Annotated in this window: 51 protein-coding genes and 6 tRNA genes (2 of these 57 running past the window's edge); 16 read left to right on the forward strand and 41 right to left on the reverse strand. The window is 66.2% G+C overall.

Translation table 11 applies throughout. From position 1 onward, the window contains the following. The 6 genes from ACFOPH_RS09800 to ACFOPH_RS09825 form a co-directional block, all read right to left on the reverse strand. On the reverse strand, positions 1–1,825 hold the 5' portion of the coding sequence (locus tag ACFOPH_RS09800; RefSeq protein ID WP_379734992.1) for a TonB-dependent receptor domain-containing protein. 260 nt of this gene lie to the left of the window's left edge; 1,825 of the gene's 2,085 nt are visible here — the first part of the coding sequence; its start codon is at positions 1,823–1,825; its stop codon lies off the left edge, out of view. Between the two features lie 240 nt (positions 1,826–2,065). Continuing rightward, positions 2,066–2,398, reverse strand: a complete 333-nt coding sequence (locus tag ACFOPH_RS09805; protein ID WP_379734994.1) for a YnfA family protein — start codon at positions 2,396–2,398, stop codon at positions 2,066–2,068. Next, positions 2,395–3,042, reverse strand: a complete 648-nt coding sequence (locus ACFOPH_RS09810) for a TetR/AcrR family transcriptional regulator (RefSeq protein ID WP_312553271.1) — start codon at positions 3,040–3,042, stop codon at positions 2,395–2,397. Before ACFOPH_RS09810 ends, ACFOPH_RS09805 begins: the two co-directional genes overlap by 4 nt. Before the next feature lie 60 nt (positions 3,043–3,102). Then, positions 3,103–4,146, reverse strand: a complete 1,044-nt coding sequence (locus ACFOPH_RS09815) for an HlyD family secretion protein (protein WP_379734996.1) — start codon at positions 4,144–4,146, stop codon at positions 3,103–3,105. Positions 4,147–4,192: 46 nt separating this feature from the next. After that, positions 4,193–5,785, reverse strand: a complete 1,593-nt coding sequence (locus ACFOPH_RS09820) for an MFS transporter (protein WP_379734998.1) — start codon at positions 5,783–5,785, stop codon at positions 4,193–4,195. Further along, positions 5,782–7,230, reverse strand: a complete 1,449-nt coding sequence (locus tag ACFOPH_RS09825) for an efflux transporter outer membrane subunit (RefSeq protein ID WP_312549924.1) — start codon at positions 7,228–7,230, stop codon at positions 5,782–5,784. The genes ACFOPH_RS09820 and ACFOPH_RS09825 overlap by 4 nt, the downstream gene beginning before the upstream one ends. 174 nt (positions 7,231–7,404) lie before the next feature. Here ACFOPH_RS09825 and ACFOPH_RS09830 point away from each other — a divergent pair, with 174 nt between their 5' ends. From ACFOPH_RS09830 to ACFOPH_RS09885, 12 genes are all read left to right on the forward strand, one after another. Continuing rightward, positions 7,405–8,211, forward strand: a complete 807-nt coding sequence (locus ACFOPH_RS09830) for an alpha/beta fold hydrolase (protein WP_379735000.1) — start codon at positions 7,405–7,407, stop codon at positions 8,209–8,211. Positions 8,212–8,380: 169 nt separating this feature from the next. Further along, positions 8,381–10,123 carry a GMC family oxidoreductase gene (locus tag ACFOPH_RS09835; RefSeq protein WP_379735002.1) on the forward strand — a complete coding sequence of 581 codons (1,743 nt, stop codon included), beginning with the start codon at positions 8,381–8,383 and terminating at the stop codon, positions 10,121–10,123. Positions 10,124–10,213: 90 nt separating this feature from the next. Beyond that, positions 10,214–11,566, forward strand: a complete 1,353-nt coding sequence (locus ACFOPH_RS09840; RefSeq protein ID WP_312549928.1) for an MFS transporter — start codon at positions 10,214–10,216, stop codon at positions 11,564–11,566. 42 nt (positions 11,567–11,608) lie between these two features. Further along, on the forward strand, positions 11,609–12,382 hold the full coding sequence (locus ACFOPH_RS09845) for a sterol desaturase family protein (protein WP_312549929.1): 774 nt from the start codon (positions 11,609–11,611) through the stop codon (positions 12,380–12,382). 147 nt (positions 12,383–12,529) lie between these two features. Next, a complete protein-coding gene (locus ACFOPH_RS09850; protein ID WP_379735005.1) occupies positions 12,530–15,622 on the forward strand; it encodes a xanthine dehydrogenase family protein molybdopterin-binding subunit in 3,093 nt (1,030 codons plus the stop codon). Continuing rightward, positions 15,619–16,449 carry an FAD binding domain-containing protein gene (locus ACFOPH_RS09855; RefSeq protein WP_379735007.1) on the forward strand — a complete coding sequence of 277 codons (831 nt, stop codon included), beginning with the start codon at positions 15,619–15,621 and terminating at the stop codon, positions 16,447–16,449. The genes ACFOPH_RS09850 and ACFOPH_RS09855 overlap by 4 nt, the downstream gene beginning before the upstream one ends. Beyond that, on the forward strand, positions 16,446–17,024 hold the full coding sequence (locus ACFOPH_RS09860) for a (2Fe-2S)-binding protein (protein WP_379735009.1): 579 nt from the start codon (positions 16,446–16,448) through the stop codon (positions 17,022–17,024). Before ACFOPH_RS09855 ends, ACFOPH_RS09860 begins: the two co-directional genes overlap by 4 nt. Positions 17,025–17,059: 35 nt before the next feature. Then, a complete protein-coding gene (locus ACFOPH_RS09865; RefSeq protein ID WP_379735011.1) occupies positions 17,060–18,664 on the forward strand; it encodes an AMP-binding protein in 1,605 nt (534 codons plus the stop codon). Continuing rightward, a complete protein-coding gene (locus ACFOPH_RS09870; protein WP_379735013.1) occupies positions 18,661–20,109 on the forward strand; it encodes a UbiD family decarboxylase in 1,449 nt (482 codons plus the stop codon). The genes ACFOPH_RS09865 and ACFOPH_RS09870 overlap by 4 nt, the downstream gene beginning before the upstream one ends. After that, positions 20,106–20,711 carry a UbiX family flavin prenyltransferase gene (locus ACFOPH_RS09875; RefSeq protein WP_312549939.1) on the forward strand — a complete coding sequence of 202 codons (606 nt, stop codon included), beginning with the start codon at positions 20,106–20,108 and terminating at the stop codon, positions 20,709–20,711. The genes ACFOPH_RS09870 and ACFOPH_RS09875 overlap by 4 nt, the downstream gene beginning before the upstream one ends. A 63-nt stretch (positions 20,712–20,774) precedes the next feature. Further along, positions 20,775–21,581, forward strand: a complete 807-nt coding sequence (locus ACFOPH_RS09880; RefSeq protein WP_312549940.1) for an enoyl-CoA hydratase/isomerase family protein — start codon at positions 20,775–20,777, stop codon at positions 21,579–21,581. 11 nt (positions 21,582–21,592) lie between these two features. After that, complete coding sequence (locus ACFOPH_RS09885) at positions 21,593–23,044, forward strand: aldehyde dehydrogenase family protein (RefSeq protein ID WP_379735015.1); 1,452 nt, start codon at positions 21,593–21,595, stop codon at positions 23,042–23,044. Positions 23,045–23,108: 64 nt separating this feature from the next. Here ACFOPH_RS09885 and ACFOPH_RS09890 read toward each other — a convergent pair whose 3' ends face one another. The 18 genes from ACFOPH_RS09890 to lepA form a co-directional block, all read right to left on the reverse strand. Then, complete coding sequence (locus ACFOPH_RS09890; protein ID WP_312549942.1) at positions 23,109–24,050, reverse strand: LysR family transcriptional regulator; 942 nt, start codon at positions 24,048–24,050, stop codon at positions 23,109–23,111. A gap of 213 nt (positions 24,051–24,263) precedes the next feature. Beyond that, positions 24,264–24,338 (reverse strand) — tRNA-Cys (locus tag ACFOPH_RS09895). A 136-nt stretch (positions 24,339–24,474) separates the two neighbouring features. Further along, the gene (locus ACFOPH_RS09900) at positions 24,475–24,732 is read right to left on the reverse strand and encodes a hypothetical protein (protein WP_312549943.1); all 258 of its coding nucleotides are present in this window, start codon (positions 24,730–24,732) and stop codon (positions 24,475–24,477) included. Between the two features lie 66 nt (positions 24,733–24,798). Beyond that, positions 24,799–24,872 (reverse strand) — tRNA-Cys (locus tag ACFOPH_RS09905). A gap of 77 nt (positions 24,873–24,949) precedes the next feature. After that, a tRNA-Gly gene (locus ACFOPH_RS09910) sits at positions 24,950–25,025 on the reverse strand. Between the two features lie 30 nt (positions 25,026–25,055). Continuing rightward, positions 25,056–25,131, reverse strand: a tRNA-Gly gene (locus tag ACFOPH_RS09915). A 42-nt stretch (positions 25,132–25,173) separates the two neighbouring features. Then, positions 25,174–25,249 (reverse strand) — tRNA-Gly (locus ACFOPH_RS09920). Positions 25,250–25,339: 90 nt separating this feature from the next. Next, a tRNA-Gly gene (locus ACFOPH_RS09925) sits at positions 25,340–25,415 on the reverse strand. An 89-nt stretch (positions 25,416–25,504) separates the two neighbouring features. Further along, entirely contained in the window at positions 25,505–26,083 is a 579-nt protein-coding gene (gene pgsA, locus ACFOPH_RS09930; protein WP_379735018.1) for a CDP-diacylglycerol--glycerol-3-phosphate 3-phosphatidyltransferase, read from the reverse strand. A 673-nt stretch (positions 26,084–26,756) separates the two neighbouring features. After that, entirely contained in the window at positions 26,757–28,742 is a 1,986-nt protein-coding gene (gene uvrC / locus ACFOPH_RS09935; RefSeq protein ID WP_379737895.1) for an excinuclease ABC subunit UvrC, read from the reverse strand. A gap of 132 nt (positions 28,743–28,874) precedes the next feature. Continuing rightward, the gene (acpS, locus tag ACFOPH_RS09940) at positions 28,875–29,276 is read right to left on the reverse strand and encodes a holo-ACP synthase (protein WP_312549945.1); all 402 of its coding nucleotides are present in this window, start codon (positions 29,274–29,276) and stop codon (positions 28,875–28,877) included. Then, complete coding sequence (locus ACFOPH_RS09945) at positions 29,273–30,043, reverse strand: pyridoxine 5'-phosphate synthase (protein WP_312549946.1); 771 nt, start codon at positions 30,041–30,043, stop codon at positions 29,273–29,275. The genes acpS and ACFOPH_RS09945 overlap by 4 nt, the downstream gene beginning before the upstream one ends. 13 nt (positions 30,044–30,056) lie before the next feature. Next, positions 30,057–31,028 carry a DNA repair protein RecO gene (gene recO, locus ACFOPH_RS09950; RefSeq protein WP_379735020.1) on the reverse strand — a complete coding sequence of 324 codons (972 nt, stop codon included), beginning with the start codon at positions 31,026–31,028 and terminating at the stop codon, positions 30,057–30,059. Between the two features lie 24 nt (positions 31,029–31,052). After that, positions 31,053–32,003, reverse strand: coding sequence for a GTPase Era (era, locus tag ACFOPH_RS09955; protein ID WP_312553251.1), 951 nt, complete (start codon positions 32,001–32,003; stop codon positions 31,053–31,055). Between the two features lie 9 nt (positions 32,004–32,012). Further along, positions 32,013–32,804 (reverse strand): ribonuclease III, encoded by a 792-nt coding sequence (rnc, locus tag ACFOPH_RS09960; protein WP_312553248.1) that lies wholly within the window; start codon positions 32,802–32,804, stop codon positions 32,013–32,015. Positions 32,805–32,934: 130 nt separating this feature from the next. Continuing rightward, positions 32,935–33,330, reverse strand: a complete 396-nt coding sequence (locus tag ACFOPH_RS09965; RefSeq protein WP_312553245.1) for a DUF4845 domain-containing protein — start codon at positions 33,328–33,330, stop codon at positions 32,935–32,937. Positions 33,331–33,363: 33 nt separating this feature from the next. Then, positions 33,364–34,281: a signal peptidase I gene (gene lepB, locus ACFOPH_RS09970; protein ID WP_312553242.1), complete on the reverse strand. Its 918-nt coding sequence runs from the start codon at positions 34,279–34,281 to the stop codon at positions 33,364–33,366. Beyond that, entirely contained in the window at positions 34,278–36,071 is a 1,794-nt protein-coding gene (lepA, locus tag ACFOPH_RS09975; RefSeq protein ID WP_312553241.1) for a translation elongation factor 4, read from the reverse strand. Before lepA ends, lepB begins: the two co-directional genes overlap by 4 nt. A gap of 5 nt (positions 36,072–36,076) precedes the next feature. Between lepA and ACFOPH_RS09980 the strand changes: the two genes are divergently transcribed. Beyond that, positions 36,077–36,319 carry a hypothetical protein gene (locus tag ACFOPH_RS09980; RefSeq protein WP_379735023.1) on the forward strand — a complete coding sequence of 81 codons (243 nt, stop codon included), beginning with the start codon at positions 36,077–36,079 and terminating at the stop codon, positions 36,317–36,319. Positions 36,320–36,690: 371 nt separating this feature from the next. Here ACFOPH_RS09980 and ACFOPH_RS09985 read toward each other — a convergent pair whose 3' ends face one another. The 13 genes from ACFOPH_RS09985 to ACFOPH_RS10045 form a co-directional block, all read right to left on the reverse strand. Further along, positions 36,691–36,969 carry a glutaredoxin family protein gene (locus ACFOPH_RS09985; RefSeq protein WP_379735025.1) on the reverse strand — a complete coding sequence of 93 codons (279 nt, stop codon included), beginning with the start codon at positions 36,967–36,969 and terminating at the stop codon, positions 36,691–36,693. Then, a complete protein-coding gene (locus ACFOPH_RS09990) occupies positions 36,969–38,420 on the reverse strand; it encodes a DegQ family serine endoprotease (protein WP_312551610.1) in 1,452 nt (483 codons plus the stop codon). The genes ACFOPH_RS09985 and ACFOPH_RS09990 overlap by 1 nt, the downstream gene beginning before the upstream one ends. 188 nt (positions 38,421–38,608) lie before the next feature. Then, positions 38,609–38,911: a sigma-E factor negative regulatory protein gene (locus ACFOPH_RS09995; protein WP_312551609.1), complete on the reverse strand. Its 303-nt coding sequence runs from the start codon at positions 38,909–38,911 to the stop codon at positions 38,609–38,611. 67 nt (positions 38,912–38,978) lie between these two features. Continuing rightward, positions 38,979–39,581: an RNA polymerase sigma factor RpoE gene (gene rpoE / locus ACFOPH_RS10000; protein ID WP_312551608.1), complete on the reverse strand. Its 603-nt coding sequence runs from the start codon at positions 39,579–39,581 to the stop codon at positions 38,979–38,981. A gap of 183 nt (positions 39,582–39,764) precedes the next feature. Beyond that, entirely contained in the window at positions 39,765–40,256 is a 492-nt protein-coding gene (locus tag ACFOPH_RS10005) for a protein YgfX (RefSeq protein ID WP_379735028.1), read from the reverse strand. A 93-nt stretch (positions 40,257–40,349) separates the two neighbouring features. Then, positions 40,350–41,597, reverse strand: coding sequence for a beta-ketoacyl-ACP synthase II (gene fabF / locus ACFOPH_RS10010; RefSeq protein ID WP_312551605.1), 1,248 nt, complete (start codon positions 41,595–41,597; stop codon positions 40,350–40,352). A 28-nt stretch (positions 41,598–41,625) separates the two neighbouring features. Beyond that, positions 41,626–41,865: an acyl carrier protein gene (acpP, locus tag ACFOPH_RS10015; RefSeq protein WP_020653257.1), complete on the reverse strand. Its 240-nt coding sequence runs from the start codon at positions 41,863–41,865 to the stop codon at positions 41,626–41,628. A 180-nt stretch (positions 41,866–42,045) separates the two neighbouring features. Next, complete coding sequence (gene fabG, locus ACFOPH_RS10020) at positions 42,046–42,783, reverse strand: 3-oxoacyl-ACP reductase FabG (RefSeq protein ID WP_379735030.1); 738 nt, start codon at positions 42,781–42,783, stop codon at positions 42,046–42,048. Between the two features lie 32 nt (positions 42,784–42,815). After that, positions 42,816–43,754, reverse strand: a complete 939-nt coding sequence (fabD, locus tag ACFOPH_RS10025; RefSeq protein ID WP_379735032.1) for an ACP S-malonyltransferase — start codon at positions 43,752–43,754, stop codon at positions 42,816–42,818. A 44-nt stretch (positions 43,755–43,798) separates the two neighbouring features. After that, a complete protein-coding gene (locus ACFOPH_RS10030) occupies positions 43,799–44,788 on the reverse strand; it encodes a beta-ketoacyl-ACP synthase III (protein ID WP_312551599.1) in 990 nt (329 codons plus the stop codon). 26 nt (positions 44,789–44,814) lie between these two features. Beyond that, a complete protein-coding gene (gene plsX / locus ACFOPH_RS10035) occupies positions 44,815–45,840 on the reverse strand; it encodes a phosphate acyltransferase PlsX (protein WP_312551597.1) in 1,026 nt (341 codons plus the stop codon). 191 nt (positions 45,841–46,031) lie between these two features. Next, positions 46,032–46,214: a 50S ribosomal protein L32 gene (rpmF, locus tag ACFOPH_RS10040; protein WP_379735035.1), complete on the reverse strand. Its 183-nt coding sequence runs from the start codon at positions 46,212–46,214 to the stop codon at positions 46,032–46,034. Between the two features lie 179 nt (positions 46,215–46,393). Next, complete coding sequence (locus ACFOPH_RS10045) at positions 46,394–46,891, reverse strand: YceD family protein (protein WP_312551585.1); 498 nt, start codon at positions 46,889–46,891, stop codon at positions 46,394–46,396. Positions 46,892–47,095: 204 nt separating this feature from the next. On the opposite strand from ACFOPH_RS10045, the gene ACFOPH_RS10050 reads away from it, so the two are divergent. Next, positions 47,096–47,710, forward strand: a complete 615-nt coding sequence (locus ACFOPH_RS10050; protein ID WP_379735037.1) for a Maf-like protein — start codon at positions 47,096–47,098, stop codon at positions 47,708–47,710. Positions 47,711–47,730: 20 nt separating this feature from the next. Then, positions 47,731–48,480, forward strand: a complete 750-nt coding sequence (locus ACFOPH_RS10055; RefSeq protein WP_379735039.1) for an SAM-dependent methyltransferase — start codon at positions 47,731–47,733, stop codon at positions 48,478–48,480. Positions 48,481–49,362: 882 nt separating this feature from the next. Here ACFOPH_RS10055 and ACFOPH_RS10060 read toward each other — a convergent pair. From ACFOPH_RS10060 to aceA, 4 genes are all read right to left on the reverse strand, one after another. Next, positions 49,363–50,406: an IS110 family transposase gene (locus tag ACFOPH_RS10060; protein WP_379732773.1), complete on the reverse strand. Its 1,044-nt coding sequence runs from the start codon at positions 50,404–50,406 to the stop codon at positions 49,363–49,365. A 719-nt stretch (positions 50,407–51,125) separates the two neighbouring features. Then, entirely contained in the window at positions 51,126–52,397 is a 1,272-nt protein-coding gene (locus tag ACFOPH_RS10065; protein ID WP_312551579.1) for an EAL and HDOD domain-containing protein, read from the reverse strand. A 163-nt stretch (positions 52,398–52,560) separates the two neighbouring features. Continuing rightward, on the reverse strand, positions 52,561–53,895 hold the full coding sequence (rlmJ, locus tag ACFOPH_RS10070; protein WP_379735041.1) for a 23S rRNA (adenine(2030)-N(6))-methyltransferase RlmJ: 1,335 nt from the start codon (positions 53,893–53,895) through the stop codon (positions 52,561–52,563). Between the two features lie 175 nt (positions 53,896–54,070). Continuing rightward, positions 54,071–55,369, reverse strand: coding sequence for an isocitrate lyase (gene aceA / locus ACFOPH_RS10075; RefSeq protein WP_312554103.1), 1,299 nt, complete (start codon positions 55,367–55,369; stop codon positions 54,071–54,073). 431 nt (positions 55,370–55,800) lie between these two features. On the opposite strand from aceA, the gene ACFOPH_RS10080 reads away from it, so the two are divergent. Then, positions 55,801–56,402: the 5' portion of a PEP-CTERM sorting domain-containing protein gene (locus ACFOPH_RS10080; protein WP_379735043.1), read on the forward strand. The gene runs 172 nt beyond the window's last position; only the first 602 of its 774 coding nucleotides appear in the window; its start codon is at positions 55,801–55,803; its stop codon lies off the right edge, out of view.

A 56,402-nucleotide genomic window follows, 5' to 3' on the forward strand; every position in this document is an offset into this window, starting at 1 on the left:
GCCAGTCGGCGTTGAACTTCGCGCCGAAGCGGTGCGGCGGGATGCGCGGGATGTTGCGGTTGGCGCCGTCCTCGAAGCGGGCGCGCACCATGTCGCCGAAGACGGTCGCGCTGAAGACCGGCGAGAGCTTGCGCCGCACCTCGCCTTCCAGGCCGGTGAAGGTGGCGTCGCGCTGGGCGTATTCGACCAGCTGGAAGCCTTCGTGGTTATCCAGGGTATTGGCGTAGATGTAGTTCTTCACGCGGTTGTGGAAGGCGCTGAGCGAGAAGGTGGTGGCGCCCGCGAACTTGCGCAGCGTGAGGTCGACATTGTTCGAGGTTTCCCTGGTGAGATTCTCGTTGCCGAGCTCGTAGGTGCTGGTCGCCAGGTGCACGCCGTCGGCGTACAGTTCCTCGGCGGTCGGCAGGCGGTGGCTGCGCGAGACCGAGGCGCGCAGCGAATACTGCGGGCTGAACTTCCAGACCGCGCCGGCAGCCAGCGAGGTGGCGCGGGCATCCGTGTCGCGTTGGGTGTCGCCGTCCACCTCGATGTCCTGCCACTCGTGGCGGGCGGCGGCCTCGAAGCGCCAATCCTGGAACTTGTATTCCTCGGTGACGAAGACGCCGTGCTTCTTCGTGACGGTGGACGGCACATAGGCCTCGTCGCCGACCGTGCTGAAGTCGCGCGAGCTGGTCTGGGCGCCGATCACGCCGCGCCAGCCGGCCAGGGGCTTGTGCTCCAGCTCGACGCGGCCGTCGTGGGCCTTGTTGAAAAAGCTGGTGGCCACGACGCCGTCCTCGAGCTCGTCGTGGCGGTAGTCGGTGATCGAGGCGCGCACGCGCAGCTTGCTGAAGCCGGGCAGCGGCTCGCGGTATTCGCCGCGGATGTCCCAGCGTTCGCTGTCGAGCTTCACGACCGGCGCCGCCTCGCCTTCCTCGTGCTCATGGTCGTGGTCGTGGTCATCGTGTCCTTCCTCTTCCTCGTGGCCGCCGCAATGCAGGTGGTCGCCGTGCGGGTGGCAGGAGCCGAATTCGTGGTGGTGGCCCGGAATGCCGTACTCGGTGCTTTCCTTGGTAAAGGCCGCGCCGAGGTAGCCGCGCTCACCGATCCAGGACAGGCCGACGCTGCCAGTTTCCGTTTTCTTGAAGCTGCCGGCCACGCGCCCGCCCTCTTCCCAGCCGCTGCCGACACGGTAGGCTTTCGCATCGCGCTTGACGCCCTCGGCGTGGATCGCCACGTTGCCCGCGCCGCCGGTCAGCTCGAAGGCGCCGGTCTTCTCGCGCGCCACCGTATTGGCGCGCAGTTCCATCGAGCCTTCGATCGGCTTTTCCGGCATCGCGGTCGGGATCTTGCGGTCCAGGATGTTGACCACGCCGCCCACCGCCCCGCCGCCATAGGCCAGCGCCGATGGGCCGCGCAGCACTTCGATGCGCTCGGCCAGGACCGGCTCGAACGCCACCGCGTGGTCGGGGCTGATGGTCGAGGCGTCCTGGATTTCCGCGCCGTCGGACAGGATCTTCACGCGCGGGCCGTCCATGCCGCGGATCACCGGGCGGCTGGCGCCGGCGCCGAAGTGGCTGGAGGTGATGCCGGGCTGGCTGCCCAGGGTTTCGCCCAGCGTGGATTCGCGGGCGCGGACCAGTTCCCCGCCGCCGAGCGAGGTCACGGGCGTCACCATGTCGTCGCTCAGCACGCCCAGCGCGCTGGCCGAGATCACCACCGTCGGGATGCTGTCCGGATCGGCGTGGAGGCGGGCACTGTCGGTCTGGGCATGCGCGGCCAGGGGGCCGAAGGCCAGCATGAGGGACAGCGTGAGCGGCGTGCGTTTGCAGACGAAGTGAGGCATGGTGCGGTTCCTTATCGGATGGCAAGGGGTTCTTGTTGGTCAGGCCGGGTTCGGCTGAGCTAATTATAATGAGAATTCAGTATCATTAAAAGATGAGAATTCAAAATCATTAGCGACGACCAAGCGGGCCGCATGCGCAAGCGGCGTGGGAACGAAGAAAGCGGGACGGCGCACGACGGCGCCGCAAGGCCCGCGAACGCGGACGGTGCGAAGGAAGGAAGCCGGAGCTGCCCCGGGGCTTCAGCCCTGCCGGCTCCAGCCCGAGACGATGATCGCCATGCCGCACAGGGCGATCGCCGCGCCGGCCCAGTCCAGGGTCGACAGCTTGACGCCGTCGACGAAGCGCAGCCAGACCAGGGCGGTGGCGACGTACACGCCGCCGTAGGCCGCGTACACCCGTCCGCTCGCCGCCGGATGCAGGGTCAGCAGCCAGACAAAGAGCGCCAGGCTGGCGGCGGCCGGCAGCAGCAGCCAGGTCGGACCGCCCTTGCGCAGCCACAGATAGGGAAGAAAGCAGCCGACGATCTCGGCGATGGCGGTGGCGACGAACAGCAGTGCGGTCTTCAGGATCATGGTGCGGCCTGGTCCCGGTGCGCGTCGCGCAAGGCGCGCAGGGCGACCCCGATCAGGTCCCCCGCGCGCAGCTCCGCGTGCAGCTGCATCGCGTTGCCGTAGGTGAGTTCCATCACCAGCGCCCCCAGCACCAGCGGCGCGACCGGCGAGCGTCCTTCCGGGAAGATCTTCGCCAGGCGCGAGCCGACCGCCTTCCACTGTTCGTCGAACAGGCGCCGGTGGCGCTCGCTCAAGGCGGCGTCGTTGCGCGCCAGGCGCGTCAGGTCCAGCACCAGCAGGCGCAGGTCGGGCTCGTGCTGCAGCCCACTGGCCCAGGCGCAGACGGTGGCGATCGCCTCGTCCGCGCCTGAAGCCGCATCCAGGCGCCGGCACAGCTCGTCGGCCTGGCCGCCGGCGTAGTAGTCGAACAGTTCGAAGAACAGCTCGTCCTTGGACGCGAAGTTGGAGTACAGCGCGCCCTTCGAGTACCCCGCCTCTTCCGCGATACGGTCGACCGAGGCGCCGGCATAGCCCTCGCGCGCGAACACGACGGCGGCCGAGGCCAGCAGGCGCTCGCGGGTCTGGGCCCGGCTCTGCTCGCGCGTCAGGCGGGCGGGCCGGCTGGGCACGGGTTGTTCCTTGTTGGCGGCGTCGCGTTCGGTCATGGTCCTCTGTTCTCTTCAAGCCGGCGCTGGCGCCGGGATCGCGGAAGCGGCAGCCGGAAGTCAGTGCGCGCCGCCCTCCAGCATCACGGTCGGCGTCACCGACATGCCGACCTTCAGCAGGCGCGACGCATCCTGGCCCGGATCGATGAGGATCTTCACCGGCAGGCGCTGCACCACTTTCGTGAAATTGCCGGTCGCATTATCCGGTGCAATGGGAGAAAAGGAAACACTGCTGGCCGGCGCCAGGCTGGCGACATGGCCGTGCAAGGTCGTACCGGGCAGCATGTCGACCGCGATGTCGACCGCCTGGCCGACGCGCATGCCCGCCAGCTGGGTCTCGCGGAAGTTGGCTTCGACATAGGCCGACTGCAGCGGCACGATGGCCAGCATGGCCGCGCCGACCTGGGCATAGGCGCCGACGCGCACGGTGCGCTGGCCGACCACGCCGTCGATCGGCGCATGGATCCGCGTGTACGAGAGGCGCAATTGCGCCGCTTCGAGCGCGGCCTTGCTGCGCGCCACCTGGGCTTCGCCCTGGGCCACCTGGGCCTCCAGGATCCCGACCTGCTGGCGCGCGCTGGACAGCGCCGCGACGTCGGCCTTGTGCTGGGCGGCCGCCGCTTCCGCTTGCGACTCGGCCTGCTGGCGGTCCTGCAGGGTGGCCGAACCGTCGGAAGACAGGTCGCGGTAACGCGCTTCGTTCGCCTGCGCGAACTTCAGGGTCGCGTTGCCGGCGGCGATCGCGGCGGCGGCGCGCTCGATGGCGCTGCCCTGCTGGGCGATGGCGGCGCGCAGGCGCGCCAGGTCCGCTTCGGCCTGGGCCAGGTCGGCCTTCGCCATGTCCACCGCCACCAGGTAGTCGCGGTCGTCGATCCGCGCCAGCAGCTGGCCCTTCTTCACCGCCTGGTGGTCCTCGACCAGGACCTCGGCGACGTTGCCCGCGACCTTGGGCGCGACCAGGGTGTAGTCGGCCGAGATATAGGCGTCGTCGGTGCTCTGGCGCGGGCCATGGCCCCCACCGTAACTGTACGAATAGGCGCTGCCGACCAGCACGGCGGCGAGCAGCACGGCAACGGTGATTTTTGCGGTTTTTGGTAGCGACATGGTTTTCCTTGATGATGTCGGTATGGTTCTTGGTGATTCTTTGTTCTTAGTTGTGCTTCGGAGGCAGGGCCGGCGGCGCGATGTACTGGAGCGAGAGCACCAGCGGCACCAGCAGCAGCGCCAGCACGCCGAGCACGAGATAGCTGTCGGCGATCGAGAGCACGAAAGCCTGGTGCGAGACGCGGTGCGCCACGCCGGCCAGCGCCTCGGGCGGCAGCGCGCCGGCCAGGCGCGGCCCGTTCGCAGCCCCGTCCAGCAGCACGTTGGCGTGCATCGCTTCGCGCACGGCCAGCAGGCGCCCGACCACGGCGCTGCCGACCAGGGTGCCGAGCACGCGCAGGGCGTTGACGATGCCCGAGACCTGCGGCCCTTCCATCGGCTGCACCACACTGGTGGCCAGGAACAGCAGCGAGATCACGGCCATCGGCTGGCCGAAGGCCTGCAGCGCCTGGGCCAGCACGAACTGGTCGGCCATCCAGTTGGGCGTAATGCGCGACCCGGCCAGGCAGGCCGACGCGATCAGCAGCAGGCCGGCCGCGAACACGTAGCGCGCATCGATCCATTTCTTATAGAGCAGCCAGGACACCGCCGGCCCGAGCACGAACTGCGGCAGGCCGACTTCCAGCCCGATCACGGCCAAGTGCGGCGTGCGGAAATGCCAGGCGTGGCCCAGGTAGTTGGCCGGCAGCAGGGAGCTCGACAGCAGCACGACGAGCAGGCCGACGAAGACCGTGAAACCCAGGCCGAGGTTGCGCCGGCCCAGCAGTTGCAGTTTGATGAAGGGCATGGGGTGGAACCATTCGCAGACCAGGAAGATCGCCATCAGCCCTCCTCCCGCGCCGAACAGCCAGCACACCAGGGGGCTGTTGAACCAGTCCAGGCGCTCGCCCTGGGTCAGGCCGATGCCGATCATGACCAGGCCCGCCAGGCCCGCGACGAGACCGGGCAGGTCGATCTGCCTGAAGCGCTCCAGGCGCACCGGGTCCTGGGGAATGCCCCAGGCCACGGCCCACAGCGAGAACAGCGCCAGCGGCACGGTCTGCCAGAACAGCAGCTGCCACATGTGCAGCCCATCGGTCCAGGCGGCGGACAGCCAGGTCGCGACGTTCGGCGCGAAGGTCGCGGTCATCGCGTACAGGGCCAGGCCGTACAGGCGCAGCGGCAGCGGGAAGAAGCGCAGCGCCGCGGCCATCAGCACCGGGATGAGCAGGCCGCCGAAGAAGCCCTGCAGGCAGCGCAGCGCCAGCAGCACGGTCACGTTCGGCGCCAGCGGCGTGAGGATGCCGAACAGCGCGAAGCCTGCCACCACCGCCAGGTGATAGCGGCGGAACGAGAAGGTCACGGCGAACCAGGCCGAGAACGGCATCGCCGCCAGCTCGAAGGCCGCGTACAGGCTGTTGATCCAGCTGCCGTCGTCCACGCCCATGCCGAAGGCGGTGCGGATGTCGGCCAGGGCCAGGCCGCCGATGCGGCTGTTCAGGCCGGACATCATGGCGGCCACGAAGACGCCGAACACGCCGGTGAGCAGGCGCGCACCGAAGGGCTGGACCGCGGGCGCGGCGGCCGGCGGGACGATTGCCGGCGCCGGCGGCGCGCCGTTCGCGCTCGCGGCGGGTGCAGCGAGGGGATGCGCCGTCATGCCTGCGGCTCCCAGCCACCACCGAGCGCCTTGTACAGCGCGACCATGGCCAGCGCCATCTCGGTGCGCCCGCGCGAAGCGGCGTTCTCGCTGTCGAGCAGGCGCTGCTGGGTCACCAGCACGGTGAGATAGTCGGCGGCGCCCTGGGCATAGCGGCGCTCGGCGTGGGCGAGCGCCTTGCGGTTTTCCAGCACGGCGACGTCCAGCCGCTCGGCGCGCTGCTGCACCCGGCGGTAGCCCGACAAGGCGTCGTCGACTTCATGCCAGGCGGCCAGCACCGTCTTTTGGAAGCCGATCGCCGCTTCCTGCTGGCGCGCCTCGGTCAGGGCCAGGTTGCCTGCCAGGCGCCCGCCCTCGAAGACCGGCAGGTGCAGCACCGGGCCGAGCGCGAACTGGCGCGCGCCCCAGTCGCCCAGGTTCGACAACGACAGGGCCTGGAAGCCGAAACTGCCGTTCAGGCTGATGCTCGGATAGAAATCGGCCCTGGCCACGCCGATCGCCGCGGTCGCCGCGTGCAGCCGGGCTTCGGCGCGCAGGATGTCGGGACGGCGGTGCGCCAGTTCCGAGGGCAGGCCCACCGGGACTTCTGCCGGCAGGCCGGGCAGTCCGGCAGCCGGGGACAAGCGGGCGTCGAGCGCGCGCGGCGGTTTCGCCAGCAGCAGCGCCAGCGCATTCATGAGCGCGTCGCGGCGCTGTTCCAGCTCGGGAATGGCGGCCTCGAAGCTGGCCAGCTGGGCTTTCGAGACCGAGGTGTCGAACTCGGTGGCCACGCCCTGGGCGCGGCGGCGTTCGGCCACGTGCAGGCTCTTGGCCGCGATCTCGGCGTTCGAGCGGGCCACGCGCAAATCGTTCTGCGCGCCGCGCAGCTCCAGGTAGACGCGCGCGACCTCGGCCGTCATCGACACGCGCATCGCGGCGGCGTCGTAGTGCGCGGCCTCGACCTGGGCGGCGGCCCCCTCCTGCAGGCGGCTCGCGCGGCCCCAGAGGTCGAGCTCCCAGCTGGCGTCGAAGCCGGCCTGCGACAGGCTGAAGGGCGAGGACGCGGTCTTCCCGGCCAGCGCATTCGTACCCTTCTCGCTGGCGCGCTGGCGCGTGTAGGAGGCGCCGGCGCCCACGCTCGGCAGCAGGCTGGCGCCGCTGACCTGCAGCGCGGCGCGGCTTTGCTCGACGCGCGCCGCGGCGGCCTGCAGGTCGAGATTGGCGGCGATCGCTTCGCGTTCGAGTTCGACCAGGACGGGGTCCTTGAACAGCGCCCACCAGGATGGGTCGAGCGCTGCTTCGACCGTCTTGCTCGGCTGGGCAACATCGGCCGACGCGAACGAGGCCAGGGCGGCCGGCGTGTCGGGCCGGCGAAAGTCGGGGCCGGCCGTGCAGGCGCTCAAGACAAACAGGCAGGCAGACAGGCAGGCGGACACGCCGGGGCGCAGACGGATGGAAGGGCTCATGGGGGACGATTGCACGAACAGGCAGGAAAAGCGGGCGCGCATTATACCGGTCGGTATCTGAATTACGCAAGGTATCCGATTCGGCAGCCGTGCCGGTTCGCCATGCTAGAATGCCCCGCATCCCGGCCTGCCGGACTTGCCGGCGCGCTCCTGCCAACCCATCCGCTTCCAGCCATGCCGACTTCCCCGCCCGACCTGCCTTCCGACTTTGCCGACGTCGCCTGGCGCGGCCGCATCCTGCGCCACGAAATCGCCTGGGTCGGCCTGCCCGACTCGCGCTACCCGACCGTCGTCTTCCTGCACGAAGGCTTGGGCTCGGTGGCGCTGTGGAAGGATTTTCCCGAGCGCTTCTGCCGCGCCAACGGCCTGCGCGGGCTGGTGTACTCGCGCTATGGCTACGGCCGCTCCACGCCGCGCCCGCTGGACGAACCTCTGCCCTTCGACTTCATGCACCAGCAGGCCTGGGAAGTGCTGCCGGCGCTGCTGGCGCAACTGGGCATCGAACGTCCCTGGCTGTTCGGGCACAGCGACGGCGCCTCGATCGCGCTGCTGCACGGCGCGCATCACGATGACACTCTGAGCGGGATCGTGGTGATGGCGCCGCACATCATGGTCGAGGACATCGGCCTGGCCGCGATCCGCCAGGCGCGCAGCGCATTCCTCGAAGGCGCCTTGCGCGAACGGCTGGCGCGCCATCACCTCGACGTCGACTCGGCCTTCTGGGGCTGGAACGATGCCTGGCTGGACCCGGCGTTCGCCGCCTGGGACATCCGCGAGGAAGTCGCCCGCATCCGCGTGCCCCTGCTCGCGATCCAGGGCGAGGACGACGAATACGGCACGCTCGAACAGGTGCGCGGGATCGCGCGCCTGGCGCCGCAGACGCAACTGCTGATCCTGCCGGGGTGTGGGCATTCGCCTTACCGCGAAGCCGCCGGGCGCGTCATTGCCGAGGCGGGCCGCTTCATCGTCGAGCACTCCTGAGCACGTCGGGGCGGCCCGGCCCTGCCGTGATCCATCAGATTAATTGATATTACATATAAACAAACATTATTAGAACAGATGGCCGTTCCGCGTTACCCTTCTGTCATATAAGCAGCGGCATGGCAGCTCGACGGCGCCGTCCCTGCACCAGACATGGAAGGAGACGCACGTGGAGACGGCGCAGGAACGATACGACTACCTCATCGTGGGCGGAGGCTCGGCAGGCTGTGTGCTGGCCAATCGCCTGTCCGCCGATCCCGGCGTGCGCGTCGCCCTGATCGAAGCCGGCGCCGACACCCCGCCCGGCGCGGTGCCGGGCGAGATCCTCGACAGCTACCCGATGCCGCTGTTCTGCGGCGACCGCTACATCTGGCCGGCGCTGCAGGCCCGCGCCACCGCCGGCTCGCCGCTGAAGGTCTACGAACAGGGCCGGGTCATGGGCGGCGGCTCGAGCATCAACGTCCAGGCCGCGAACCGCGGCCTGCCGCGCGACTACGACGCCTGGGCCGAAGGCGGCGCGGCCGGCTGGAGCTGGAACGAGGTGCTGCCCTGGTTCCGCAAGCTCGAACGCGACCTCGACTTCGGCGCGTCTCCCCTGCACGGCAACGCCGGGCCGGTGCCGATCCGCCGCATCGGGCCCGCCGACTGGCCGCGCTTCTGCCACGTCTTCGCCGATGGCCTGAAACGCACTGGCCTGGACTACCTGGCCGACCAGAACGGCGAATTCGGCGACGGACTGTTCCCTGCCGCCTTCTCGAACATCGACGACCGCCGCGTCTCGACCGCGGTCGGCTACCTCGACGCGGCCACCCGCGCCCGTCCCAACCTGACGATCCTGGCCGGGATGCGGGTCGAACGCCTGCTGATCGAGGGCGGCGCCGCGCGCGGCGTGAACGTGATCGACGCGGCCGGCACGCGGGTGCGCTTCGATGCCGGCGAAGTGATCGTCTCGGCCGGCGCCCTGCAGTCGCCCGCCCTGCTGCAGCACGCGGGCATCGGCGACGCCGCCCTGCTCACCGCGCTGGGCATCCGCGTCGTCGCCGACCTGCCTGGCGTCGGGCGCAACCTGCAGGACCATCCGGCCCTGACCTTCTGCCATTTCCTCGACCCGGAATTCCGGATGCCGCTGTCGCGCCGCCGCGCCAGCATGACCGCCGCCCGATTCTCGTCCAATGTGGACGGCTGCGAAGCGTCCGACATGTACCTGTCGAGCGCGACCCGCGCCGCCTGGCATGCACTGGGCAACCGCCTCGGCCTGTTCTTCCTGTGGTGCAACCGGCCCTACTCGCGCGGCCAGGTCCGCATCGCTTCGCGCGACCCGGGGCTGCCGCCCGAGGTCGAACTCAATCTCCTGTCCGACGAACGCGACCTGCGGCGCATGGCCGTCGGCGTGCGCCGCCTGGCCGAGGTGGTCCAGAACAGCGAACTGCACCGCCACGCCGGCGACTTCTTCCCGGCCGCCTTCTCGAAGCGCGTCAAGGCGCTCAGCCGCCATACGCCGGCCAATGCCCTGCTGACCCGGGTGCTGGGCGCCGCGCTGGACGTCCCGGCGCCGCTGCGGCGCTGGATCGTCGAGCGCTTCGTCACCGGCGGCCAGCGCATGAGCGCCCTGCTCGCCGACGAGGCGGCCCTGCATGACTTCATCCGCAGGAGCGTGTTCGGCGTCTGGCATGCCAGCGGCACCTGCCGCATGGGCCCGGCGAGCGAGCGCGATGCCGTCACCGATGGCGCGGGCCGGGTGCACGGCGTGCCGGGCCTGCGCGTGGTCGACGCCTCGCTGATGCCGCGCCTGCCTTCGGCGAACACCAACATCCCGACGATCATGATGGCCGAGAAGATCTCCGACGCCATCCTCGCGGCGCGCCGCGCCGGCCACAGCCCGCGCCGGAGCGCGCTGGCCGAAGGCGGCTGACACTCCCCCAGCCGCGAGCCCGATAGCAGTTCCAGCAGCAAATCCATGGCGCCGCAGGCGTCGGAAGTCATACATACCTAGGAGACGAAAATGGCTGTGCTCACCAACCAAACCCTCATCACAGAGCGGGAAAACAACCGCCATACACTCAGGGCAGTGGTCGCCTCGTGTATCGGCTGGTCGCTCGACCTGTACGACCTCTTCATCCTGCTGTTCGTGGCGCCGATCATCGGCAAACTCTTCTTCCCGTCCGAACACGCGATGCTGTCGCTGGCGGCGGTCTACGCCTCGTTCGGCGTCACCCTCCTGATGCGCCCGCTCGGCTCGGCCCTGTTCGGCTCCTATGCCGACCGCAAAGGCCGCAAGGCGGCCATGATCGCCTCGATGATCGGCGTCGGCGTCTCCACGGCCGCCTTCGGCCTGCTGCCGACGGTCGCCAGCATCGGCATCGCCGCGCCCATCCTGTTCATCATCCTGCGCCTGATCCAGGGCGTGTTCGTGGGCGGCGTGGTGGCCGCGACCCACACCATCGGCACCGAGTCGGTGGCCCCGCGCTGGCGCGGCGCCGTCTCCGGCCTGATCGGCGGCGGCGGCGCGGGCCTGGGCGCCCTGTTCGCCTCGATCGCCTATTACGGGCTGTCGGCGGCCTTCCCGGGCGAGCAGTTCGAGGAATGGGGCTGGCGCTGGATGTTCTTCACCGGCATCATCAGCGCGGTGCTGGGCATCACCATCTTCAGCAAGCTCGAAGAATCGCCGATGTTCAAGAAGCTGCAGGAAGCCAAGGCCCGCAGCAAGGCGGCAAGCGCCCCGATGGCCAACCCGGTCCGCACCCTGTTCAGCGGCCAGTACCGCAACGTCCTGCTGGTCAACCTGCTGCTGACCATCGGCGGCGGCGCCGGCTACTACCTGACCTCGGGCTTCCTGCCGACCTACCTGAAGGTGGTCAACGGCACCCCGGCCGAAACCGCGGGCTTCATCCTGATGCTGGCCAGTATCGGCGTGATCGTCGCCTCGATCGCCACCGGCCACCTGAGCACCCTCATCGGCCGCAAGAAGACCTTCGTCTGGGTCGGCGTGCTGCGCCTGATCCTGTTGCCGGCCATTGCGCTGCTGATGCCGGGCGTGACCGACGCCGTGACCCTGGGCTTCTACGTGATCGTCTTCAGCATGCTGGGCAGCATGGGCTATGCGCCGATCCTGATCTTCCTGAACGAGCGCTTCCCGACCACGATCCGCGCCACCGGCACCGGCCTGTCCTGGAACATCGGCTTTGCCATCGGCGGCGTGCTGCCGACCTTCGTCTCGCTCGCCTCGCCGATGCCGGCCGATGTGCCGATGTCGCTGGCCCTGTTCCTGACCGGGATCAGCGTGCTGTTCCTGATCGGCGCCCTGGTCGTGCCCGAGACCATCGGCAAGCTGGACGAACCGGCCGAGCAGCACTGAGCATCGCACGTATCGACAGAAATCAACATGGAGGAGACAGCCATGCATGCGAAAGACCAGAAGATCCATGAACGCTCCCACCGCTTCCGCCAGGACTACGTCGCCGCGACGCCGTCCTGGTACCGGGGCGAGATGCACCTCGGCTTCACCCTGCTGTTCACCGGCGGCGTGATCGCGTACTGCGCGCTGCAGATCGAGAACGCGCGCTGGCAGGAGTGGATGATCGTGCTGCCGATCTTCCTGTTCGGGAACTGGGCCGAATGGGCGGCGCACCGCTACCTGCTGCACCGACCGAGCAAGTACTTCAATGCCGTCTACAAGCGGCATTGCGCGGTGCACCACCAGTTCTTCACCCACGTGACCCTGGAGTACGAAGGCCAGCGCGAATGGCGGGCCCTGCTGTTTCCGCCCTTCGCCCCGGTGATGTTCGTGCTGGCGGCGCTGCCGCCGGCCCTGCTGGTGGGCTGGTTATGGTCGGCCAACGCCGGCTACATCGCGATGCTGACCATGGCCGCCTACTTCCTGATGTACGAGGCCCTGCATACCGCCTCGCACGTGGTCGACAGTCCTTTCCTCGACCGCCTGCCGCTGGTGAACACGGTGCGGCGCATGCACGTGATCCACCATCATCCGGAACTGATGGCGACCCGCAATTTCAACCTGACCTTCCCGATCTGCGACGCCCTGTTCGGCACCAGCGACCTGAAGAAAGGCTTCTGGCGCACCCTGTTCCATGGCAGCGGCCACGCCGGGATGGGCGAGGAGGAAAAACGCGCGCTCGGCATCGAAACGCGCGACACCGCCGGCCATCGGTAACACCGGACACGGGCGACAAACCGGACTGGGTTCCGAGCATCACGATTTCTGATGGATAACTTCATTAAACATTATTTGTCGTGATGCGTAGCCATCCTTATACTGAAATCGAGCAAACAAGGCATCGCCGCAGGGAGGCTTGAGAGCATGGAAATGAAGATTCACCACCGCACCGAAGAGACGCAGCAGCCCTTCCTCGGCCGCCCGATGCAGCGGATCGAGGACGCCTCGCTGCTGGTGGGCCGCGGCCAGTACGGCGACGACGTCGGCGTCAAGCCGGGCACCCTGCAGGCGGTCGTGGTGCGCTCGCCCCACGCCCACGCCGTCGTGAACGGCGTCGACACCGCCCGCGCCGAAGCCGCCCCCGGCGTGCGCGCGGTGCTCACCGGCCGCGACATCCAGGCCTGGTCCAAGCCCTTCGTGGTCGGCGTCAAGGCGCCGATGGAGATGTGGGCGCTGGCGGTGGACCGCGTGCGCTACGTCGGCGAACCGGTGGCGGTGGTGATCGCCGAGGACCGCTACCTGGCCGAGGATGCGGCCGACCTGGTCACGGTCGACTATCGTCCGCTCGATCCGGTGACCTCGATCGACGAGGCGATCCTGCCCGACGCGCCGGTGCTGCACGAAGGCGTCGGCAGCAACGTGGTCAGCGACCGCAGCTTCCGCTACGGCGACCCGGAAACGGCCTTCGCGCATGCGGCGCACACGGTCGAACTCACGGTGCGCTACCCGCGTAATTCCTGCACCCCGATCGAGGGCGCGGTGGTCGTGGCCGACTGGCTGTCGGAAGAAGAAGGCTATGACGTGGCCTCCAACTTCATGGGGCCGTTCTCGCTGCATACCGTGATGGCGCTGGCCCTGCGCGTGCCCGGCCACAAGCTGCGCCACCGCACCTTCCGCGATTCCGGCGGCAGCTTCGGCGTCAAGCACGCGGTGTTCCAGTACGCGGTGCTGATGTGCCTGGCCTCGCGCAAGGCCGGCGCGCCCGTCAAGTGGGTCGAGGACCGCCTCGAGCACCTGTCCGGCCTGACCTCGGCCACCAACCGCCTCTCGACCATCCGCGCAGCCGTCGAAGCCGACGGCCGCATCACGGCGCTGGACTACGACCAGTTCGACGATTGCGGCGGCTACCTGCGCGCACCCGAGCCGGCCACCTTCTACCGCATGCACGGCTGCCTGACCGGCGCCTATGCGATCCCGAACCTGGCGGTGCGCAACCGCGTGGTCCTGACCAACAAGACCCCGGCCGGCCTGGTGCGCGGCTTCGGCGGTCCCCAGGTCTACTTCGCGCTCGAGCGCCTGATGCAGCGCATCGCGGTCGAACTGAAGATCGACCAGCTCGAACTCTACCGCCGCAACTTCATCCCGGCCGACGCCTTCCCCTACCATGCGGCGGCCGGCGCCCTGATCGACTCGGGCAACTACCAGCGCGCGCTGGAACTGCTCGAGGGCGAAGGCCGCCTGGCCGAGCTGTACGCGAAGCGCGAGCGCGCCCGCGCCGAAGGCCGCCTGTACGGCATCGGCTTCGCCGCCATCGTCGAGCCCTCGATCTCGAACATGGGCTACATCACCACCGTGCTGCCGAAGGAGGCGCGCGCCAAGGCCGGGCCGAAGAACGGCGCGATCGCCTCGGCCAGCGTCGCCATCGATCCGCTCGGCGGCATCAACGTCACGATCGCCTCGGCGCCGGCCGGCCAGGGCCACCGCACCGTCTGCGCCCAGGTCGTCGCCGACGTCTTCGGCATCGTGCCCGACGGCGTCGCAGTGAACGTCGAATTCGATACGCAAAAGGATGCCTGGTCCGTCGCCGCCGGCAATTACTCGAGCCGCTTCGCCGGCGCGGTGGCCGGCACCGTCCACCTGGCCGCCGTCAAGCTGCGCGACAAGCTGGCCGCGATCGCCGCCCCGCAGCTTGGCGTCACCGCAGGCGAGGTCGTCTTCGCCGAGGGCAAGGTGCACGTGCAGGGCGATCCGGGCAGGTCGCTGCCCTTCCTGCGCATGGCCGCCAGCCCGCACTGGGCGCCGGCCCTGCTGCCGGCAGGCGTCGAGCCGGGCCTGCGCGAGACCGCCTTCTGGACCGCGCCCGAACTGGGCGCGCCAGACGAGCAGGACCGCGTGAACACCTCGGCCGCCTACGGCTTCGCGTTCGACGCCTGCGGCGTCGAGGTCGACCGCCACACCGGCCGCGTCACCATCGACCGCTACATCACGACCCACGACGCCGGCAAGATCCTGAACCCGGCGCTGGCCGACGGCCAGATCCGCGGCGCCTTCGCCCAGGGCCTGGGCGCGGCGCTGATGGAAGAATTCCGCTACGGCGAGGACGGCAGCTTCCAGTCCGGCACCTTCGCCGACTACCTGGTGCCGACCACCTGCGAAGTGCCGGAACCCCAGATCATCCACCTGGAAACGCCTTCTCCCTTCACGCCGCTGGGCGCCAAGGGCCTGGGCGAAGGCAACAACATGAGCACCCCGCCCTGCATCGGCAACGCCGTGGCCGACGCGCTCGGCGTGGCCGACATCGTATTGCCGCTGACGCCCTCGAAGGTGATGGAATTGATCGGCTTCGACGAGCCTCCGCCCTCGCAGAACGCGAAAGTCGCGCCGGCGGCGCCGGCAGCGTCCGATCATGCGCCGCTGGCCGCCGACTCGCCTGCGGGCGCCCATGCCGCCCAGGGCGCGGCCGCCAGGCCGGCCAAGGGCGGCAAGGCCCTGGCCGCACGCGGCGAGGTCGTGCTCGACGCCGCGCCGGAGGCCGTGTTCCGGGTGCTGCTCGACCCGCAGGCCCTGGCCAAGGTCATCCCCGGCTGCAATGCCCTGGAGCCGGCCGGCGAACACCGCTACCGCGCCGACGTCACCGTGGGCGTGGGCATGATCAAGGCGCGCTATTCCGCCGAGGTCGCCCTGTCCGAACTCGATCCGCCGCGCAGCCTGCGCCTGGCGGGCTCCGGCCTGTCCTCGGTGGGCAGCGCCAGCGGCAGCGGCCTGGTCACGCTGGAGGCGCAAGGCGCAAGCACCCTGCTGCGCTACGACTATGCCGCGCAAGTGTCGGGCAAGGTCGCCGCGGTCGGCAGCCGCATGCTCGAGGGCGCGGCGAAGATCGTGCTGAACCAGCTGTTCGAGCAGCTCGGCAAGGAAGCCGGCGCTGCGGGCACCACCGGTGGCGCACCTGCAGCCGCACCTGTAGCCAGGCGCAGCCTGTGGCGGCGCCTGCTGGCCCTGTTTGGAGTGAAACGATGAAACCGCAAGCATTCGACTACGCCCGTCCCGACAGCGCCGAGGAAGCGGTCGCCCTGCTGCATGACGCCGGCGAGGACGCGCGCATCCTGGCCGGCGGCCAGTCGCTGATGGCGGTGCTGAACCTGCGCCTGGCCCAGCCCAGCGTCCTGATCGACATCTCGCGCGTGCCGGACCTGAACTACGTCCGCACCACCGACAGCCACCTGGCGATCGGCGCCGCCGCGACCCAGGGCAGCGTCGAGTGGCGCGCCACGCTGTCCCGGGAGGTGCCGCTGCTGGCCCAGGCCTTCCCGCACATCTCGCACTTCCAGATCCGCAACCGCGGCACCGTCTGCGGCTCGGTCGCCCACGCCGACCCCAGCGCCGAGCTGCCGCTGGCCCTGCTGGCCCTGGGCGGCGAGGTGGTGCTGCGCAGCCGCCGCGGCCGGCGCGTGGTCGCGGCCGAGGATTTTTTCCAGGGCATGCTGATGACGGCGCGCGCCTCCGACGAGCTGGTCGAGGAAGTGCGCTACCCGCTGGCCCGGCGAGGCCTGCGCTACGCCTTCGACGAGTTCTCGGGGCGCCACGGCGACTTCGCGATCTGCGCGGTCGCGGCCGTGGTGGGCCCGGACAGCATCCGCCTGGCCGTCGGCGGGGTCTCGGACCGGCCGCGCGTGCGCAGCTGGAGCCGCATCGGCGGCGCCGACCTCGACGCCGCCATCAACGATTTCGCCTGGGAGCTGGGAGCGAAGGACGACCACCACGCCTCGGCCAGGTTCAGGCGGCAACTGGTGCGCCATCTCGGCCGCGCCGCGATCGAACAGGCAACTCATAAGGCAAACCCATGAAGACCTACCGAAAAGACGGCCTCGTACGCATCGAGCTGGTCCTGAACGGCCAGCGCCGCACCGGCGCCTGCGAGCCGCGCACCCTGCTCTCGGATTTCCTGCGCCACGAGCTGGGCGCGACCGGCACCCACGTCGGCTGCGAGCACGGCGTCTGCGGCGCCTGCACCGTGAACATCGACGGCGTCGCGGGACGCTCCTGCATGACGCTGGCGGTGCAGGCCGAAGGCTGCCAGGTCGACACCGTCGAGGGCCTGAACCGGGGCCAGGACGAGCTGTCCGACCTGCAGCAGGCCTTCCGCCGCAACCACGCGCTGCAGTGCGGCTTCTGCACCGCCGGCATCCTGATGTCCTGCAGCGACTACCTGCGCCGCAAGCCGGATCCGACGGAAGCCGAGGTGCGCGAGATGCTCTCGGGCCACCTGTGCCGCTGCACCGGCTACACCAATATCGTCAAGGCCGTGCTGGAGACGGCGGCCGAGCGCCGCGGCGTCCCCCATGGAGCCGGACTGGCGCCCGACACCGCCGGCCATGCCGAGCCTGGCCCGGCCGAACCGGGCCGCCTGGTGAACGCATAACGGAATACATTCGAAATCAAAAGGAGGAGAACATCGTGCTGGATCTTGGACGCACATTCCTGCAAAGCGTCGAGCGCAGCCCCCACGCGCCGGCAGTAGTCGACGGCGAGCAGCGCCTCACCTATACCGAGTGGTACGAGCGCATCCAGTGCGCCGCGGCCGGCCTGGCGGCGCTGGGCCTGGGGCGCGGCGACCACCTGCTGATCGTCCTGCAGAACCGCATCGAGATGGCGACCCTGCACTGGGCCTGCCAGTTCCTGGGCGTGATCGCCACCCCGCTGAACTGGCGCGCCAAGCCCGAGGAAGTCGAGTACTGCGCGACCGACTCGCAGGCGAAGGCCGTGGTGTTCGAAGCGGTCAGCGCCGACGCCGTGGCCGGCAGCCCGGCCGCCCAGGCCCTGCCGCGCATCGCCGTCGGCGGCGTCGCCGGCGGCACGCTGGCTTTCGGAGACCTGGTCAAGCAGGCGCCCGCCAGCCCCATCCTGCAGGCCGCCGGCGAAGACATCTCGCTGATGCTCTACACCTCGGGCACCACCGGCAAGCCCAAGGGCGTGCCGCGCCGCCACCGCGCCGAACGCGCGGCGGCCCTCGGCCACGTCGCCCAGAACCTCTACCGGCGCGGCGAGCGCACCCTGGGCGTGATGCCGCTGTACCACACGATGGGCGTGCGCTCGCTGCTGGCGATGGCCCTGATCGACGGCCTGTTCGTCTGCGTGCCGAAGTTCGACTGCGCCGCCGCCTTCGGCTACATCGAGCGCGAGCGCGTGACCAACCTGTATCTCGTGCCGACGCTCTACCACGACATGCTGGCCTGGCGCGAAAGGCAGCTCGCCGCCGGCAAGGCGGTCGACATCTCCTCGGTGACCAAGCTGGGCTTCGCCGGCGCGCCGATGCCGGACGGGCTGCTCAAGCGCCTGACCGACACCTTCCGGCCCGAGCTCTTCGTGAACCACTACGGCTCGTCCGAGGTGTACACCTTCGCCATCGACCAGGACGCCACGCGCAAGGCCGGCAGCGCCGGGCGCGCCGGCATCAACACCCGCATCCGCGTGGTGCCGCTCTCGGCCGAGTCGCCGGAGGGCAGGGTCGCGCCGGGCGAGGAAGGCCAGATCATCTGCGACCTGCAGGGCGACGAAGCCTTCGAGGGCTACTGGAACCGGCCCGACGCCGATACGAAATCGATCCGCGGCGGCTGGTACTTCACCGGCGACACCGGCTACATCGACGCCGACGGCGACCTCTTCGTCACCGGGCGCGTGGACGACATGATCATCAGCGGCGGCGAGAACATCTCCCCGGTCGACATCGAGTCGGTGCTGTCCCTGCACCCCTCGGTCGACGAGGTCGCGGTGGCCGGCCTGCGCGACGAACGCTGGGGCCAGAAGGTGGTGGCTTTCGTGAAGACGCGCGGCGAGGTCAGCCCGGACGCGCTGAACGAATACTGCCAGCATTCGGACCTGCTGAACTTCAAGCGCCCGCGCGAATACGTGTTCGTGCGCGAGATTCCGAAGTCCCCGGTCGGCAAGATCCTGCGGCGCAAGCTGGTGGCCGGCGAATACGAGGTCTTGCCGGCGACCGGCGAGGGCCAGCAAAACCAACAGCAAAACGCGGGCAACCAGAAAGAGGAAAGCATCCAATGACGACCGACGCCATCCCGAACGGCAAGGCGCGCGACCTGCGCCAGTGGCTGGCCCACCTGGAAGCGAGCGGGCGCCTGGCCGTGATCCGCGAGGGCGTGCCGCTCGAGCACCGCCTGGCCGCGATCGCCAAGCGCCTCGACGGCAGCCAGGCGGCCTGGTTCCCGAAGCCAGGCGGCCACGCGATTCCCGTGGTGTCCGGCTTCGTGTCGCGCCGCGCCTGGATCGCCGAGGCCATGGGCGTCGAGCAGGCCGGCCTGCTGGCGGCCTTCCGCCACGCCGCCGACCATCCCCTGCCCTGGCGCGAGGTCGAGGCCGGGAGCGCGCCCTGCCAGCAAGTCGTCCACAACGACATCGACCTGCACGCCCTGCTGCCGATCCCGACCCACAGCGAGCACGACAACGGTCCCTACATCACGGCCGGCCTGGTCATCGCCCGCAATCCGGTCACCGGCGTGCAGAACGTCTCGATCAACCGCATCCAGGTGCACGGCAAGGACCGCATGGCGATCCTGATGCTGCCGCGCCACCTGCTGGCCTTCTACAAGGCCGCCGAGGCCCAGGACCAGCCGCTCGACGTGGCGGTGGTGATCGGCGCCGACCCGCTGACCCTGCTGGCCTCGCAGGCGATCACCCCGATCGACTACGACGAACTGGAGATCGCCGGCGCCCTGCATGGCGCGCCGCTGCCGGTCGCCAGATGCCTGACCAGCGAGGTGCGGGTGCCGGCGCATGCCGAGATCGTCATCGAGGGCAAGCTGCTGCCGAAGGTGCGCGAGCCCGAGGGGCCCTTCGGCGAATTCCCGAAGTATTACAGCGCCCAGGAAAACCGCGAGGTGATCGTGGTGGAAGCCGTCACCCACCGCAGCAACCCGATCTACCACACCATCGTGCCGGCCGAGATGGAGCACCTGCTGCTCGGCTCGATCCCGCGCGAAGCGACCATGCTGGCCCACCTGCAGCGCAGCTTCCCCGGCGTGCTCGACGTGCACCTGTCGGTCGGCGGCGTCGGCCGCTACCACCTGTTCGTGAAATTCAGGAAGCAGCGCGAGGGCGAGCCGAAGAACGTCATCCTCGGCGCCTTCGGCGCCCACTACGACATCAAGCAGGTGATCGTGGTCGACGAGGACGTCGACGTGCACGACCCGCAGCAGGTCGAGTGGGCGGTCGCCACCCGCTTCCAGGCCGACCGCGACCTGGTCGTCATTGCCGGCGCCCAGGGCTCGGTGCTCGACCCGTCCACCACCGTCGGCCATGGCGACGAGGTGCCGCCGCCGCACCTGCAGGGCATCGGCGCCAAGATGGGACTGGATGCGACCAGGCCGGTGGCCTATCGCGGCCATGTCTTCACCAAGGTGCGCATCCCGGGCGAGCTTGAAGTCGACCTCGAGCAGGAAGTCGTCCGCGGCGCGGCGATCGACTGGCAGCAGGCATTGGTGCGCACATGAACAAGCCGCGCCTGGTCGTCGCCATCACCGGCGCCAGCGGCGCCGTCTACGGCGTGCGCCTGCTCGAAGCCCTGCGCGCTTCTGGCGCCTGCGAATCGCACCTGGTGATCTCCAGCTCGGGCGTGATGACGGCCCAGCAGGAGCTCGACATGGGGCGCCGCGACATCGAGGCGCTGGCCGACGTGGTCCACAACGTCAAGGACATCGGCGCCACGATCGCCAGCGGCTCCTTCCGCTCGGCCGGCATGGTGGTCGCGCCCTGCTCGATGAAGACCCTGGCCAGCATCGCCCACGGGCTGGCTGACAACCTGGTCGCGCGCGCGGCCGACGTCATGCTCAAGGAGCGGCGCCGGCTGGTGCTGGTGGCGCGCGAGACGCCGCTGAACCTGGCCCACCTGCGCAACATGACGAGCGTGACCGAAATGGGCGGCATCATCTTCCCGCCGGTGCCGGCCTTCTACACGCGCCCGGACTCGCTCGACGACATGGTCAACCACACGGTCGGCCGCCTGCTCGACCTGTTCGACCTGCCGCATGACGGCCTGGTGCGCCGCTGGGAAGGCATGAGCAAGACAGGCGGCGACGAACAGACCAGCATCTGACAAGCCCGCAATCACATCGCTATAACATCGCAATAACGTCTGAATAACATCCAGGAGAACAGCATGACCCAACTGAACCACCCCGCCCACAGCCTGCTCGAGAACCTCGTCAACTTCCGTGTCGAGATCGACGCCGAGCGCCAGCGCGCCGACATCGTGCTCTCGAACGGCCAGTTCAACATCATCACCATGCCCCAGCGCGAGCAGCTGCGCCTGGTGTTCGAGGCGCTCGACGCCGACGAGCGGGTGCGCGTGATCGTGCTGCGCGCCGAAGGCCAGCATTTCTCCAGCGGCGGCGACATCAGGGGCTTCCTGGAAGCCTCGCCCGAGCACGTCTCGAAGCTGGCCTGGAACATCGCGGCGCCGACCCGCTGCAGTAAACCCGTGATCGCCGCGAACCGCGGCTTCTGCTTCGGGGTCGGCTTCGAGATCTCGCTGGCCTGCGACTTCCGCATCGTCACCGACACCACCTTCTACGCCCTGCCCGAGCAGAAGCTGGGCCAGATCCCGGGTTCCGGCGGCTCGGCGCGCCTGCAGAAGATGGTCGGCATCACGCGCACCAAGGACATCGTGATGCGCTCGCGCCGCATCCCGGGCCAGCAGGCCTACGACTGGGGCGTGGCCACCGAGATCGTGCCGGACGCCGAGCTGGAAGCGGCCACCGACCGCCTGGTCGACGAGCTGCGCTTCTTCTCGCCGCTGGCCCAGCGCACCGCCAAGAAGCTGTTGAACGACACCGAGGATTCGCCGCTGTCGGTGGCGATCGAGCTGGAAGGCCACTGCTACAGCCGCCTGCGCTCCTCGAACGACTTCCGCGAAGGCGTCGAGGCCTTCCACGCCAAGCGCCCCCCGGTCTTCAACGGCACCTGAGGGACGCCGGCATGAGCACGCTGAACGCACTCAACTACATCGACGGCCAGTGGCAGGGCGCCGCCGGCGGCGCCACGGGCGAGAGCCGCAATCCGGCCGACGGCAGCGTCATCGGCAGCCATGCCGCCAGCGGCACGGAAGACGCGCGGCAGGCGATCGCGGCCGCGCGCCGCGCCTTCGAGACTTCGCTCTGGTCGCACGACGCGCGCCTGCGCCAGATGGTGCTGCTGGCCTGGGCCGACCGGCTGGAAAAGCGCCAGGAGCTGGCCGCCCTGCTGACCCAGGAAAACGGGAAGGTGCTGGCGCAGTCGCGCGGCGAGATGGCGGCGGCGATTTCCGAGATCCGCTATTACGCGGGCCTGGCGCGCCACATGCCGGGCCACTTCATGGAAGTCGAACCGGGCGCCTATTCGGCGACCCTGCGCGAGGCGGCCGGCGTGGCCGGCCTGATCATTCCCTGGAATGCGCCGGTCGTCCTGCTGATCCGTTCGCTGGCGCCGGCGCTGGCGGCCGGCTGCACCACGGTGATCAAGCCGGCCCACCAGACCGCGCAGATCACCGCCGAGGTCCTGCGCGAGCTGGCGGCGATCGAGTCCCTGCCGCGCGGCGTGCTGAACCTGGTGCTGGAACGCGGCAGCGAGGTGGCGCAGGAACTGGTGGCCTCGACTGACGTCGACGTGCTCAGCTTCACCGGCTCGAACCAGACTGGCCAGCGCATCATGGCGGCCGCCGCGCCGACCATGAAGAAACTGTCGCTGGAGCTGGGCGGCAAGTCGAGCTGCCTGGTGTTCCCGGACGCCGATATCCAGAACGTGGCGCAGCGCCTGGCGACCGCGGCCACGATCATCTCCGGCCAGCAGTGCACGGCCGCGCGCCGGGTGCTGGTGCATGCCTCGCGCTACGAGGAGATGAAGCGCGACCTGAAGGCGGCCCTGGCGGCCATCGTGGTGGCGCCCGGCGACACCCCGGGCGCGGGGATGGGGCCGCTGATCGATGGCGAGGCGCTGGACCGGGTCGCCAGCGACGTCGAGCGCGCGCTCGACATGTGCGACGAGGTCGTGCTGCGCGGCACGCGCGGCGGCGGCAAGCTGGCTGCCGGCCACTTCCTGAGCCCGACCCTGGTCGCGCACGGCGACGCCAATGCCTTCTTCGCGCAGGAAGAGATCTTCGGCCCCTTCCTGGTGCTGGAGAAATTCGAGGACGAGAAGGAAGCGGTGGCGCGCGCCAACAACACGGTGTTCGGCCTGTCGGCCAGCGTCTGGACGGCCGATGGCGACCGCGGCATGCGCCTGGCGCGCGCCCTGCGCAACGGCACGGTCTGGATCAACGACCACAACCGCCTGTTCGCCGAGGCGGAAACGGGCGGCTACCGGCGCAGCGGCATCGGCCGCCTGCACGGCTACGAAGGCCTGGCCGACTTCCTCGAGACCAAGCACATCTATCGGAACGCCGGGCTGGTCTGAGCCAGGGCCGCGCTGAACGTTCCCTGCCTGCTCCCGGCCGCCGCTGCGGCCGGAGCAGCCCTCCTTATTCGCTTTCCGCCTTCTGTTCCTCGCCCTGCTGCCCGCCGGGCGTGCGCAGGCGCATGTTTGCCGCCAGCATGGAAATGAACAGGCGCGTGGCCGGGTTCAGCGGCCGGCGCGGGTGCGATACGCTCACCACCCGGCGCACCAGGCGCGGCGAGGCGATCGGATGGGCGCGCAAGCTGCCGTTGGCGAGCTGGCGGTGCACGGCGACGCGCGGCACGATGGTGGCGACCTGGGTCTGTTCGACCAGCTTCACGGTCGCCACCAGCGAGTCGATCTCGAACTTGGGCGTCAGTTCGATGTTCTCGCCCTCCGCGAAGCTGTCGATATTGCTGCGCAGGCCGTGGCCACGGGTGGGCAGCACGAGAGCCAGGCCGAGCGAAGGCAACTGGCGCAGCGTCAGCGTGGCCGGCAGGCTGGGCGCGAAAGCCGCCCCCGTGATCAGGACCATCTCTTCGTCGACGATGTGCTCGACATCGAGGGCCAGCGGACGGCGCGGCTTGTTGACGATGGCCGCGTCCAGGCGTCCGCCGGCGACCCAGTCGGTCAGGGTGCTGGTATAGCCATCGCTGACCGAGACGCCGACTTCCGGGTACTTGGTCGAGAATTCGCTCAGCGTGTCGACCAGCACGCCTTCCGTGATCGAAGCGATCAGGCCGATGTTCACATGGCCGCGGATGGCCCCTTCGCTGCTGAGCATCTGCGCCTGGGCATTCGAAAAATCGCGCATGATGGGCAGGAACAGGCGGTACATCTGGCGCGCGGCGGCGGTCGGCACCATGCCCTGCTTGGTGCGCTCGAAAAGCTTCTGGCCGAGGTGCTCTTCCAGTTTGCTGATCTGCATGCTCAGGGCAGGCTGCACGATGTTCAGCCGCAGCGCGGCGCGGGTGACCGTGCCCTCTTCGTACAGGGAAATAAAATAATGAATCTGGCGGAATTCCATAGGCGGCGGCCGGCGGCGGAGACTGTGCGAAACATGCCATCTTACCCCATGCGGGCCGTGTCGCCTCATCGGCCGCTGCCGGCTTCTTGCAGGAGAGGCGTTTCAATCGCCCGCACGTTCGGCCGTTCGGTTTCAGGAAACTGGATGACGGGAAAGGCGGAAAAGCACATCGCCGGCTGTTGCCGGCGATGTGCTGAACATGTGCTGGTGTTCTGGAGGCGAGGACGGGAGTCGAACCACGTCTGACCGGCTTTGCAGGCCGTTGCATGACCGCTTTGCTACCTCGCCAGACTTCATAGTACGACTGCTGAGCCGGCCGTGCGATGAGGAAAATCAAGCGAAGACGCGATCGCCCGCGCCGGAATGGCGTCCGCTGCTTCGTTTCCCGCCTCGGGCCGCTCTTCCCTTCGGCCCGGCCTGGCCATCAGACAAATGGCCAGCTCAGGATGCGCCTGACGTGCAGGACCGCGCGCAACGCGACGTAGCCGAGCGCGAAGCCGAAGGCCAGCAGGCTGCGCGCATCGTGCAGGACGGCGAGGAACAGGCCGCCGACGGTGGCGCCGGCGACCAGCACCATCAGCCAGAGCTCGATGCTGAGGAAAAAGGGGCAGGCCTGGCGCCAGACACGCAGCGTGAGCGCGCAGGCGTCCTTGAGGGTGGTAGTGTCGCGACGGGTGCTCATGATGGAAATCTTGAACTGAGGCAGAAATGCAAAACGCCGGCAAGAGCCGGCGGATCGCGTTTTTTCTGGAGGCGAGGACGGGAGTCGAACCCGTCTAGACGGCTTTGCAGGCCGCTGCATAACCGCTTTGCTACCTCGCCAGAGTATATGGTAAGACTGCTGAGCTGGCGGGTTATGGTGCCAAATCAACATGAGAAGCAACGTCTTCTCTGAATTCTGGAGCGGGAGAAGAGTCTCGAACTCTCGACCTCAACCTTGGCAAGGTTGCGCTCTACCAACTGAGCTACTCCCGCTTAGGAGTCCTGCTAACGACACTCGCTTCATGGAGCGGGAGAAGAGTCTCGAACTCTCGACCTCAACCTTGGCAAGGTTGCGCTCTACCAACTGAGCTACTCCCGCACGGAGTGTTTTACTGCCAACTTTACTACTGATGCTCCTGAATGGAGCGGGAGAAGAGTCTCGAACTCTCGACCTCAACCTTGGCAAGGTTGCGCTCTACCAACTGAGCTACTCCCGCATTCTGGAGTCACGCATTATCGCAGAAATCGTTTCAACTTCCAAGACAACTTGTTACTACTGCTTATCGCTTCGACTTCATCGCAAACGTTGGAGCGGGAGAAGAGTCTCGAACTCTCGACCTCAACCTTGGCAAGGTTGCGCTCTACCAACTGAGCTACTCCCGCTTTGTCTTTCGTTTGCTGCGATGTCGTTCGCAACAGGCAGGCATTATAGACTATCTGATCCGTACGTCAAGGATGACGAAGAAGTAATCTTACATGTTCCCGCTTTTTTCCTTGATCAGCGGCCAGGCGCGGCGCAGGTAGTAGAACATCGACCATACCGTCAATACGCCTGCGACCCACAGCAGGATCTTGCCCCAGTACTGCATATCGAGGCCGAACAGGGTCTCGTGGAAGAGCAGCATCGGGATCGCGGCCATCTGGGCCGCGGTCTTCACCTTGCCCAGCGAGCTGACCGCGACCGACTTGCGGGCGCCGATCTCGGCCATCCATTCGCGCAGCGCCGAGATCGTGATCTCACGCCCGATGATGATGAAGGCGATGACGGCGTCGACACGCTGGAGCTGGATCAGCATCAGCAGGGCGCCGGCAACCATCAGCTTGTCCGCGACCGGGTCGAGGAAGGCGCCGAAGGCCGAGGTCTCGTTCCAGCGCCGCGCCAGGAAACCGTCGAACCAGTCGGTGACCGCCGCGACGATGAACACGAGCGTCGCCGCCAGGTTTTGCTCGGGACGGGTAAGCCAGTGCTCGGGAAGATAGTAGACGCCGACAACCAGGGGAATGAGTGCTACACGTAACCAGGTCAGGAGGATCGGGATGTTAAAAGGCATAAAAGGCGCGAACTGGCTTACCGTTAAAAAAGCGTGCGCCGCTAGTCTACATGGGTATTGCAAATTGGACTAGTTGAGCTCGGCTGTAATGGGTGGGGCGACCAGCGCGGCGGGGCTTTTCGTAGGGTGGGCACTTGTGCCCACGCGGTGACCCCGGGTGATCGGTCGAACAAATGAGCGAAGGAGCGGCGGCATGCTTCAAGGATTTCCGACGCCTCGGAAGCTCCGCGAACAGCCTTGATTGATCAACTGTCGTACCGCGTGGGCTCGAGAGCCTACCCTACGGAAACATAGGTGCGCGAACGCCCTCGGTGGTCTCGTGCTGGCTTTTCGTAGGGTGGGCACTTGTGCCCACGCGGTAGAGCGCATGCTCGGTCGAGTAAGCGAACGGATCGTGTACGGTGCGCCGACCGAACGGGACGGTGCAGGGCTCCGCGGACAGCCGCGAATGATCGACCGGGGTACCGCGTGGGCTCGAGAGCCCACGCGGTAGGGCGCATGCTCGGTCGAGTAAGCGAACGGATACGTATACGGTGCGCCGACCAAACGGGACGGTGCACGGCTCCGCGCACAGTCGCGAATGATCAACCGTGGTACTGCGTGGGCTCGAGAGCCCACCCTACGACAACGTCGGGGACGCGAGCGTTCCCGGTGCGTTCGCAGGGTGAACCGCTCAGTGCAGCTGCCGATAAATCTCTTCCGCCAGCGCGGTCGAGATGCCTTCGACCTGGCACAGGTCTTCGACGCTCGCATCGATCACGCCACGCAGGCCGCCGAAGCGGGCCAGCAGGCGCTGGCGGCGCTTGGCGCCGATGCCTTCGATCTCTTCCAGCCGCGAAGCCTGGCGCGCCTTGGCGCGCTTGGCGCGCATGCCGGTGATGGCGAAGCGGTGCGCTTCGTCGCGGATCAGGGCGACCAGCATCAGCGCGGCCGATTCCTTGCCGAGCTCCTGGGGCGCGCGGCCGTCGGCGAAGATCAGCGTTTCCAGGCCGACCCTGCGGCCCTCCCCCTTCGCGACGCCGACGATCAGGCCGATGTCGAGGCCGAGTTCGGAAAACACCTGGCGCGCCATCTCGACCTGGCCCTTGCCGCCGTCGACCAGCACCACGTCGGGCATCACGCCGTCGCCGCTGGCGACCTTCTCGTAGCGGCGCGTGAGCACCTGCCGCATGGCGGCATAATCGTCGCCCGGCGTGATGCCGTTGATGTTGAAGCGGCGGTATTCCGAGTTCTGCATCGCGTGGTGGTGAAAGACCACGCAGGACGCCTGCGTCGCTTCGCCCGCCGTGTGGCTGATGTCGAAACACTCGATACGCAGGGACTCGAGGTCGGTCGCGTCCAGCGACAAGGTTTCAGCCAGGGCGCGAGTGCGCGACTGCTGCGACCCTTGTTCAGACAACAGACGCGCCAGGGATATCTCCGCGCCCTTTTGAGCGAGCTCAAGCCACTGACGACGCTGGCCCTGCGGCTGGAAGATCAGGTTGATCCGGTGTCCGCACTGCTCGGTCAGGGCCACCATCAGTTCCGGCTGGTCGAACTCGATGTTCAGGATCAGGCAGTTCGGGATGAATTTGTCGGTGTAGTGCTGGACCAGGAAGGCGGCCAGCACTTCGCATTCGATCGACTGCTCGGCGATCGCTTCCCCGACCTGGGTCGGGAAGTAGGCGCGGTCGCCCAGGTGGCGTCCGCCGCGCACCATGGCCAGGTTGACGCAGGCGCGTCCGCCCTGCACCACCACGGCAATGATGTCGACGTCGGCGTCGCCGGTCGTTTCCATGCTCTGCTGGTGCAGCACGCGCGAGAGCGACTGGATCTGGTTGCGCACGCCGGCCGCCTGCTCGAACATCAGCTTTTCGGCAAAGCCATGCATCTTGGCCTGCAGGTCTTCCATGACCTCGGTCTGGCGCCCGCGCAGGAACTTGGCGGCGTTCTCGACGTCGACCCGGTACTCGTCCTTGGCTATCAGGTTCACGCAGGGGCCGCTGCAGCGCCCGATCTGGTGCAGCAGGCAGGGCCGCGTGCGGTTCGCATACACGCTGTCCTCGCAGGTGCGCAGCATGAACACCTTCTGCAGGATCTGGATCGACTCCTTGACCGCCCAGGCGCTCGGGAAAGGACCGAAGTACTGGCTCTTCTTGTCCAGGGCGCCGCGGTAATAGGCCATGCGCGGAAAATCGCCGCCCGTGATCTTCAGGTAGGGATAGGACTTATCGTCGCGAAACAGGATGTTGTAGCGGGGCTTGAGCGCCTTGATCAGGTTGTTTTCCAGGATCAGGGCTTCGGCCTCGCTGTGGGTGACCGTCGTTTCCAGGTGCGCGATCTGCGAGACCATCATCGCAATGCGCGGGCTCGACAGGTTTTTCTGGAAGTAGCTCGAGACGCGGTTCTTGAGGTTGCGCGCCTTGCCGACGTAGAGCACGTTCCCGTTGGCGTCGAAGTAGCGGTACACGCCCGGCAGGCCGGGCAGCTTGGCGACCGTGGCCAGCACCTGCTCGCGCGCGTCGGCGGTAGGCTGCACGGGCCCTGCGGCGTCCTCCTTCAGGGTCGCCGTCAGCTCTTCCTTCATGGCTTGCCGCGCGTCGGGACGCGGGCGCGCGGTGTCAGTCCTGGCGCCGTGGGCGGGCGCCGGCTTGTCCGCGGCGGGATGCGGGGCCGGCAAGGCCGCTCCGCTGGCGGCAACGTAGGTCACCGGCGCTTCCGCTACCTTGTTGGCGTTGTCGGGCGCCGGGTGGTCCGGCGATTCGGAGGATGGCACTTCCTTGGTCACTGGTATCGCTTGCGTCGTATTGGTTCAGGCCTGCTCGTCGCGGGTGACGATGACGAAGGCGACGCCGTAGTCGGCTTCGTCGCTGATCGTCACCTGGGCGCTCAAGCGGTTGTTGCGCATGAATTCTTCCAGCGCGCCGCTGCACACGATGACCGGCTTGCCGCTCGGGTCGTTGAGCATCTGCGCCGAACGCCAGGTCATGGGCATGCGCATGCCCAGGCCGATGGCTTTCGAAAACGCTTCCTTGGCCGAAAAGCGCGTGGCCAGGAAACGCAGGCCGCGCACTGCGCTGCGCGCACGGCGCGCATGGTATTTCTCCAGTTCCTGCGGGCCCAGGATCTTTTCGGCGAAGCGCTCGCCGCTGCGCGCGAGCGCCGCCTCGACACGCGAGATCTGGACGATGTCGGTGCCGATGCCGTAGATCATTTTGCCCCCAGGCTCACGCCAAGACGCGCCGCGACCATGATCGCCTTCATCTCGCGCACCGCGTTTTCCCAGCCCGCGAACAGCGCGTGGGCGACGATGGCGTGGCCGATGTTCAGCTCGGCGATGTCCTTCATCGCCGCGATCGGCTGCACGTTGGTGTAGTGCAGGCCGTGGCCGGCATTCACCACCAGGCCGTGCTTCATGCCGGCGGCGACGCCGACCTTGATGCGCTCGATCTCACGGGCAACTTCCGCGCCTTCGGCTTCGGCATACCGGCCGGTGTGCAGCTCGATCACGGTGGCGCCGGTCTTCGCGGCAGCCTCGATCTGGGCCGCGTCGGCGTCGATGAAGAGCGAAACGCGGATGCCCTCGCCTTTCAGCTGCTTCACGGCGGCCTCGACCTCGTCGAAGTAGCGGATCACGTCCAGCCCGCCCTCGGTCGTCACTTCCTCGCGCCGCTCGGGCACCAGGCAGACGTCCTGGGGTTTCACCCGGCAGGCGAAGTCGATCATCTCTTTCGTGACCGCCGCTTCCAGGTTCATGCGCGTGGCCAGCTGCGGGCGGATCGCCAGCACGTCGGCATCCTTGATGTGGCGGCGGTCCTCGCGCAGGTGCAGCGTGATCAGGTCGGCGCCGGCCTGCTCGGCCAGCAGCGCGGCGCGCAGCGGGTCCGGATAGACGGTGCCGCGCGCATTGCGCACGGTGGCGATGTGGTCGATGTTCACGCCCAGGTCGATGACGGGGCCGACGGGTTCGAGGAAGCTCATCTGTGCTCTTTTCTTATAACTGCATCAAATCAATCAAAATCTGCCGGGTGTTGAGCGGCGCGCCGCCCAGGTGGTGCGCCAGCAGGAAGCGCATCAGTTGCTTGCTCTGTGCCAGGGTTGCCGGATCGGCATAGTCCTCGCGCTCCATGTCGAGCAGGGTCTTGCCGGACACCACGGGCCAGACATCGGACACCCGGGCTTCGCGCGCGCCCCGTTCCGGGTCGACCACGTAGCTGGCATCGGCCGCAACCGGTTCGCGCGTGGTGGTCGAGCGGGCAAGATCGGCGGCGACGCCCGTTTCCTTAAGTAAGGCCCTTTCGAATTTTCGCAAGACGATTTGTGCAGGTTCGTCGTGCGCCAGTTCGTTAAGCGTGGAAACGTAGTGGTCGAACAGCACGCGGTGGGCGTCGTCGCGGGCCAGCAGTTTCACCAGCAGTTCGTTCAGGTAGAAGCCGCACAACAGGGCCGTGCGCTCGAGGGGCAGCATGCCGCCGACCCATTCGGCGTCGATCAGGGTGCGCAGCTCGGACTTGCCGCTCCAGGAGACGGACAACGGCTGGAAGGTCTGCAGCACCCCGCGCAGCTTCGACAGCGGCCGTTTCGCGCCCTTGGCCACGACCGCGATGCGGCCATGGTCGCGCGTGAACAGGTCGACGATGAGGCTGGTTTCCTTGTAGGGATAGCTGTGCAGAACGAAGGCGGGCTGGCCGGTGACGCGGGTTTCGCGCACCGGGGTGCGGCTGCGGCGCGGGACGGCCGGAGCGGGTGCGGACGCAGGCGCGGACGCCACCGGCGCCGCAACGGCTTCCGGCACAGCCGCGGGGACAACCTCAGTGGCCGCCGCCGGAACCACATAGGGCACGCCGGCTTCCGCCACCTGCGGTTCCGGCGCCGGCAGGTTCCCGGCTTCCTGCATGTCGGTCAGCCTGACCTCGGCTTCCGGCAGTGCGGCGGGATCGGGATGGGGCTTGTCGTGGCTCGTCATGCGTGGTGGGCGAACCGGGGGCGCTTACTCGTAGCCGTAGGCACGCAGGCCCGCTTCGTTGTCGGCCCAGCCTGACTTGACCTTGACCCAGATCTCCAGGTACACGGGACCGCCGAACAGCTTTTCCATGTCCAGGCGCGACTGGGTCGAGATTTCCTTCAGGCGGGCGCCCTTGTTACCGATGATCATCGATTTGTGGGTATCGCGCTCGACCAGGATGGCGGCGAAAATGCGGCGCAGGTTGCCTTCCTGCAGGAACTGCTCGATCACCACCGTACTGGTGTAGGGCAGCTCGTCGCCCAGCAGGCGGAACACTTTCTCGCGCACGATCTCGGCGGCGAGGAATTTCTCGCTGCGGTCGGTGATGTCGTCCGGCCCGAAGATCGGCGGGTTTTCCGGCAGGTGGTTGCGGATCTCGCGCTCGAGGGCGTCGACCTGGAAGCGCAGCTTGGCCGAGACCGGCACGATGGCGGTGAAGTCGCGCAGGGACGCCACCTTCTGCGCGAACGGCATCAGGGTCGCCTTGTCCTTCATGCGGTCCGACTTGTTGATCACCAGGATCACCGGCACGTTCTTCGGCAGCAGGTCGAGCACCTGCTGGTCGGCCGGTCCAAAGGTGCCCGCTTCGACCAGGAACAGGACGACGTCGGACGCCGTCAGCGTGTTCGAGACCGTCTTGTTCAGGGTCTTGTTCAGCGCGTTCGCATGGCGGGTCTGGAAGCCCGGCGTGTCGACGTAGATGAACTGGGCGTCGTCATGGGTCTGGATGCCGGTGATGCGGTGGCGCGTGGTCTGGGCCTTGCGCGAGGTGATCGAGACCTTGGCGCCGATCAGCACGTTCATCAGCGTCGACTTGCCGACGTTCGGGCGGCCGACAATCGCGATGTAGCCGCAGCGGAAGTTCTCGGGAGTGCCGCCGGTGCTGCCGGCGTCGTCGTTGTCGTCGTTATCGTCGTGTGGGAGTTCGGTGTTCATGCTGATTGCTTATGCTGGTTTCGAGGGGGCGCCGTCGTCGGCGCCCTCGCCCTGGATGGTGGCGATGCCGGCCAGTTTCAGCTGGGCGGCACGCGGCTTGGGTTTGCGGCCGGAGGCCGGCGTCTTGCGCAGCGCCTGCTCGGCCATGTCGAGTGCGGCGCGGGCGGCGGCCTGCTCGCCGGCGCGGCGGCTGCCGCCACGGCCGAACACCTGGATGCCGAGCTTCGGCACCAGGCACTCGATCTCGAATTCCTGGCTGTGGGCGGCGCCGTGGGTGGCGATGACGTTATAGGTCGGCAGGGAAATCTTACGGCTTTGCAGGAATTCCTGCAGCAGGGTCTTGGCGTCCTTGCCCAGGGTGCGCGGATCGACCGAGTCGAGCAGCGGGATGTAGAAGGCGCGGATCGCGTCGCGCGCGGCGTCGAAGCCGGCATCGAGGAAGATTGCGCCCAACAGGGCCTCGAGGGTGTCGGCCAGGATCGACGGACGGCGGAAACCGCCCGACTTCAGTTCGCCCTCGCCCAGGCGCAGGAATTGCGACAGCTCCAGCTTCTGGGCGATCTCGTACAGCGACTGCTGCTTCACCAGGTTGGCGCGCAGGCGCGACAGGTCGCCTTCGTCGAGGTTGTTGAAGCGCTCGTAGAGAATCGAGGCGACCACGCAGTTGAGGATCGAATCGCCCAGGAATTCGAGGCGCTCGTTATGCAAGCTGCTGTGGCTACGATGGGTCAGGGCCTGCTGCAAGAGGCCACTGTCCCGAAACGTGTAACCTAGGCGAGTTTGCAATAACTGAAGATTCATTGTCGTTGTTTTCGTAGTACGGGTCGGCGGATGGGTTAGAAAAAGCCTGAAGCCGGAACGACGCCACGGCGGCATTCCGGCTTCCTTCCCTGCGCATTCCCGGGGCTGTCCGCCCCGTTCGGCATCGTGCTCAGTCGGCGCTGGCGGCCACCACGCCGCTCGGGTCGGTGGTGCCGTCGTAGTCGATCACGATGCTGGCGTTGTCGGTCAGCGCAATGCGTTTCTGGTAGGCGAAGCTGATTTCGGGCTCGCCGCCGTCCTTGCTGATGATGAGGTCACGCCCACGCAGGGACGTGACGTTGTTGATGTCGGCAAACCTGTCGAATGCTTTCTGCATCTCGGCCACGCTGCCGCCCTCTTCCTTCACACGGCCGATGCCGTCCTTGATCGAGCGGTATTCCAGCCACGACGGGATCACCTTGATGGCGAGCACCGCGACCAATCCGACGACGATCAATCCCAGGATCAGGCCGGTGAGCGACATGCCCCCTTGCCTGCCCAGGGTAAGCTGTTTCCGGTCCTGCATCCTGCTTCCTCCGAACGTGCGGTCCAGGCAGGCTTACTTGATGCTGCCGATGCGCTTCGGGTCACCGAAGTTCATCCACACCAGGAAAGCCTTGCCGACGATATTCTTGTCCGGCACAAAACCCCAGTAGCGGCTGTCCGCGCTGTTGTCGCGGTTGTCGCCCATCATGAAGTAGTTGCCTTCGGGTACGATACAGGTAAATTGGTCGTACGAATAGTCGCAGGCCTCGCGCTGCGGGAAGTTCTCCACGTTCTCCAGGTTGAACGAGCGTGCCGGATCGGTGTTCAGGATACGGTGCTCGCTGCCCGGCAGCTTTTCGACGAACTGCTTGTGGTAGACCGGCCGCTCGTCGTCGAGATAATCGTCCAGCGGGGTGTACTCCACCGGCTTGCCGTTCACCGTCAGGCGCTTGTTCTCGTAGGTGATTTTATCACCGGGCACACCAATGACGCGCTTGATGTAGTCCTGGCTCATGTCCTTCGGGTACTTGAACACCATGACGTCGCCGCGCTGCGGGTCGTTCAGCTCGATGATCTTCTTGTTGATGATCGGCAGCCGGATGCCATAGGTGTACTTGTTCACCAGGATCAGGTCGCCCACCAGCAGGGTCGGCACCATCGAGCTCGACGGGATCTTGAAGGGCTCCCACAGGAAGGAACGCAGGATGAACACCAGGGCGATCACCGGGAAGAAACTGCCCGAGTACTCGACCCAGGTCGGCTGGCGCAGATGCGCCTGCTCGATCGCGGCGCGGTTGCCGTTGCTGTCGACCTTGATGCCTTCCGACTGCAGCTTGGCGTTGCGCGCGTCGTACTCGGCCAGGGCGGCGTCGGCCGCGGCGCGGCGCTTCTTGGCAAGGACGAAGGTGTCCAGGCACCAGATGATGCCCGTGACCACCATGAGCACGAACAGGATGAGCGCGAAATTCCCCAGGATCGGTTGCAGGTTCATTTATCTTCCACTTGAAGGATGGCGAGGAAGGCTTCCTGTGGAATCTCCACCGAGCCGACCTGTTTCATGCGTTTCTTACCAGCTTTTTGTTTCTCAAGCAGTTTCTTCTTACGGCTGATGTCGCCGCCGTAGCACTTCGCCAGCACGTTCTTGCGCATCGCCTTGACGTTCTCGCGCGAGATGATGGTCGCGCCGATCGCTGCCTGGATCGCCACGTCGAACATCTGGCGCGGGATCAGCTCGCGCATCTTGGCGGCGACCTGGCGCCCGCGGTAAGGCGCGTTGGCGCGGTGCACGATGATCGCCAGCGCGTCGACCTTCTCGCTGTTGATCAGCATGTCGACCTTGACCACGTCGGCGGCGCGGTTTTCCTTGAACTCGTAGTCCATCGAGGCATAGCCGCGCGAGGTCGACTTCAGGCGGTCGAAGAAGTCGAGCACGATCTCGGCCATCGGGATCTCGTAGACCAGCTTGACCTGGCGGCCATGGTAGGCCATGTCCATTTGCACGCCGCGCTTGCCGTTACACAGCGTCATCACCGAGCCGACGTATTCCTGCGGCATGTAGAGATTGACGGTGACGATCGGTTCGCGGATCTCGTTGATCTTCGACGGCTCCGGCATCTTCGACGGGTTGTCGACGCGGATCTGGGTGCCGTCGCGCATCTCGACCTCGTACACCACGGTCGGCGCCGTCGTGATCAGGTCCATGTCGAATTCGCGTTCCAGGCGTTCCTGCACGATTTCCATGTGCAAGAGGCCCAGGAAGCCGCAGCGGAAGCCGAAGCCCAGCGCCTGCGACACTTCCGGCTCGTACATCAGGGCGGCGTCGTTCAGCTTCAGCTTTTCCAGCGAGTCGCGCAGGGCGTCGTACTGGTTGGCCTCGACCGGGAACAGGCCGGCGAACACCTGCGGCTGGACTTCCTTGAAGCCCGGCAGCGGCGCGGGCGCCGGCTTGTTGGCCAGGGTCACGGTGTCGCCCACCTTGGCGGCGGTCAGTTCCTTGATGCCGGCGATGATGAAGCCCACCTGGCCCGCCGACAGTTCCGGCAGCGAGACCGAACGCGGCGTGAAGATGCCGATGTTCTCGACCAGCTGCTGGGAGCCGGTCGCCATCAGCAGGATCTTGTCCTTCGGACGCAGGGTGCCGTTGACCACGCGCACCAGCATGACGACGCCGACATACGGGTCGTACCAGGAGTCGACGATCAGGGCCTGCAGCGGCGCTTCCGGGTCGCCCTTGGGCGGCGGCACGCGCTTGATCAGGTCTTCCAGCACGTCCTCCACGCCGAGGCCGGTCTTGGCCGAGCAGGTCGTCGCTTCCGACGCGTCGATGCCGATCACGTCCTCGATTTCCTTCTTGGCGTTCTCCGGGTCGGCGTGCGGCAGGTCGATCTTGTTCAGGATCGGCACCACTTCCACGCCAAGGTCGAGCGCGGTGTAGCAGTTGGCGACGGTCTGGGCTTCCACGCCCTGGGACGCGTCGACCACCAGCAGCGCGCCTTCGCAGGCCGACAGCGAGCGCGAGACTTCATAGCTGAAGTCGACGTGGCCCGGGGTATCGATCAGGTTCAGGTTGTAGGTCTGGCCGTCGCGCGCCTTGTACTGCAGGGCAGCGGTCTGCGCCTTGATGGTAATGCCGCGCTCGCGCTCCAGGTCCATCGAGTCGAGCACCTGCGCGTCCATTTCGCGGTCCGACAGGCCACCGCACAACTGGATGATGCGGTCGGCCAGGGTCGATTTACCGTGGTCGATGTGGGCGATGATGGAGAAGTTACGTATGTTGTTCATTAACAATGCTCAAAACCAAAAAAGGCGAGGCAGGCGGCCAGGCGGCGACCGGCGCCGCAAAATGCCAGCGCAATACAAAAAAAAGCGCCCCATGCGGACTGGTCCGTCCCCAGGCGAGCGCCATGGAGCGACTGACAAAAGCCTTAGAGCAAGGCGCATCGTCGAAGACAGTACGAGCGTACGGCAAGACGATGCAACGCGGCCATGAGGATTTTGTCGGTCGCTCTTATCGCAACGTGAGAAGCTGATGTACAGTCGACAGAAGCTTTTTCAAACCAGGCATTTTACCGGATTTCAGGGTAGAAAGCCCGGTTTCTGAGGGAAAGGAATCCAATTGGCGGGAAAGACAAACCATATACCGGAATCAGCGGCGCTAACCGTAGGGTGAGCACCCCGTGCCCACATGGAAGCTGGCGGTTTGTTGGCGCGATAAATGCCTGACCGGAAGCGTGCTTGCGACGGCGTTTCGTGCATGGCCGCGAGCTCCCGTTCGATTTTCAGCCGCATCCGGCCGCGCTCCAGCGCTGAATCTGCGCCGGCGTTCGCGTGGGCACGGGGCGCCCACCCTACGGTCCCGGCTGCGTGAAATTGTATGCAACCGCCTGGATGGATGCAGACCTTACGCCCCCATGGCGATCGGCTGGTAGCGCTCGACGTAACGCCGCACCGCCGTCTCGTCGAGGAAGTAGTGGCACAGCTCGGGCTCGGCCAGGTCGCCGAACAGCACCGGCACCAGCTCGTCGAAGCGTTCGACGAGTGCCGGGTCGGCATCGACGTCGACCACGGCGACCTCGAAGGGCCGCCCCGGGGCTTCGAGCTTGCGCAGCGCCGCCAGCATGTCTTCGCACAGGTGGCACCAGCTGCGCGAATAAAGCGTGAACGTGACCACGTCGCGCATCACCTGGCGGCCGTCGGCTTGATGACGAGGTACTGCGTGATGTTCTCGCGCCGCACCAGCACCGCCACGCTCTTTTTCGGATCGAGCTTGCCGGCCAGGGCGTTGAACTGGGCCGCGTCCTTGATCTCGACGTTGTTCATCTGCAGGATCAGGTCGCCCGCGCGCACGCCGGCCATGGCTGCCCTGCCCTCGCTCGAGTCGACCAGCACGCCGCCCTCGATGCGCAGCTCGCGGCGCTGTTCGGGCGTCAGGTTCGATACGTGCAGGCCGAGCGCGTTCGGCGCCGGGCCCGGGGCGGGCTTGTTCGACTGCGGCTTATTCGCGGCGGCCTTCTCGTCTTCCAGCTCGACGATGGTGACCGGCACGTCGAGCTGGGCGCCGCGGCGCCAGACGGTGACGGTGGCCTTGGTGCCGACCTTGCTGGCGGCCACCATGCGCGGCAGGTCGCGCGTGGTTTCGATCGGCTGGCCGTTGAAGCGCAGGATGATGTCGCCGACCTTGATGCCGCCCTTCTCGGCCGGGCCGCCCGGCTCGACCATCGAGACCTCGGCGCCGCGCGCCTTGCCCAGGCCGAGCGACTCGGCCACATCCTTCGTGACTTCGCTGATCTGCACACCCAGGCGCCCGCGCGTGACGCGGCCGGTCTTCTTGAGCTGGTCGGCGACGCGCATCACTTCGTCGATCGGCACCGCGAACGAGATGCCGTTGTAGGCGCCGGAGAGCGTGGCGATCTGCGAGTTGATGCCGATGACCTCGCCGCGCATGTTGATCAGGGGGCCGCCCGAGTTGCCCGGGTTGACCGCGACGTCGCTCTGGATCAGCGGCAGGAAATCGCCGGTGTCGCGCGACTTGGCCGAGATGATGCCGGCGGTCACGGTATTGTCGAGGTTGAAGGGCGAACCGATCGCGATCACCCATTCGCCGACGCGGATCTTGCTCGAGTCGCCGGTGCGCAGGTAAGGCAGGTTGGTCGCGCCCACCTTCAGCAGGGCGACGTCGGAACGGCGGTCGGCGCCCAGCACCTTGGCCTTGAATTCGCGGCGGTCGGTCATGGTGACGGTGACTTCGTCGGCCCCTTCGACCACGTGGGCATTGGTCAGCACGTAACCGTCGTCCGAGATGATGAAGCCGGAGCCGACGCCGCGCTCGACCTCTTCTTCCTGGCCCTGCTGCGGCGCGCGGCGGCGCGGGATGGGCTGGCCGAAGAAGCGGCGCAGGAATTCCTGCATCTCCTCCTCGCCCGGACCTCCCTGCCCCAGGCGCACGCGCTCGGTGGTGCGGATGTTGACCACCGCCGGTCCGGCCTTGTCGATCAGGTCGGAGAAATCGGGCAGGCCGGTCACGACCGGGGTCGGAACGGGGGCGGCGGCATGGGCCGCGCCGGACAGGGACAGACCGGCAGAGGCAACCAGCAGGGCCGACAGGACGACGCTAACAGTTTTGCTTGTCATGGGAGTGGAGGGTCAGGTCAGGAATTGACGTAATGGTAAGCCAAAACCCGGTGCCTTGTCGCGCAGCCGCCGCGTGGGCCGCGGGATGCGGAAAAAGAGGTCGCGGAGGTCGCGCGAATGGGCAGGGAGGCCCGCGCTGACGCATCGGTCCGGCGAGAGGGCCGGAACGGGAAGGAAGCGGCCTGGGTTCAGCTGGACGGCGAGGAAGCGGCCAGCGCCATCGGCTTGGCCACCTCTCCTTCGCCCGCCGTGCTGCGGCGCGGGTGCAGCGGCTCGGCCGCCAGGCGGGCGGCGAGCCTGGCCGAGAAACCGCCCGAGAGCGGCGGCGTTTCAGCCGTGCGCAGCATATCGCCGATGAGGTGATACACTTCCCACGCTTGGCTACCGTCCGCCGTGCGCAGGGCTGCGCCGGCCAGCTCCAGGTCATCCTTCGGCAAGGCGTCGTCGCATAAAGCGGAGATGTGTTCGCGGTTTTTTTTGTGGGTATCCATCGGTAGTTCCATCACGGTAGCCGTGTGATCAAAAAGTTGTGCAAGGTATTGGTGCGATCATCGCTACCTACCGACGTTTATCACCCGGAAAATCGAGCAGGGGCTTCAATTTTTCGGCGATGACTTCGCGTGCCCGGAATATCCTGCTGCGCACCGTCCCGATCGGGCAAGCCATCACTTCGGATATTTCCTCGTAGCTCAAACCCTCAATTTCGCGCAGGACAATCGCAGTCCGCAATTCCAGCGGCAGCGCCTCCATCGCGGCATTGACCGTATAAGCGATCTGCTTGCTCGCCAACACCGATTCCGGCGTATTAATGTCGCGCAAACTGTCCGCATCGTCAAACGCTTCAGCACGTTCCGTATCCGCTTCGGTGGAAGTCGGCGCGCGCCTGCCCTGTGTGACGAGAAAATTCTTTGCCGTGTTGATGCCTATTCGGTACAGCCAGGTATAAAACGCCGACTCGCCCCGAAAATGGCGCAATGCGCGAAACGCCTTGATGAACGTTTCCTGCACCACGTCTTCGGCTTCGGCGGGGTCGTGCACAAGGCGCGACACCAGCCGCATCAGCCGGCGCTGATACTTCGCCACCAACAAATCGAACGCCTGCCGGTCACCGGCCTGGACGCGTTCGACCAGCAGTTGATCACCCTCGCGTTCTGTCGTCACTGACCGTGTCCCATAAACCGCGGCAAGCCGAGGGTCCTTGATAAACCTACTGCGCGTCGGACTGTCGGCCTGCGGTGCTCGCTGTACGTGCGTACAGCTGCGCTCCTCGGCCAACATTCCTTCCGCTCGCTACGGTTTCTCAAGGCCCCTCTCATTTCTAAGAGTTGGCCGGCTGCAATAAGTTCAAAGTATTTCGGAGACGCTTTCCGGTGTAACAGTTCGTCCGTATAAGGTGCCGAACGCAACACGCAAAGCGCGGTATTCGTCGGGGGCCAGGCTGTCGCGCAATACCGGCACGACCCAGCATCGGTCGCGCGCGCCGCCCAGCCGTAACAGCATCAGTTGCGGCCATAACAGGCTTCCCGGCAACAGCGTGACGGCGGTGGCGGCGTCGATTGCAGTGCCGGCTCCCACCTTCTGTTGTACCGTCAGGCGCACCGCGCCGGTTCCAGATACATCAATCCGGTGCGTCTTTGTCAGGGTGGTGCATCCGTACAGCAAGGAGATCGCTGCGAGCAGGAAAAAGAGTGCACAGGGGAAGGCAAAAGCCAGGTCTTCCGACCACGCGCCGGCAATGTGGATGGCGGCGCCGAGATGGACGAGCGCGGCCACGCCGAGGCCAATGCGCAGGCGGCGCGAAGGTGCAACGAACGCGCTGATGGCGATCGCGGTCATGAGAAAGGAAGGGAAATGCGGAACGCCTGCCGCGCGCGGTGTGCGGCAGGGTCAGGCGCCCGGCCCTGTTAGACAGAGCCGGGCGGAGCAGGTTCAGACTTTACCGAAGACCAGGGTACCGTTGGTACCGCCGAATCCGAAGTTGTTCTTCACGGCATAGTTGATCGTCATATCGCGCGCGGTGTTGGCGACGAAGTCGAGATCGCAGGCCGGATCCTGGTTGAAGAGGTTGATGGTCGGCGGCGAGACCTGGTTGTGGATCGCCAGCACCGTGAACACCGACTCGAGGCCGCCGGCGCCGCCCAGCAGGTGGCCGGTCATCGACTTGGTCGAGTTGACCACCAGCTTCTTCGCGTGGTCGCCAAAGGTGCGCTTGATGCCCTGCACTTCGGCCAGGTCACCCAGCGGCGTCGAGGTGCCGTGCGCGTTGATGTAATCCACCTGGTCGGCGTTCAGGCCGGCGTTGGCCAGGGCCGAGACCATGCAGCGGCTCGCGCCACTGCCGTCTTCGACCGGCGCGGTGATGTGGTTCGCATCCGCGCTCATGCCGAAGCCCAGCAGCTCGGCGTAGATCTTCGCGCCGCGCGCCTTGGCGTGCTCGTACTCTTCCAGCACCAGGACGCCTGCGCCCTCGCCCAGCACGAAGCCGTCGCGGTCGCGGTCCCAGGGACGCGAAGCCGTGGCCGGATCGTCGTTGCGCGACGACAGTGCGCGTGCCGAGGCGAAACCGCCCAGGCCCAGCGGCGAAATGGTCGACTCGGCGCCGCCGGCGATCATCACGTCGGCGTCGCCATACTCGATCAGGCGGCCCGCCGCGCCGATGCAGTGCAGGCCGGTGGTGCAGGCGGTCACGATGGCCAGGTTCGGCCCGCGCAACCCGAATTTGATCGAGAGGTCGCCCGAGATCATGTTGATGATCGATGCCGGCACGAAGAACGGCGAGATGCGGCGCGGACCGCGGCCGTCATACTCTTCCTTGGTCGCCTCGATCATCGGCAGGCCGCCAATGCCCGAACCGACGATGGCGCCGATACGGTCGGCGTTCTCTTCGGTGACCTGGATGCCCGAATCCTGCAGGGCCTGGATGCCGGCGGCCATGCCGTAATGGATAAAGGTATCCATGTGACGGCCTTCCTTGCCCGGCAGGTAGTCTTCGACGTTGAAGTTCTTCACCTCACCCGCAAAACGGGTCGAAAACGGCTCGGCATTGAACTTGGTAATGTTGGCAATGCCCGACTTGCCTGCCAGGGCGGCGCTCCACGCTTCGGCAACGGTGTTGCCGATAGGTGAAACGCAGCCCAGGCCGGTAATGACGACGCGGCGGTTGCGTGAACGACTCAAGCGATTCTCCCGAAAAACTTAAAACAGCTTAGGCCTTGACGTGCGCGGTTGCGTAGTCGATAGCTTGCTTGACGGTGGTGATTTTCTCAGCCTGCTCGTCAGGGATTTCCATTTCGAACTCGTCTTCCAGGGCCATCACCAGTTCAACGGTGTCCAGGGAATCAGCGCCGAGGTCGTCAACGAACGAGGACTCGATTTTGATGTCGGCTTCTGCAACACCCAGTTGCTCAGCGACGATTTTTTTAACGCGTTGTTCGATATCCGACATGTTATGGCTCCATTAGGTATGTGTTGCGGAAAGTGCGCGCATTTTATCAGGTTTGCGCGCCGAAAAACTATTTTCGGCGTCTGACGTTATTTCAGCCGAAACGTCTGCTAAAAGATGAGAATTCGCCGGGATACGAACAGGCCAAAACGCGATGAAAGCCCAGCCCGGCGCTTTTCCGCATCAATTCATGTACATGCCGCCGTTCACGTGCAGTTCGGTGCCGGTGATGTAGGCGGCGGTCGGACCGGCCAGGAAGGCCACCGCGTGGGCGATGTCTTCGGGCTGGCCCAGGCGGCCCAGCGGGATCTGGGTCAGCAGCGCTTCGTGCTGGCCTTCGCCCAGGGCCTTGGTCATGTCGGTGTCGATGAAGCCCGGCGCCACGCAGTTGACGGTGATGTTGCGGCTGCCGATCTCGCGCGCCAGGGCGCGGGTCATGCCGGCCACGCCGGCCTTGGCGGCGGCGTAGTTCATCTGGCCCGGGTTGCCCGAGGCGCCCACCACCGAGGTGATGTTGATGATGCGGCCCTGCTTGGCCTTCATCATGCCGCGCAGGACCAGGCGCGACAGGCGGCCGACGGCGGTCAGGTTGGTCGTGATGACGCTGTCCCACTCCTCGTCCTTCATGCGCATGGCCAGGTTGTCCTGGGTGATGCCGGCATTGTTGACGAGGATCGACAGGCTGCCGAAGGTCTTTTGCACTTCGTCGACGACGGCGGCGCAACGCTCGGCGTCGGTGACGTTCAGCACCATGCCCTTGCCGCCGAATTCGGCGAGGTAGGCGCTGATCGCTTCGGCGCCGGCTTCGCTGGTGGCGGTGCCGACGACTTTCGCGCCCTGGCGGGCCAGCTCGAGGGCAATGGCCTTGCCGATGCCGCGCGATGCGCCGGTGACGAGGGCGACTTGGTTCTGCAGATTCATCTAATTCTTGTCCTTATCTAGTGCGAATTCGTTCAGGCTGCCTTGACGGCTTCGAGCACGCGCTCGAGCGCGGCCTGGTCGACCAGGGCTTCGCCGGCCAGCACCGGGTCGATGCGCTTGGCCATGCCGATCAGCGTCTTGCTCGGGGCGCATTCGATGACCTGGGTGATGCCGCTCGCGGCCATCTTCTGCATCGTCTCGACCCAGCGCACGGGACCGGCGGCCTGGCGCACCAGGGCGTCCTTGATCGCTTCCGGATCGTTCAGGATAGCGACATCGACGTTGTTGATCAAATCGATACGCGGCGCATTGAAGCTGAGCTTGGCCATGTAGTCGCGCAGGCGGTCCGACGCGGGCTTGAGCAGCGAGGAGTGGAACGGCGCCGAGACCGCCAGCTTCATGGCGCGCTTGGCGCCCTTGGCCTTGGCGATCTCGCAGGCGCGGTCGATGGCGGCCGTGTGGCCGGCGATCACGATCTGGGTCGGCTCGTTGAAGTTGACGGCTTCGACCACGTCGCCCTGGGCGGCTTCGAGACACGCTGCGCGCACGTCGTCGGCCGAGAGACCCAGCACGACGGCCATGCCGCCCTGCCCGACCGGCACCGCTTCCTGCATCGACTGGGCGCGGAAGCGCACCAGCGGCACCGCGTCCTTGAAGTCGATCACGCCGGCGGCGACCAGGGCCGAGTATTCGCCCAGGCTGTGGCCGGCCACGACGGCGGGCTGTGGACCGCCGGCGGCGATCCAGGCGCGGTAGACGGCGACCGCGGCGGTCAGCATCACCGGCTGGGTATTCGTGGTGAGGTCGAGTTCTTCCTTCGGGCCTTCGGCGATCAGCTTGCCGATGTCCATGCCCAGGGCATCGGAGGCTTCGGCGACGGTTTGCTCGACGATCGGGTTGCCGGCGAAGCCGTTCAGCATGCCGACCGCTTGCGCGCCCTGGCCGGTGAACAGGAATGCGAATTTGCTCATCTTCTTCTAGTCCTTACTTAATTACTTGCGGAATCAGCACGGCGTTACATGCGGGCCAGGATCGCGCCCCAGGTGAAGCCGCCGCCCACGCCTTCCATCAGGATGTTGTCGCCCGGCTTGATGCGGCCGTCGCGCACGGCGATGTCGAGCGCCAGCGGGATCGAGGCGGCCGAGGTGTTGCCGTGCTCGTCGACGGTGACGACCATGCGCTCGATCGGCAGGCCGAGTTTCTTGGCGGTGCTCTTCATGATGCGGATGTTGGCCTGGTGCGGGATCAGCCAGTCGACGTCGGACGGCTGCATCTTCGCCGCGTCCAGCACCTCGGTGGCGACTTCCTCCAGCACGGTGACGGCCAGCTTGAACACGGCCTGGCCATCCATGTGCAGGAAGCCGCCGTTGGCCGCCGTCGGGCCGCCCTCGGGGACGCCCTTGACCGCCAGGATGTCGGAATGGGTGCCGTCGGCGTGCAGCCTGGCGGCCAGGATGCCCGGCTCGCTGGACGCCTCGACCACCACCGCGCCGGCGCCGTCGCCGAACAGCACGCAGGTGGTGCGGTCCTCGAAATTCAGGATGCGCGAGAACACTTCGGCGCCGATCACCAGCACGGTCTTGTGCATGCCGGACTTGATGAAGGCGTCGGCGGTCGAGAGCGCATAGACGAAGCCGCTGCAGACGGCCTGCACGTCGAAGGCCGCGCTGTGGTTGCCCATGCCGAGCTTGCGCTGGACGATGCAGGCGGTGCTCGGGAAGCTGCCCGGGAAATCCGGAGTGGAGCTGGCCACGATCACCATGTCGATGTCGGCCGGGGTCTTGCCGGCCATCTCGAGCGCACGCAGGGCCGCCTCGACCGCGAGGTCGGAGGCTTTCTGCTCGGGCTCGGCATAATGGCGCGCGGAAATGCCGCTGCGCGAACTGATCCACTCGTCCGAGGTCTCGATGCCCTTGGCGGCCAGTTGCGCCGCCAGCTCGTCGTTGCTGACCCTGCGCGCCGGCAGGTAGCTGCCGGTACCGATGATTTTGCTGTAGACAGTCATTACGTCTCCACCCTTGTTCCGTGAAATCAGCCCTGGCGCGTGGCGTCAGGCGTGTCTGGCATCAGTTCGGCTATCATCGCCGACAATTGCTCTTGTACATTATATTTCGCCGCATCGAAGGCGCGTTTGATCGCCCACTCGAAGGCGTAGGCATTCGCGCCGCCGTGGCTTTTGAACACCAGGCCTTTCAGGCCGAGCAGGCTGGCGCCGTTATAGCGCTCAGGATTGAGCTTCTTCAATGCGCTGCGGGCGAGTACCGCGCCCATCATCGACAGCACATTCTGCTTGAAGACGGATTTCACGAAGCGCGACAGGCCTTCGACCGCCTTCAGGGTGACGTTGCCGACGAAACCGTCGCAGACCACGACGTTGGTCGTGCCCTTGAAGATATCGTTGCCTTCGACGTTGCCGTAGAAGTTGAGCGAACCGCGCTCGTGGTCGGCGCGCAGCAGGGTGGCGGTGTTCTTGACGACCTCGTTGCCCTTGATCTCTTCCGTGCCCACGTTCAGCAGGCCGATGGTCGGGCGCTGCACGCCTTCCATGGCCGAGAACAGGACCGAGCCCATGATCGCAAACTGGTGCAGGTGGTGCGGCTCGCAGTCGACGTTGGCGCCGAGGTCGAGCATGTAGGTCGGGCCGTTCTTCTGGTTCGGCAGGATCGAGCAGATCGCCGGACGGTCGACGCCGGCCATGGTCTTCAGGACATAACGCGAGACCGCCATCAGGGCGCCGGTGTTGCCGGCCGAGACGCAGGCGTTCGCCGTGCCGTCCTTGACCAGCTCGACCGCGACGCGCATCGAGGAATCCTTCTTGCGGCGCAGGGCCACCTCGACCGGATCGTCCATCGCCACCACTTCGGAGGCGTGCTTCACGGTCAGGCGCGGGTTCGCGTCGGCGTTGTGTTTCTTCAGTTCCGCGCGCAGCACGTCTTCGAGGCCAACCAGGATCAGTTCGGCTTCGGGCTGCTGTTTCAGGAACGACAGGGCTGCAGGGATCGTAACGGAGGGACCGTGGTCTCCGCCCATACAGTCGATGGAAATTTTAATTGTCATTTTGGAGGTACGAACCGCGGCTCACAGGGGGCGGGCGGCTGGATGCATGCGCTCGCCGGCAGGACGCCAGCCCGAGACGGCAACCGTGGAAATGACGGTGCGGATGGTGCGGCCGGGGATAAAGAAAAAGCGGCGCCACGCACTTGAGATACGTTGCACCGCTTTCATGGTACAGAAAAGCAAGACGGCGATTACTCGTCGTTCTTGGTCTTCAGGACTTTGCGACCACGGCAGAAGCCGTTCGGGCTGATGTGGTGACGCAGGTGGGTTTCACCGGTGGTCGGCTCGACTGCCAGGTTAGGGGCAACCAGGAAATCGTGCGAACGGTGCATACCGCGCTTCGATGGGGACTTCTTATTCTGCTGAACTGCCATGATGACTCCTAATACTAAAGTTCTAAAATTCTAACACATTCGATTTGCAAAAAACATGCGCATCGAGTATCCCACCGGCAATCCTTCGATTGCCGACTCTGTATGAAACGCTGCCCTGACATACTCGACTGTGCACGCGTTTGACACGTTCTGTACAACAACTACAACTACTTGATTCTTTATTCGGATTTCAGGTTCTTCAAGCCGGCGAAGGGCGAGACCTTTTCGGACTTCAGCGACTCCAACAGGCTGGTGTCGGGGCACTGCTCGTGCTTCGGCGCCTGTGGCAGGGCCAGCAGGGCTTCGTCTTCCAGCAGCTGGCGAATGTCGCATTCGCGGCTGCCGACGATCACGTCGATACTTTCGTCGTCGAGGATTTCCTCGATCTGGTCGGCTTCCTCGTCGTCGCGGCCCAGCACCAGCTGGGTGGACGAATCGATGCGGTAGCCGAACGGGGTCAGGCAACGCTGGCACGCCAGCTGGACGGGACCCGAGACCGACAGGGTCATCGTCGGGTAACCCTGCGGGGTGGTGCCGCCCTGGATGGACCAGGCGATCTCGCCGCTGTTGTCGGCACAATCGGCGGCCAGGCGCGTCATTTCCGCAACCGGCGTCACCCCTTCGCGATAGCCATTGGTGCGGCAGAATTCAAAGGCGTCGATGACAAAAGCGCTCATTGCAGAAAACGTCCCCGGAAAACCTGCGATAATAACAGGCTTGTCCCCGCACAGTCAAAGACTTACGCGATTTTTTGGCCCGCTGCGCCCTCGTCTGTTGCCGATACGCCCACCGCCCGATCAGGCGTGTCGTGATTTATAAGCTTGGCTTGCCGGGACGCGTTATCTATCTGTTTTACTTATGAATCCTCGACCCAGGCCGCTATGATACCAAGTTCCGTCCCGCCGCGCCTCATCCTCGCATCCAGCTCCGCCTACCGCCGCGACCTGCTCTCGCGCCTGCACCTGCATTTCGAGGCGATCGCGCCCCACGTCGACGAAACGCCGCTGCCCGGCGAAGCGCCCGAGGCAACCGCGCTGCGCCTGGCGCGCGCCAAGGCCCAGGCCGTCTCCGCCCTGCAGCCGGGCGCGCTCGTGATCGGCTCCGACCAGGTCGCCACGCTCGACGGCGAACAGATCGGCAAGCCCGGCAATCATGCGAACGCCCTGGCCCAGCTGCAAAAGATGCGCGGCCGCGAGGTCGTTTTCCATACGGCGCTGTGCCTGTGGGATGGCCGCGTGGCCGATCCCTCGCTGGCCGCCCAGGTCGAGAACGTCCGGGTCTTCGTGCGCTTCCGCGATTTGCCGGACGCCGAGCTCGACGCCTACCTGCGCATCGAGCAGCCCTACGACTGCGCCGGCAGCGCCAAGAACGAGGGCCTGGGCATCGCCCTGCTCGACCGCATCGAGTCGACCGACCCGACCGCCCTCACCGGCCTGCCCCTGATCGCCCTGACCGGCATGCTGCGCCGCGCCGGCATGCCCTTCTTCGGCACCTGATCCACCCACATTTTTTCGCTATGCCCGGTACCCTCTTCCTGATCCCGAACACCCTCGGCCCCACCGACGCCCAACCCGGCGCCCTCAACCACGTCCTGCCCGGCCAGGTCCAGGCGCTCACTTCCCAGCTCGGCTATTTCGTGGCCGAGAACGCCAAGACGGCGCGCGCCTTCCTGAAACTGGTCGCGATCGACCATCCGCTGGCGCGCCCGCTGCAGGACATCCGCATCGCCGAGCTGAACGTGAACACGCCGCCGGCCGCCCTCTCCATCCTGCTCGAACCGCTGCTGGCGGGCGAGGATGCCGGCCTGGTCTCGGAAGCCGGCGTGCCGGCCGTGGCCGATCCGGGCGCGGACCTGGTGCGCCTGGCCCACCAGCACGGAATCGCGGTGCGCCCGCTGGTCGGCCCCTCGTCCCTGCTGCTGGCCGTGATGGCGAGCGGCCTGAACGGCCAGAGCTTCGCCTTCAACGGCTACCTGCCGACCGACGCGGCGGCGCGCGCCAAGCGCATCCGCGACCTGGAAGCACGCTCGCGTACCGAGAAGCAGACGCAACTGCTGATCGAAACGCCTTACCGCAACGGCCAGATGCTCGAAGCGCTGGTGAATACCTGCCAGCCGGGCACCCTGGTCTGCGTGGCGACCGACCTGTCGCTGGCTACCGAGTCGGTGCGCACCCTGACGGCGGCGAAGTGGAAGGCGCAACTGGCCGCCGGCAAGGCGCCGGATTTCCACAAGAAGCCGACGGTCTTCCTGTTCCTGGGGCAATAACGAATCGGGTCTCGTAGGGTGGGCACCTGTGCCCACGCGGGATCATCGCAAATTCAGAGTCGACGCCTCCGAAGTCGTCAACGGAAGTTTCGTAGGGTGGGTTCTCGAACCCACGCGGGTTCACCGTCAATTCAGAGGCCGCGTCCCCGAAATCGTCGACGGAAGCGATGTATTGATACGTTCGCGACGCGCATGCGCCCTACCGCGTGGACACAGGTGTCCACCCTACAAAACTGCTCCGGTTGATTGTGCCGCTGATCAGGCGGTGATCCCGCGTGGGCTCGAGAGCCCACCCTACAAATCGAACCCCGTCAGGTCGCCTTGTAGGCCAGCTCGCGCACCCGGTTTCGTAGGGTGGGTTCTCGAACCCACGCCGGATCACCGTCAATTCAGAGGCAGCGTCCCCGAAATCGTCGACGGAAGCGATGTATTGATGCGCTCGCGACGCGCATGCGCCCTATCGCGTAGACACAGGTGTCCACCCTACAAAACTGCTCCGGTTGATTGTGCCGCGGATCAGGCGGTGATCCCGCGTGGGCCCGAGAGCCCACCCTACGAAAGCAGGCCGCTCAGGCCGCTTCGTAGGCCAACTCGCGCACCCGGTTTCGTATCTATGGACTCCACCCGATTTGCAAGAAGAAGATTGAATTTTTGCCGTTAGGAAGAGTTTGCTTGTATCTATTCGGCCTGTATGTTGAGCGTTTCCAGTGCTCTGGCCCTGATGTGATACGCGCGTCAGGATCCTCATAGGGTGACGGCCTTGATGGCCACTACAGTTTACGGATTCACCCGACGCCGGTTCGACCTGTTGGCATCATTCGTTCTTCTCGTCGCAAACTTGGCGATTGCTCCTTGTTGTTGCTGAGTTACTCGACAGTCTTTTCAGGCCGGCCTGGGCGTGTCTTTCGACCAGGCCGGAACATAAGGACGTCCGTGCGCGATCAGCGCCCAGATCACCCTGGCCATCTTGTTGGCCAGCGCAGTCGCGGCAACGTTGAAACTGCGCCGTTCTGCCAGCCTTGTTGCCCATTGCAGCAGCTTGTCGGGCTTGCCGCTTGCTGTTCTCAGCGCACTGCGCGCTCCGTGTATGAGCAGGGTGCGCAGGTAGCTGTCGCCCCTGCAGGTAATGCCATACAAGCGCTGCTTGCCTCCACTGCTATGCTCGCGTGGCACGAGGCCTAAATTCGCTGCAAAGTCTCGCGCGCTCTTGTAGTGGTGCGGATCGGCGATCGTTGCCTGCACTGCCGTTGCCGTCAACGGCCCTACACCCGGCACTTCCATCAGTTTCTTCGCCAGTTCCGACCTGGCTGCCTGATTCAAACGTCGGTCGTACGCCTGAATCCTCTCGTCCTTGTCGTCCAGCTGGGCCTTGAGCTCCCGGAATGTCTCCAGGGCCATACCAGACAAACCATTGTCCGGATCGTTCAGCCATGCTTTCAGTCCGTCGCGCAATCTTTCCACGCGCTTGGGAAATACCCGGCCATATTCGCCGGCAAATGCCCGGATCCTGTTGATCATCGCCACCCGTTCTGTCATCAGGGCGCTGCGAGCGCGGTGCAGCATCTGTAAATCTTGCTGTGCAGCCGTATTGATCGGCACATACTTGGTCGAACCGCGCGAGCGTGCCTCGGCAATTGCAGCAGCGTCGTTCATGTCGTTTTTGTTACCAGTGACATATGCCCTGACGTGTTGGGCCGCAATCAGTTTGGCGTCGTGCCCCATTTCCACGAGCTTGCGTGCCCAGTAATGCGAACCTGCGCAGGCTTCGATACCAATCATCGCCGGGGCCATCTGCGCGAACTGCGCAAGCACCTGGTCTCGAGAAAGCTTACGCTTGAACACCCGCTTGCCGTGTCCATCGAGCCCGACCGCGAAGAACACGTCCTTCGCAATATCCAAACCAACCACTTTTGCGCTAGCATTCATGGTGACTCCCCCTCTTGTTTTAGCTTGCCAGTCCAATCTGGCACGCTTGGCACAATGATGCCGATATCAGGAGGGTGGAGTCCATCACATTAGGGTGGGTTCTCGAACCCACGCCGGATCACCGTCAACTCAGCGGCAACGGCCCCGAAATCGTCGGCGGAAGCGATGTATTGATGCGTTCGCGACGCGGATGCGCCCTACCGCGTGGACACAGGTGTCCATCCTACAAAACTGCCCCGGTTGATTGTGCCGCTGATCAGGCGGCGATCCCGCGTGGGCTCGAGAGCCCACCCTACAAATCCAGCCCCGTCAGGCCGCTTCGTAGGCCAGCTCGCGCACCCGGTTTCGTAGGGTGGGTTCTCGAACCCACGCGGGTTCACCGTCAATTCAGAGGCAGCGTCCCCGAAATCGTCGACGGAAGCGATGTATTGATGCGCTCGCGACGCGCATGCGCCCTATCGCGTGGACACAGGTGTCCACCCTACAAAACTGCTCCGGTTGATTGTGCCGCGGATCAGGCGGTGATCCCGCGTGGGCCCGAGAGCCCACCATACAAATCGAACCCCGTCAGGTCGCCTTGTAGGCCAGCTCGCGCACCCGGTTTCGTAGGGTAGGTTCTCGAACCCACGCCGGATCACCGTCAACTCAGCGGCAGCGGCCCCGAAATCGTCGGCGGAAGCGATGTATTGATGCGTTCGCGACGCGGATGCGCAAGCCGCTCAGGCCGCTTCGTAGGCCAGCTCGCGCACCCAGTCGAAGGCCTCCAGCTCGATCTCCCGCACCTGCTTCGAGGTCAACCCCAGCCGGCGCAGCGCGGCGGTGAACTGGCGGCCGGTATCGGCCTTTTCGAGCCGCTCGACCACGACCAGCATCGTCCCGAAGGTGCCCTCGCGGTGCAGCAGCGCGGCGCGCACGTCGTCGGCCAGCTCGACGTTGTCGAGGATGTCGGCCATCGGCATCGAGAACAGCGCGTCGGCCAGCGACATGATGCCGACCGTGAAAGCGCGCTCGGCGCAGACCACATTGTCCGGATGCACGTGCAGCGACATCAGCTCGAGCAGCTTGCCGCGCGTGGTGGCCAGTTGCAGCAGCGGCGCATTCAGTTCCACCGGTGCACCGGGCGTGTTGTAGAGCAGGATCTGCAGCCAGCGCCGCAGTTGTTTGCGGCCCAGCCTGGTGGTCGCCTCGGACACGGATTCGATGCGCTGGCCGCTGCCGGCCGCCCGGCTGTTCACCAGGCGCAGCAGGTTCAGGCTGGTAAGCGCATCGCGCTTGACCGCGGTCTCGATGGCGGCGTCGTCGGCTTCGGCATTGAGCAGCTCGAGCAGGCGCAGGATCGTCAGCTTGGACGGCGCGATCTTGCGGCCGCTGAGAATCACGGGGCGGGCAAAGTAATATCCCTGGAAATATTCGAAGCCCAGTTCCAGGCAGAGCTGGAATTCCTCGATGGTTTCGACCTTTTCCGCCAGCAGCTTCTTGTCGACCGCGCGCAGCGAGGCCGCCAGCGGGCGCAGCGCCTTGCGGTGCACGCCCTTGAGGTCGATCTTGACCACGTCGACCAGGCCGAGCAGCTTGTCGACTTCCTCGGTATGGTCGACCACGTCGTCGAGCGCGAACGTGAAGCCGAGCGATTTCAGCTCCGCCACGCGCGCCAGCAACTGCTCGGTCGGCTTGACGGTTTCGAGAATTTCGAGGATAACTTTACGCGGAGGCAGAAATCGGACGAAGTCGCTCATCAGGACGACCTCGTCGACATTGACGAACGCCAATTGTTCGCCAACAACCTGTTCCAGGCCGAGTTGGGACGCGTGCGAAATCACGGCCGCCGTGGCGGCGGCGCCATCGGTCAGGCGAGCATCCTCGTGCTCGCCCGCGGCGCGAAACAGCAGCTCGAAGGCAACCAGATGCTGGTCGCGCCCAAGGATGGGCTGGCGCGCCAGGAAGAATTCGTCGGACGGCATGGATGATACTGCCGTTGCTTCGGCATGCATGTAACACTCCTGGAAACTTTTGCTGCGCGGCAGGCGCAGCAAAGGGTGCGCACATGCGCATACCCTTGGCGAATATACACCATTCCGCGAGTCTTTACATTTTTACATCGAAACGCGCGCGACGGTGCGCCGCGCGGCTACAGCTGCTGTGTCGAACGCGACATCAGCCGCGATTTCCACCCCTGGTGCGCCCCGGCGCCGGCTTGCCCGGGCGCTGGCCCTGGCCCTGGCCCTGGCCGCCCACGCCAGCCTCGCGGCGCGGACCGGACGGACGGCGCTGGTCGGCATACCTCGGCTGGTTCTCGCCACGCGAAGGATCGAAGCGCTCGTCGGGACGCTCGCTGCCACGCTGGGTGGTGTCGCGCGAACGCGACACTGGACGTCCCGCGTCGCCCTCGCCCTGCGGACGCGAGAAGCGCTTGGCGCGGTTCTGTGCGCCCGCCTTGTTGCCCGGCGCGCCCTCGGCGCCGCCCTGCCCCGCCTCGGAACGCTGCGGCATGGCTTGCCCCGGCAGGCGCAGGCTGCCGCTGCCCGACAGCGGGCTGGCGCGGCGTGCGTTGCCGACCGGCATGCGCGCGCCGCCGGCTGTGCCGGTGCGCGCCGTCGCCGCCCCCGTCACCTGGGTGCCGCGCTCGATCAGGAAGCTGGCGCCGGCATCCTTGCCCAGCACCTGCACCAGGTAAGGCATGGTTTCGCGCAGCAGGGGTTCCAGCGTGTACGGCGGATTCAGGATGAACATGCCGCTGCTGTGCAGGCCGAAGCCGTCCGGGCCGGGGGTCGACACGGTCAGGGTCACGTGCAGCCATTCCTTGGCAGGCAGGCGCTTGAGCCTGTCGGCGAACTGGCGCGACTCCATGCGTTGCAGCACCGGATACCAGACCGCATAGATGCCGCTCGGGAAGCGGCCCAGGGCCTCATCCAGGGCGTCGCGCACCTTGCGGTAATCGTCCTTGACCTCGTAGGGCGGGTCGATCAGCACCAGCGCGCGGCGCGACGGCGGCGGCAGGAGGGCCTTCAGGCTGCCGAAGCCGTCGCCGCGCTCGATGATGACGCGGCGGCCGCGCGCGCGTTCGCCCTGCTCGGCGCGGTGCGCCTCGGCCTTGCGGAAGTTATCCGCCAGGATCTTGCTGTCTGCCGGGTGCAGTTCGAACAGGCGCAGGCGGTCCTCGAGGCGCGTCATCTGGTCGGCGACATAAGGCGAACCCGGGTAGTAGCGCATCTTGCCGCTCGGGTTCATCGCCTTCACCAGGTTCAGGTAGTCGGCCAGCGGCGCGGGCACGTCGCTGCGGTTCCACAGCGGGCCGATGCCGGTGTCGAATTCGGCGTTCTTGGTGGCCTGGGTACTGTCGAGCGCATACACGCCGGCCCCCGAGTGGGTGTCGATATAGGTATAGGCCGCATCCTTCTGGTTCATATACAGGTGCAGCTGCACCTGGACGAAATGCTTGAGGACGTCGGCATGGTTACCCGCGTGGAAGGCGTGGCGGTAGCTCAACATAAATTGGGAATCCTAGAATCTAAAGCGCCGTTCGAAGGAACGGCGATAACAGGCGTCATTATCGCCTAGAAAAGCCGACCGCCCAAATCGGCCGCCGAAACAGGACATGAACGAAAAAAAGCCGCAGGCCCGGCTGGGCGCTGCGGCAACTCTGGAGATGTATCGACGACGGGGCTTACGCGACTCTCTTTTCGTCGAAGAACTGTTCGTCTTCGGTCGAGCCGTGCAGCGCCGTGGTCGAGCTCTGGTTCTGCTGGATGGTCTGGGTTACGGCGTCGAAGTAGCCGGTGCCGACTTCACGCTGGTGCTTGACCGCGGTGAAGCCCTTCTCGGCGGCGGCAAATTCGGCTTCCTGCAGTTCCACGAAGGCCGACATCTGGCGGCGCGCATAGCCGTGGGCCAGGTTGAACATGCCGTAGTTCAGGGCGTGGAAGCCGGCCAGGGTGATGAACTGGAACTTGTAGCCCATCGCGCCCAGCTCTTTCTGGAACTTGGCGATGGTGGCGTCGTCCAGGTTCTTCTTCCAGTTGAAGGACGGCGAGCAGTTGTAGGCCAGCAGCTTGCCCGGGAACTTGGCGTGGATGGCTTCGGCGAACTTGCGCGCGAATTCCAGGTCCGGCTTGCCGGTCTCGCACCAGACCAGGTCGGCGAACGGTGCGTAGGCCAGGCCGCGCGAGATTGCCTGCTCGATGCCCGGGCGGGTCTTGTAGAAGCCCTCGACGGTGCGTTCGCCGGTGCAGAAGGACTTGTCGTTGTCGTCGATGTCCGAGGTCAGCAGGTCGGCTGCCTCGGCGTCGGTGCGGGCCACGACCAGGGTCGAGGTGCCCATCACGTCGGCCGCCAGGCGCGCGGCGGTCAGCTTCTCGACCGCTTCGCGGGTCGGCACCAGCACCTTGCCGCCCATGTGGCCGCACTTCTTCACGGAAGCGAGCTGGTCTTCGAAGTGGACGCCGGCGGCGCCCGCCTCGATCATCGACTTCATCAGCTCGAAGGCATTCAGCACGCCGCCGAAACCGGCTTCGGCATCGGCCACGATCGGGGCGAAGTAATCGATGTCGTCCTTGCCTTCGGACCACTGGATCTGGTCGGCGCGCATGAAGGTGTTGTTGATTCGGCGCACGACCATCGGCACCGAGTTGGCCGGGTACAGCGACTGGTCCGGATACATTTCGCCGGCCAGGTTGGCGTCGCCCGCGACTTGCCAGCCCGACAGGTAGATGGCTTTCAGGCCGGCCTTCACCTGCTGCATCGCCTGATTGCCGGTCAAGGCGCCGAGGGCGTTGACGAAGGGCTCATTGTTGACGAGATCCCACAGCTTCTCGGCGCCGCGCTTGGCGAGCGTGTGCTCGACCTGGATCGAACCGCGCAGGCGCACGACGTCGGCGGCGGTGTAATTGCGCACCACACCTTTCCAACGCGGGTTGCTGTCCCAGTCATTCTGCAGGGCGGTGATCTGCTGTTCACGAGTAGCCATGTTGTCTCTCCTGATTAGATAAAAGATGCATTGCGAAGTGAAATCCGTTAGTGAAATCATAGACCCATTGGTGCACAGCACAACAACTCTTATATAAGACAGCAAAAGGTTTTTTTACCTAATAAATTCAACTACTTGAACCATCTATTTCATGATCCGGAAAGGAATTTCTTAAAATGGAAGGGAAAGGCGGTGCGTGCGCAGCAGAGGATTTCACGTTATGAAGCGATCTTTTCGCATCGTGAAATTTGAGTGATTCAGCGCGTTCATCAAGCCTATTGCTGATCGACTGGAAATGCTTGCCTGATCACATATTCTGTTTCAATCAGGAATATTGTATTGACATAAAGCACACTCGTCGGCAGCATGGCGACCTGTTCATTCGACAAGTCCGGACTGGCGAGCGCCAGCCCTCTCACCAGGAAGCCATCTTGAAAACCTTGCTCCGCCAGTACAGCCTCGCGTTGGCCCTCGCCATCGGCGCCCTCCCCGCGCAGGCGGGTGTACTGACGTTCCAGGACGTCGTCTTCACCACCAGCTGGACTGACAATGTCCTGACCCTGGAAATCGATGCCGCCAAACACTCGGGCGACTGGACGCGGGCGGTCAGCCTGTCGGCCCTGAGCCTGAAGGACATCGGCAGCTACCAAAGCGTGCGTGTGAGCGCGGCGCCGGCCGGCGCCGGCGACTGGACCCTGAGCGCGCGCGAGCTGAACGCGAACGGCTGCGGCGGCGGTAACGGCGCCAAGCGCAGCAACCGCGCCCTGTGTTTGAGCGGCGACGCCATCGCCCTGAGCGACGACATGGTGTTCACCTTCACCTTCAGCGGCGGCGCCCCGTCGCTGGATGCGCCCCACCTGAAGGTCAACTTCCTCGACGCAGCCGGCAACAAGACGGGCGACCTGCTGTCGCAGACCATCACGCTGGCTGCCGCGGTGACGCCGCAGCCGCAGCCAGCTCCCGCACCCGCACCGGCGCCGACGCCTGCCCCGGCGCCCGCGCAGCCGTCCCCGCCCGAGGTCGTCGCCACGCC

The sequence above is a fragment of the Massilia haematophila genome (assembly GCF_042647645.1).
Taxonomy (GTDB): Bacteria; Pseudomonadota; Gammaproteobacteria; order Burkholderiales; family Burkholderiaceae_D; genus Telluria; species Telluria haematophila.

Bases quoted from the DNA above. Each gene is read 5' to 3' on its own strand.
- ACFOPH_RS09805 (WP_379734994.1), bottom strand. From the start codon at position 2,398: ATGATCCTGAAGACCGCACTGCTGTTCGTCGCCACCGCCATCGCCGAG.
- ACFOPH_RS09810 (WP_312553271.1), bottom strand. From the start codon at position 3,042: ATGACCGAACGCGACGCCGCCAACAAGGAACAACCCGTGCCCAGCCGG.
- ACFOPH_RS09815 (WP_379734996.1), bottom strand. From the start codon at position 4,146: ATGTCGCTACCAAAAACCGCAAAAATCACCGTTGCCGTGCTGCTCGCC.
- ACFOPH_RS09820 (WP_379734998.1), bottom strand. From the start codon at position 5,785: ATGACGGCGCATCCCCTCGCTGCACCCGCCGCGAGCGCGAACGGCGCG.
- ACFOPH_RS09825 (WP_312549924.1), bottom strand. From the start codon at position 7,230: ATGAGCCCTTCCATCCGTCTGCGCCCCGGCGTGTCCGCCTGCCTGTCT.
- ACFOPH_RS09830 (WP_379735000.1), top strand. From the start codon at position 7,405: ATGCCGACTTCCCCGCCCGACCTGCCTTCCGACTTTGCCGACGTCGCC.
- ACFOPH_RS09840 (WP_312549928.1), top strand. From the start codon at position 10,214: ATGGCTGTGCTCACCAACCAAACCCTCATCACAGAGCGGGAAAACAAC.
- ACFOPH_RS09845 (WP_312549929.1), top strand. From the start codon at position 11,609: ATGCATGCGAAAGACCAGAAGATCCATGAACGCTCCCACCGCTTCCGC.
- ACFOPH_RS09850 (WP_379735005.1), top strand. From the start codon at position 12,530: ATGGAAATGAAGATTCACCACCGCACCGAAGAGACGCAGCAGCCCTTC.
- ACFOPH_RS09855 (WP_379735007.1), top strand. From the start codon at position 15,619: ATGAAACCGCAAGCATTCGACTACGCCCGTCCCGACAGCGCCGAGGAA.
- ACFOPH_RS09860 (WP_379735009.1), top strand. From the start codon at position 16,446: ATGAAGACCTACCGAAAAGACGGCCTCGTACGCATCGAGCTGGTCCTG.
- ACFOPH_RS09870 (WP_379735013.1), top strand. From the start codon at position 18,661: ATGACGACCGACGCCATCCCGAACGGCAAGGCGCGCGACCTGCGCCAG.
- ACFOPH_RS09875 (WP_312549939.1), top strand. From the start codon at position 20,106: ATGAACAAGCCGCGCCTGGTCGTCGCCATCACCGGCGCCAGCGGCGCC.
- ACFOPH_RS09880 (WP_312549940.1), top strand. From the start codon at position 20,775: ATGACCCAACTGAACCACCCCGCCCACAGCCTGCTCGAGAACCTCGTC.
- ACFOPH_RS09885 (WP_379735015.1), top strand. From the start codon at position 21,593: ATGAGCACGCTGAACGCACTCAACTACATCGACGGCCAGTGGCAGGGC.
- ACFOPH_RS09890 (WP_312549942.1), bottom strand. From the start codon at position 24,050: ATGGAATTCCGCCAGATTCATTATTTTATTTCCCTGTACGAAGAGGGC.
- ACFOPH_RS09900 (WP_312549943.1), bottom strand. From the start codon at position 24,732: ATGAGCACCCGTCGCGACACTACCACCCTCAAGGACGCCTGCGCGCTC.
- pgsA (WP_379735018.1), bottom strand. From the start codon at position 26,083: ATGCCTTTTAACATCCCGATCCTCCTGACCTGGTTACGTGTAGCACTC.
- acpS (WP_312549945.1), bottom strand. From the start codon at position 29,276: ATGATCTACGGCATCGGCACCGACATCGTCCAGATCTCGCGTGTCGAG.
- ACFOPH_RS09945 (WP_312549946.1), bottom strand. From the start codon at position 30,043: ATGAGCTTCCTCGAACCCGTCGGCCCCGTCATCGACCTGGGCGTGAAC.
- recO (WP_379735020.1), bottom strand. From the start codon at position 31,028: ATGACGAGCCACGACAAGCCCCATCCCGATCCCGCCGCACTGCCGGAA.
- era (WP_312553251.1), bottom strand. From the start codon at position 32,003: ATGAACACCGAACTCCCACACGACGATAACGACGACAACGACGACGCC.
- rnc (WP_312553248.1), bottom strand. From the start codon at position 32,804: ATGAATCTTCAGTTATTGCAAACTCGCCTAGGTTACACGTTTCGGGAC.
- ACFOPH_RS09965 (WP_312553245.1), bottom strand. From the start codon at position 33,330: ATGCAGGACCGGAAACAGCTTACCCTGGGCAGGCAAGGGGGCATGTCG.
- lepB (WP_312553242.1), bottom strand. From the start codon at position 34,281: ATGAACCTGCAACCGATCCTGGGGAATTTCGCGCTCATCCTGTTCGTG.
- lepA (WP_312553241.1), bottom strand. From the start codon at position 36,071: ATGAACAACATACGTAACTTCTCCATCATCGCCCACATCGACCACGGT.
- ACFOPH_RS09980 (WP_379735023.1), top strand. From the start codon at position 36,077: ATGCTCAAAACCAAAAAAGGCGAGGCAGGCGGCCAGGCGGCGACCGGC.
- ACFOPH_RS09985 (WP_379735025.1), bottom strand. From the start codon at position 36,969: ATGCGCGACGTGGTCACGTTCACGCTTTATTCGCGCAGCTGGTGCCAC.
- ACFOPH_RS09990 (WP_312551610.1), bottom strand. From the start codon at position 38,420: ATGACAAGCAAAACTGTTAGCGTCGTCCTGTCGGCCCTGCTGGTTGCC.
- ACFOPH_RS09995 (WP_312551609.1), bottom strand. From the start codon at position 38,911: ATGGATACCCACAAAAAAAACCGCGAACACATCTCCGCTTTATGCGAC.
- ACFOPH_RS10005 (WP_379735028.1), bottom strand. From the start codon at position 40,256: ATGACCGCGATCGCCATCAGCGCGTTCGTTGCACCTTCGCGCCGCCTG.
- acpP (WP_020653257.1), bottom strand. From the start codon at position 41,865: ATGTCGGATATCGAACAACGCGTTAAAAAAATCGTCGCTGAGCAACTG.
- fabG (WP_379735030.1), bottom strand. From the start codon at position 42,783: ATGAATCTGCAGAACCAAGTCGCCCTCGTCACCGGCGCATCGCGCGGC.
- fabD (WP_379735032.1), bottom strand. From the start codon at position 43,754: ATGAGCAAATTCGCATTCCTGTTCACCGGCCAGGGCGCGCAAGCGGTC.
- ACFOPH_RS10030 (WP_312551599.1), bottom strand. From the start codon at position 44,788: ATGACTGTCTACAGCAAAATCATCGGTACCGGCAGCTACCTGCCGGCG.
- plsX (WP_312551597.1), bottom strand. From the start codon at position 45,840: ATGACAATTAAAATTTCCATCGACTGTATGGGCGGAGACCACGGTCCC.
- rpmF (WP_379735035.1), bottom strand. From the start codon at position 46,214: ATGGCAGTTCAGCAGAATAAGAAGTCCCCATCGAAGCGCGGTATGCAC.
- ACFOPH_RS10045 (WP_312551585.1), bottom strand. From the start codon at position 46,891: ATGAGCGCTTTTGTCATCGACGCCTTTGAATTCTGCCGCACCAATGGC.
- ACFOPH_RS10050 (WP_379735037.1), top strand. From the start codon at position 47,096: ATGATACCAAGTTCCGTCCCGCCGCGCCTCATCCTCGCATCCAGCTCC.
- ACFOPH_RS10055 (WP_379735039.1), top strand. From the start codon at position 47,731: ATGCCCGGTACCCTCTTCCTGATCCCGAACACCCTCGGCCCCACCGAC.
- ACFOPH_RS10060 (WP_379732773.1), bottom strand. From the start codon at position 50,406: ATGAATGCTAGCGCAAAAGTGGTTGGTTTGGATATTGCGAAGGACGTG.
- ACFOPH_RS10065 (WP_312551579.1), bottom strand. From the start codon at position 52,397: ATGCATGCCGAAGCAACGGCAGTATCATCCATGCCGTCCGACGAATTC.
- rlmJ (WP_379735041.1), bottom strand. From the start codon at position 53,895: ATGTTGAGCTACCGCCACGCCTTCCACGCGGGTAACCATGCCGACGTC.
- aceA (WP_312554103.1), bottom strand. From the start codon at position 55,369: ATGGCTACTCGTGAACAGCAGATCACCGCCCTGCAGAATGACTGGGAC.